Raw genomic sequence first — 57,671 nt, 5'->3', positions numbered from 1 at the left:
CAGTGAACAAGGCAGAGGCAGAGGGCGTGACCCCGGAGATGACAGACGATCAATTCACCACCCACGCAACCCAGTGGAGTGCCGTCGAGGGGGCCTTCGCCAACGCTGTGGGAACCGGGGCGATTGAGGATGCCCAGGCGAAGGATGATTATGCCCTGGCGTGGATCGAACTCGGGAAATCGGCAGCCTCCGAGGCAGCAGGGGCTGCAGGCGCCGGAAAGAACCCTGTGACTTCCGTTGGCTCAGGCATGCTCATTGATGAGCTCGCCGAGCAGGCTAAAAAAACATGGGCCAACGGGGCAAAAAGTGAGACGGCTAAGCAGGACGCCATGGCGGAACAGGCACTGCAGGATTACCGCCTGCGTCTCCAGTTCGCCGCGGATGCGGCCGGTCTCAATGGCTATCAGGATGAGAACTCCGGAGTCACCTTGGATGATGTCGAGCCTGACGACATGACCGACGGAGTGGTCACCAACCCCGATGGGACTACTCGCCTCATCACCCAGGAGGAACTTGAAGCCCTTGACGAAGGAGAGCAGAGCGTCGCGCGCAGTTCTCTTCAGAGTCTTGTCGGCAGCCCCCTGGGCGTGAGTGCGAGAGTGCCCTCGACTTTGATCGACACGACTTTCGATCGCATGTTCATCAATAGGTTCTCCTGATGAAAATTTCTGCCGCGCTCTATCGCGCTGTGCTTTATCTTTGCCTGACCAGTACACTCGTGGCAGGATGCTCTCGGGAAACAGTACATCAGCCAGACCCAACTCCACCGCCATCCATGGTCGCGCTCATGCTCACCACCGATGACGTACTAGGTAGCAGTGGCCTGACCGCCCGAAGAACCATTGTGCAAACAACCGGCTGTCCCCAGGCGGAGTCTTTTCTTAACCTTGCTCTGTCGCACTCACCAGAGACTGATGCCACGACAGTCGTGATTGACACAGGTGATGTTGAGGTGATGCAGACCCTGGTACTGGATCTCATCGAGTCGGAGCCCAACCAGCGCTTCCACAGCATCGCCAGCGTCATCTCCTCATGCGACGGCAGAACACTCGAAGCCCCATTCGAAGCTATACCTACAGCAAACACGGACCTGTCGGAGTCCTTCACCCTGACCCCCGCAGAGGAACTTCCCGACGGCATCACCGGATACACCTCCACCGTCACCGCAGGCGACGGGGCCCAGCGCACCTTCCAGCGCATCTACGTCCCCGTCAAGGACAGCCAGGGCAAAACCGGCCTCATCGCCCTGACCACCGCCACCAACGGCAACCAACCCGCCACACCCACCCCCCTGGACCTGCTCGACACCGCCGTACAACGCGCCGACGTCACCATCGACCACGCCGCCCTCGCCGTCCCCTACCCCGAGGTCCCCATTTACGAACCCACCACAGCACAGCCCACCACTGAGCAATCATGATCGACCCAATCGCCCAGAATAAGCACGTCACAGGGCTTCCTCGATGAGAAGACCTGTCGCACTCTACCGTGCTGCGGTCTGTGTGTGCTTCACTAGTGGTGTGCTTCACTAGTGCGCTTCTGGTGGGATGCTCTCGGGAAGCAGTACATCAGCCAGACCCCACTCCACCGGCATCCATGGTCGCGCTCATGCTCACCACCGATGACGTGCCGGGAGGCGACACTCTCGTCGCGCAGAATAATATTGTCGAGACAACCGGATGCCTCCAGGCAGATTATCTTCTCAGCATAGCACTCTCACACACGCCGGAGACCGACGCCACAACAGTTGTGATTGACGCGGGTGATGTTGAGGTGACGCAGACCCTGGTGCTGGACATGATTGAATCCGAGCCCAACCAGCGCTTCCACAGCATCGCCAGTGTCATCTCCTCATGCGACGGCAGAACACTCGAAGCCCCCTACTGGGCAATGCCATCCTCACCACCGACACGCTCAGAAGCATTCACTCTCACACCCAGCGATCAACTGCCCGATGGCGTCACCGGCTACACCTCCACCGTCACCGCCGGCGACGGGGCCCAGCGCACCTTCCAACGCATCTACGTCCCCGTCAAAGACAACCAGGGCAAAACCGGCCTCATCGCCCTGACCACCGCCACCAACGGCAACCAACCCGCCACACCCACACCCCTCGACCTCCTCGACACCGCCACACAACGAGCCAACGTCACCATCGACCACGCCGCCCTCGCCGTCCCCTACCCAGAAGAACCGTTCTATGAGCCCACTACCAGCCAACCCTCCACCGAGCCCACCACCACCGACCAGCCATGAGCACCACAGCCATCAGCCCTGTCCACGACACACCGAGCAATCCGCTCCTTCCTCCGCAGCCCTGTTTCGGAGCCGGGGTACGGCTCAACGACGCCGGTCGGGATCCTCTTCTGCGTGAGCGCGGGACCCCACCCGGGAGCGCTCGTGCCACAGCTTGTTGGTGTCATTGATGGACAACTCGGTCTCGGTCAGCTGGACATCCACCGGGATGCCCGGGCGCCCGCCGACCTTGACCAGGAACTTCCCCCGCCCCGGGGGCTCGGCCTCCCGGCCCGTCGCGGGATCCCAGGCGGGCGGGTCCTGCCACCCGATGAGCAGCTCCTGCTCGGCCCCGGAGAAGGGCACAGCGGCCGTGAGCTGCGGCATCTCCGCCGAGGGCAGGCCGCCACAGATGACCATGCCCGAGCGCTCCACGAAGCCCCGGGCCTTCATCCGGTCCTCCTGGCTGGCCAGGGCCAGCAGGTCGCTCATCGTGTGGGAGATCATCGCCATGCCCACACCCCGCTGCCGGTTCAGGCGCGTGAGGGCGTCCACACGGTCGACCATCCCGCGGCCGGCACGCAGCGCCCGCCACAGCTCATCGAGGATGACGAAGTAGTGGCGCCGGGGCTCCAGCCCGGCATCGGCCAGCGCGTGGGCCACATTGACGGTGCCGAATCCGGCAGACCAGCAGGCCAGCAGGGTGGCGGCCTGAAGATCCATCTCGGAGTCGTCGATCGCGGAGACGTCGTAGACCACCGGGGCATCGCGGCGCATCGGATTCGTGGTCTGGCGCGAGAACGCCTCCCCCAGCCTCCCACCGCCCACCAGGCCGATGAGAGAGGCCTCCAGGCCCTCAGTGATCTCCTTGTAGCGGGCCTCGTCCCCACGGTCCAGGGCCACCGCCCGCACCTGCGGCGGGCCGTCCTGGATGACGCGGAGCAGATCCCCCAGGACGGGAACGCCATCGTGGTGCTCATCGAGATGCTTCAGGGCCCGGTCCAGGATCGTCTCCTCCCGATCCGTGGGCGGGGCCTGGCGCAGGATCGTCAGCAGTGCTGAGACCATCGTGTGCCGGCGCCCGTGAGCATCGGCCAGGACCTGCGCGGCCTCCTTGCCCAGCCCCGCCTCCCGCAGCCGACGGGCCGCCCCCGCCGCCTCCCCCGGATCCAGGATGTTGAGGTAGCCGCGCCCACGGCCCAGGGTGATGACCTGCCCACCCAGCGCCTCGATGAGATCGACATAATCGGGCTTGAGATCGCCCAGAACAATCGGCATGACGCCGTATCCGGCCAGCCCCGTGGCCATGCGGCGCACAATCGTCGACTTGCCCAGGCCCGGCTTGCCCAGCACGAAGGCGCTCGGGTTGGAGATGAGCTTGGCCCGCTGGAACCAGGAGATCGGGTCGCAGCACAGGGTGGCACCGGTGTGCACATGCCGGCCCAGGGGCACGCCCACCATCGGAGTGCCCGTCCCGACGGCGAAGGGCCACAGGCCGCAGACCTGCACCGTGGTGCCACGCCACTCGTCAGCCTGCTGCACGTAGGTCGACGCGCCCCGACCGCGGCCCAGCCACCCCCGCATCGGCGGGCGCTGGGGGCGCGGCTCCCGGGGCTGCTCGCCCTTCATGCCCCCGCCCCTGCGCGGCGACCTCCTGGTACTCACAGCCTCTCCCTCAGCTCCGTAGGGACCTTGATGTGCTTGGGCAGCACGAGCCCCAGCGGCAGAGCCGCCGCGAAGGCCGAGTCCTGGGATCCGTAGACCGGGCGCAGCCGCAGCCGTGCCGTGGCCGCAAGATTATCGATCGCCGCACGGGCGTCCGCCTCCTTGGACAGGTCCGCGACCGTGGCGGTCACCAGCATGCCGAACTGGACCAGGCCCGCACCTGCGGCCTCCTCCTGCGCGGTCGCCGCCGCGGCCCGCACCGCGAGGCTGTCACGCGCCGCCGGCTTGCTCGTCGAGGTCACCCGGAACTCCGCCGCCCGCAGATCCGCCTCGACGATCGCAGCGGCCCTCGCGGCGTCGATCGGCCGGTACAGCAGGGTCACGCGCTTACGGGTGATATCGCGGTGCGGGGCCAGCAGCCGCGCCAGCACCCCGGACTGCACGGTGCCGCGCGGGGCCTGGGTCATCGCCCAGGTGCACGAGTAGGCCGAGTCGTGGCGGTAGCCGCCCCACGAGGCCTGCGCCGCACTGGGCCCCACCTCCGGCCAGGTCAGCTCCACCGTCTGCCCCGCGGCGTGCGCCTCATCAATGAGCGCGGCTGCCGCAGGGTCATAGGCGATCCGCACCGCCTCGCACAGCTCCTGGGCCGTCAACGGGTGGGCGGCGCCCGCGCCCGTGGCCTGAAGCCCGGCGGTCAGGCCCGGCAAACGCGCCGCCAGCTCGCGGCCCATCTCCTCAGGCGCACGCCTCCTGGCCCCCGAGCGCTGCGCGGCGCTGAAGGTGATGGCCACGAAGGCCTTGACCGTGGAGGACCCGGCCGGGTAGCGGCCCACCACCTCCCTGAGCATCTCACGGGCGAAGGCCGGCGCATCGGGGTCGATACTGCCCTCCACCTCCCGGCGCAGGCGCGTGCCCGAATCCGGTGCCGTCTCAATCGTCACCGAGGCGGCCTCGATACCGGGCTCATCCCCGAGATTGGCCAGCCAGTGGCCCCAGTCGGCCACCCACACGTCGATCTGCTCGGAGTCCACCAGGGCGGCGCCGTCGGGCTCAGTGCCGATGACCACCGAGTAGGACCCGGTGGCGGGGGTGTGCAGCAGCGCGAAGGGCCGCCCGTAGGAGTCCATGTGCTCGCTCAGCCGTGTGGGCGCCGCCAGGCCCGGCAGCTGGTAGGTGCCCCACAGCGCGCGCCCCAGCGGCCCGGAGCGGTAGAGGTTCGAGCCGCGCGAGCGCGCCGCCCACCACCCCAGGCGCGCTCCCCCACGGGTGAGCAGGTTGCGGCCGTGGGCGTCCCGGGTGAGCACCGCCAGCATGACCACCCCCAGCACGCCCGCCACGATGACGGCCCGCAGGAGGTCGGCCACCATGACCGTGATGACCACGATGATGAGACCCGCCAGCAGCAGGCCCGTGCCCACCGACCCCAGCCCGAGGATCCCCGGCGACGACGGCCGACGCCAATTCCCGTAGGTCCGCGGAGTCCTGCTCGTATCAACGGCTGCCACTGGGACCGTCCTTCCCCTCACTGCTCGACTGCCCGCCCGGGCCCCTGACCGCCGCTGCGGCCACCTGCCGGGTCTTCCTATCCGCCTGAGGCGCTGGGCCACGACCGGCCGGAGCGGGGGATGAGCCGGCCCCCGTACCACCACCGGCACCGCCCGTGCGCGCGCCGCCGGCATCTGCGGCGCCCGGCCCCTGATCCGCGCTCCGGCCGGCACCCCGGTCCGCACGGCGCCCCGCATCCTGACCAGTGCTCCGGCCGGCGCCCCGGCCTCCTCCAGGACCACTGCCGCCCGATCCGGCGCCGCCCGCCTCGCCGGCCTGCCCTGCCTGCTGGGCGCCGGAGGACTGCGCCTGCACCGAGGCGCCTGCACCGCTCCAGCCACTGCCCGACGGGCTCCATGGGCCCGATCGCCCCTCAGAGCCGGGGAGTCCCGATCCTCCCGCGGCGCCCGGGCCGCCGCCGGCCGCCAGGCGCCCGACCATGGCCGCACCAGTGGGCAGGCCGGCCAGGGCCCCCGCGGCGCCGCCGGTGCCGAGGCCCACCCTCCCCACCACGGGCGTCACGAAGCGCATCAATGCCGGCATCGCGAGCAGGGCGATGATCATGAGCATGAGGCCGGTGAGCACCGCGAGCAGCCCGCTGCCGTCATCGGAGAAGGCCTGCGTGCCCGAGAGCTGGAAGGCGGCCGCATACACGATGGCCGCAGCCGGCTTGTACGCGATGAGCGCCACCAGCCACGACACGCACCTCCGGAACCACGCCTGGCCCATCTGGGTATTGGTGAAGGAGGCGGACAGGGGAAGGATGCCGGCAAGGATGACCAGCATCCCTCCCCGGGCCACCATGAGCATGATCTGCGCGACCGCCGCCAGGACCGCGATGAGGCCCAGGATGATGATGAGCAGGTACCCCAGACCGCCCGCGTGATCGTTGGTCGTCAGCGCCAGGAGCGTGAGCATATTCCGCCCGAAGCAGGCCGAGTCCGAGACGACATCGCAGTTCAAGGAGCCGTTGAGCAGCCAGATCGCGAAGGAGTCCGCCGCCGCCACCAGGAGCCCGACAATCGTCACCCCGGCCCCGGCGACGACCACCAGGGTCAGCAGGCCCCTGACGGTCTCGCGGCCCGGCTCGGCCCGCTGCTCCCATGCCATGCGCGCCCCGCCGATGATCACCGACAGGACGGCTGCCGCGCCCGTGTACCACCAGAGCCCGGACTGAAGGAGCAGCACAGCTCCCCCGGCCCCGCTCGGCTCGGCGGGCATGAGCGCGGAGACGATCGCACTCGACGCCGAGATGAGGACCACTGCGGCCAGGACAAGGCCCGCCCGGCCGATCGCCAGGACTCCCTCGCCCGACCTCATCCGCACCGCCATCATGCCTCCCAGCGCGAACAGGGAGAGGACCGCCAGCGTCAGGCTCACCCACATGACGTAGCCCAGGACGGTCGCGATCCCCTCCGCATCCGGGGCCGCGGATCCGGCCTGGAGCGCCGATCCCCCGCCCCGGCCGCTCAGGTCGGGGGTGCCGATATGGGCCCAGACCGTCCCCAAGGAGGCCACGCTCTTGCCGTAGGCCTCCATGACGGCATTGGCCAGATTCTTGATCGCATCCCCGAAGGCCTCGTCAGCCGCCTCTGCCGCGGCGCAGCGCTCGGGGGATGCCGCCCAGGAGATCGGATCGCATGCCATGAGTCACGAGCCCCAACTGACATAGCCGGCCGCATCAGGCACCGTCACGACGTCGAGCGGGCGCTCCACGGCGGCGCTGAGCCTCCAATCGCCCTGCGACCACTGGAGGTGGTAGACCATCGAGAGCGTGATGTCACGGCCCTGCGTCGATGCCCGCACCGCCAGGTCGACACTGGCCTCCTCACCCGCATAGGACAGGAGGCGGAAGCCGACGATCCGCAGCCGGGCCGAGCCCCCTTGGGGCGCCTGGGAGGCCTCGGCCGAGGCATCACCGAGGAGCTGCTCGCGGTAGGGGCCGGGGGCCAGGAAGTAGTCGATCCAGGTGCGCGCCAGCTCCTCATCGGTCCCGGTGGCCAGGGCATTGGCCGCAGCGAAGACCGCGCCCTCGGGCGAGCGCTGGAAGCAGTAGCGGTACCCCTGCGCACTGGTGGCGGCGGGCCCATAGACCGCTGAGACGGGGTAGGCGGCAGTGCCCTGGTAGTCCCATCGATCGGCCTGCGGGGCGGCCTCCAGACGGGCCGGACCCGGGACCTCCCCGCCGAGGCCGCACACGCTCGCCCCCGCTTCCTCGGGCCCGGGTGCGGCCGCAGCAGTGGCCGCGGCCGTGGCGAGAGCCGGCTCCTGCGTGGGCCCGGCCCCCGGCGGGACGGCGTCGTCCCGGGCGGCCGTGAGGATCCCGACGGTCAGGCCCAGGACGGCGACCAGCGCCACGACGAGGGCCGAGGCGATGAACCCGGGCCGGGTGAAGGGACCGGCCTGAGTGCCGCCCGCATCCGCAGTGGTCATGGTCGGGCCCCTCCGGTCAACCGGCCAGGAAGCCGACCAGGGCCGCCGCGGCCGAGATGACGACGACCCCTCCCAGGGCCATGACGATCTTGCCGACATGCTCACCGCCCTCACCGCGGCGCGACTGGATCGCCATGAGGGCGCCTGCGGCGAACAGGCCCAGGACGCACACGGCCAGCGCCACCCACTTCGCCCACCCCATGACGGCGGTGAAGCCCTCAGTCCCCGGGGGCTGAATGGGGTCCGGGTCGGGAACAGCCAGCACGGCCAGCCTCAGCAGCGGATCACAGGTGCTCATGGGCGCACTCCTCGGTGTGGTGGGGGATGGTCGTCCTATCGGACACCAGGCGGGACAGGTCATCGATCATGCGGCGGGCCTGACGTGGGAGCCGGTCGTGGGCAAGGCCCTGACCCAGGCGCCAGGCCTCCACCCATGGCACCTCCCACACCCGCGGGGCGCCCCCGCCGACGATGCGCCCCAGGTCCCTCAGCGCTTTGGGACGACGACCCGGGGCATCCGCCAGGAGGATGAGGCCCAGCAGGCGGGGGTCGCCCACCGCCCCACTGGCCCACTGCGTCAGCACCGCCTGGGCGCGCGTGAGCCCCTCGAAACCGGTCCGGGCGGTCAGGACCACCGGCGCCGAGGACTCCGCGGGCCAGGAGTGCCCGGCAGCCATCCACCCCTCCTGGAGCGAGGACAGGAGCGACTCCCCCGCCCCTCCGTGCGCACCCAGCACCCACAGGACCGGCCGCTCAGGCCTGGTCACGAGAGGCAGGGCGCCCCTGGCCGGCTGGTCGATGCCGGGCTGAGGAGTGCCAGGCCCCGTCAGCGGGCACGGGGCCGGTAGTGAGGGAGGCGGGGTTGGGAGGGAGGCGGGCCGCCGAGTCACCCAGGGATTGGTGGTCACGGGCGCGGACTCCTTCATGGATGATGAGCTCGTGAAACGATGGCCTCCGGAGTTTACTACAGGAGACACAACCAAGAACAACATATAGAGATGCTTGAGCATCTTCATTACTTGATACGTTTATATACAGCCTTTGTGTATATGGAGAGGAGGAGAGTAGGCTGCCTCGTGGCTCCCGGCCCACTGCGTACGCTCATCGTCGAGCCCGGCCGGCGCCGCCGCCCTGACCACTGGCCCATCAGCCCCCGGAGCCGGAAGGAGCCCCCTGTGCCCCGCAGGCATCGCAGCACCGCGGCGCTGGTCCTGGTGGTCAGCCTCATCGCTGCGGGATGCGCCTCAGGCGACGGCCGTGGGCAGGACGCCCCCTCCATGGCAGCCGGCCCCTCGGCGTCGGCCGATCCTGTCCCGCTGCTGACCACCGAGCCCATGGACGACCTCGGCGCCATCACCCCGAGCTGGTCGGGGACCTACCTCCCACCCACCTGGGACCAGGAGGCCGAGGACGCCGCCGTCCAGCGCGCCTCGCAGACCATGACCGCCTACCTGGCAGGAACCGACCAGGAGACCTGGTGGCAGGGCCTCCTGCCCCACCTGACCCCGGAGGCCCAGGCCGTCTACCGCTACACCGACGCCACCCGTGTGCCCCCGGCCACTGTGGACGCCGGCCGGGCCGCTCTCATCTCGCCCACGGATGAGGCCCACCTCCTCACCGCGCTGGTCCAGGTGCCCACGGACAAGGGCGTCTTCGGCGTCGTCCTGACCCGCCAGAGCGGCAGCGCCTGGCTGACCCGGCGTATCGTCCTGCCAGGGGACGAGATCCCCGAGGGCCTGCTGTGAGACCGGGCGGGCTGCCACTCGTCCTGGCACTGGTGCTGCTCCTGGCGCTCCTGCCCGTCCTCGCCCTCCTCCTGCTCCTGGGCGGGCAGGAGGAGGACTGCACCGCGGGCGCGGGGGCCCGCGCGGTCCTCATCGATGAGCGCGCCGTCGCGGGGGCCTCCGTGCCGGGGTGGGATGCCACCCAGCTCGCCCATGCGGCCACCATCATGAGGGCGGCGGCCGATATGGGCCTGACGCGACGGGACCAGACCATCGCGGTGATGACCGCCATCGGGGAGTCCGGGCTGCGCAACCTGGACCATGGGGATGCCGCCGGTCCTGACAGCCGCGGGCTGTTCCAGCAGCGGGAGACCTGGGGCAGCCTGGAGCAGCGCATGGACCCCTACCAGTCCGCCTCGCTGTTCCTCCAGGCACTGGTGAGGATCACCGAGCGCGACACCATGGAGCCGACCCTCGTAGCGCACCGGATCCAGGCCAACTCCGACCCCTACCACTACGAGTCCTCCTGGCCCGCCGCCGAGGCCATCGTCGCGGCCCTCGACGGCGGCGCCGTCACCGCCTCCACTACCTCGGCCGCCGAGACGAGCAGCGCCGCTGATCTCGCCCGGGCCCAGGAGGGCGCCCCCTACGCCTGGGGCGGGGCGGGCCCCAGCGGGTTCGACTGCTCCGGACTGGTCCACTACGTCTTCTCCCAGCTCGGGATCGAGCTGGAGCGCACCTCCGCCCAGCAGGGGGCGCAGGGCCAGGAGGTCTACACCGGGCCGGGTGCGAGCGCCCCCTGGGATGAGATGAGCCCGGGGGACGTCATCTTCTTCCCCGCGGGCCCCGACTCCTACGACCACATCGGCATCTACGCGGGCGACCAGCGAATGATCCATGCGCCCAATACCGGCGATGTGGTCAAGGAGGTGGATCTGGACTCCTCCTGGCAGGCTCGCTCCTGGAGCGTGCGCCGGATGACCCGGGCCACCCAACCGCCCTCCACCGCCGGGGCCCCGACGGCGCAGTGCGCCTCCACGGCCTCCGGCGCCCCGGTCGCCGTCGGCCCGGGCGGGTGGGCCGCGCCGGCCGCCGGCCCCCGCACCAGCCCCTACGGCATGCGGGTCAACCCGGTCACCGGCGTCAACCGGCTCCACGCCGGCACGGACCTGGCCGGCGGCGGATGCGGCGGCCCCATCCACGCCGCCGCGGCAGGCACGGTCACCTTCGCCGGCCTGTACGACGACGGGACCGGCGCCGTCGAGATCGACCACGGCGGGGGCGTGACCACCGCCTACCTCCACATGGAGGCCTCGGGCATCCATGCGCGGGCCGGGCAGAGCGTCACCGCGGGCCAGCGCATCGCAGCGGTCGGCTCCACCGGGAACTCCACCGGCTGCCACCTCCATTTCGAGGTCCACCTCAACGGCCGGCCCACCGACCCCGAGCCCTTCATGAGCGACCGGGGCGTGAGCCTGGGCCAGTGAGTGCGGCGGTGCAGCGCCGTCATGGACGAGTCAGGACCCGTGAGCACTGGCCGCCGCGTGCCGGGACGGGCAACCGCGCAGCCCGCCCCGGCACGCGCGACGACGGTGCCGGTCCGGCTCAGCAGCCCAGGGCGTTGCGGTCCTCCGGGCCCACCCAGCCCGAGCGGGCCTCCAGGGCGCGGAACCAGCGGGCCAGGGCGGGCCAGAAGGAGATCGGGGGCGCCTCTGCCCCGGGATAGCGCTGGCGCCCCCCGTACTCGTAGTCCTGCACCGTGGTGAACAGGCGGATATCGCTGCCCGTGGGCTGATCCCCGCACAGGAACTGGCCGATCGAGACTACCGAGGACAGTGGCGGGCCATCCAGGATCGTCAGCCCCGCCTCACGGGAGGCCTCCATATGCGTGGCGCGGGCCAGCAGCGTGTCGATGACGTCGAAGCCCACCAGCACCCCGTTCGCGGCGGCGGCAGCCTCCTCAGGATCCTTGCTGTGCGTGGCCACCGCGTGCCCCCGGTTGATCTGGGAGCCGATCCACTCATCCCACGCATCGGTGGAGTTGCGGCGGTTCAAGGGGTAGAGGTCCGGGGCCCCCTCGCGGTGCTCATCCCACCAGGCGGTGGACAGGTCGAAGAGCAGATCCCCGGAGTCGTCACTGACCACCTCGCCCGTGGTCATGTCCACCAGGGCCGGGACCGTCGGCGGGGGCTCATAGCCGGGCGTGCGCGCATAGACCTCCGCCAGGGAGCGGGCCCCCAGCGCGGGGTCCTCCCCCGGCTCGCCGCTGGGGCCCGTCAGCTCCCAGTAGCCGTCCTCCCCCCGGCCATAGCTGGAGGACAGGGGGATGGCATCCATCAGGCCCAGCAGGCGGCGGGCGATGAGAACGCGGCGGGACCATGGACAGCCGGCGGAGGCGACGAGCCGGTAGCGGCCGGCCTCCACGGGTAGGTCGTCGGCGGAGAAGCGGTGCGAGGTTGCGATGGCCATGGGGGAGCCTCCCGGAGGTCGGTCAGGAGCGTCATTGTTGCTCACGGCCCATCATCCCCCGCCCCGCCCCGGCAGTCAGCAGATTCACAGGGGGCGAACCCCCGGATCCCGGGGCACGAGGCCGAAAGGCCCCGCGCCCCGCCAGGGGTCAGGAGAAGCTCTCCTCGATGGAGGCCACGAAGGACAGGGCGTCGTGGTTCTGCCAGCGCGGGTGGGCCAGCAGCTCGCGCACCCGCGCACAGGCGGCCAGGGCCTCATCCCTCTCCTCGCGCTCGGCATGCAGGCGGGCCAGCATGCACAGCGCCCGGGCGGCCGACTCGCGGTCGTCCTTGCTCATGTAGCCCTCATAGGCCGCCTCGCAGTGCTCAGCCGCCAGGGAGTTCTCATCCGTGCGCCACAGGATCCAGGACATGTCGTCATGCCAGTCCCCCATCTCCCAGGCGCTGGAGTAGTTCCCGCCGTCCTCCACCTCGATGAAGGCCGCTCGGGACTCCTCCATGATCTCCACGGCGTCGTCCAGGCGCGAGCGGGCCATGGCCACCGTGAAGTCGTCCACCAGCGCCCGGGCCGCCCGGCGCAGCATGCGGCCGCGGTCGAGCCTCCCCTGATCGGTGCTGGTGTCCTCCAGGGCGGCAGCGCGGCGGAACAGCGCCGAGGACTGGACATTGTCGTCCATGTTGCCCGCCGCCATGGCGGCATTGGTGTAGGCCTCCTTGGCCGCGGCCACCCGCCCCGCGGCCTCCAGGCCCTCGGCGGCCGCCAGGGAGTGCTCCAGGACCCCGGCATGCTCCCCCAGGCCCATATGCACCTGGGCCAGGAACTGGTGGATGAACAGGATCATGCCGGGCACCTGGAGCCGCTCGGCGCGCGAGAGCGCGGACTCCAGCACCTCGGCGCTCTCCAGGTAGCGCTCCCCCACCCCCAGGGCCTGGCCCAGGTTGAGCAGGGAGCCGATGCTCGTGAAGGGCAGGCCCGCGGCCATCATCATGTTGGCGTGCTCGCGGAACTGCTTGACCGCCTCCTCGAACTGCTCGACCTGCATGGAGGCCACGCCCAGCAGGCGGCGGCCGCGCCCGGCCACGAGCAGGGACATCGGCTCGTGGCGGCGCATGACCTCCTCGGCCAGCTGGCAGCCCTCGAACACGTCTCCGCACTCGGCCAGCACCTCGGCGCGCGCCATGTCCACCGCGTCGCGCATGTTCTCGGCGTGCATCTCCATGGGGATGCGCCCCCACACCCGCTCCATGAGGGCCACCGCCTCCAGGGCCTGGTCCTTGGCCTCCAGCTCGGTGAGCACGCTGATGATGTTGCCCAGGGCGTCGGCGGCCAGCACGCAGGCCTCCGCGGAGGGCGAGCCGGACTCCAGGGAGGCGCCGGGGGACCTCTCCGGGCCGATGAGCGCATCGACGCGCGAGGCCACGCTGCGCAGCATCTCCTCGGCCCGCTCCAGTCGCGCCGCCCGCTCCTGGGTGGCGTCGCGGCCGGACTGGCGGTCGGCGGTCATCTCATCATCGAGGTTGGCGATGTCGATCTCGACGGCGCCCAGCACCCCCACCTGGCTCTCGCGCATCGAGCGGATGCGCAGGCGCTCCTCGATGGCCCGGTCGTACTCGGTGCGCCGGGAGTAGGCGTTGGCGCGCAGCAGGGAGGCCTCGATCTCCAGGCCGTCGGGGGCGCGGCCGGGCTCGGGCAGCAGGCTGTGGGCGGCCGCCTGGTCCACGATGTAGAGGTGCTCGGTGTCCACCCCCACCCGGCGCAGGGTGCGGGCGTAGCGGCGCACGGCGTCGTCGGCGTCGGCCAGCGGGGCGGGACGGGTGAGGTCCACCAGCGGGAAGGGCTCATCGGCCTCCTCCAGCGGCCCGGGGCCCGCAGTCTGCCCGGGCTCCTCCTCCTGGCCCAGGGAGACCATGCCCAGGGCGGAGGAGAAGCCGAACTCCTCCCCGGCGCCGGCCTCCACCGGCTGGCAGGTGGGGACGGCCTCGGGCAGCTCCTCGGGGGTCTCCAGCAGCTCGACCCGGGTCCCGGCGTCGGCGTGCTCGGCGAAGGAGGCCCGTGCCAGGCTGCGCTCCAGGTGGTCGGAGATGGTGGTGTTGCCGTTGCGGGCGTCAAAGGAGGCGGCCAGGCGGCGCGCCCAGCCGGAGAACTCGGCGTAGGCCTGCGAGATCGTCGTCTCGGCCGCCAGGGTGGGCTGGGGTGCCCACAGGGTCTCGGCGGGCACGACGACGCCCAGGGCCTCCTCGCCGCGGCCGAAGCGCTCGGCCTCCCGCAGCACCAGGCTCATGCCCCGCAGGGCCCCCAGCAGGGCGTGGGCGGACTCGGCCTGGTCCAGCCAGGAGATGTGGCGGCGCAGGATGTCCAGGCCGCGGTCGATCTTGCCCACCAGGGCCAGGTACTCCAGGTGGTAGCCGATGGAGACCAGGGCATTGGGGTGGCGGCGGATCTCGCGGTAGGAGCGCAGGTGCGCATCCCAGGCGGCCTTGGGCCGCCCCGAGGCCAGCAGGGGCAGCAGCACCAGGGACTGCATCATCTGGGGCTGGACCCGGCACCCCACATCCTCGCGCAGGATCGGCACGGCCGTGCCCACGGCCAACTCCCAGTCCTCGGTGCGGTAGGCAAAGGCGACCTGGCGCATGGGGTCGCAGCCCTCGCAGTCGGAGTTCTCATCGCGGGGCGTGGCCCGCCAGGCGGCCAGCTCCTCGGCGGCCTCCTCCTCCAGGCCCAGCAGTCCGGCCACCGAGGCCCGCTCGCCGTGGACCACGTGCATGGAGGCCCCCTCGGAGCGGTAGAACTCCTCCAGGCTGGCCTCCAACTGGCGCACCTGATCCTTGGCCACCTTCGGGTTGGCCGCCGCCACCGCCACGGACCACTTGAAGTGCCAGTGCAGGGTGCGCACCTGGTCGGCGTCGAACAGGTCGGGGCGCTCCTTGTAGCGGGCGAGGTTCCACACGAAGGGCGCCAGTGCCTTCCACTCCTCGTTGCCGTGCTGGTAGCCGTCGGTCAGCGCCAGACGGGTGACCACCTGCAGATCCTCCTCGCCCAGCGCATCGGCCCAGGTGACGGCCTCGGCGATGAGTGCGGAGGCCTTGGGGCCGTAGCTCAGGGCATCGGCGTAGGCCAGGCGCTCGAGGATGTCTTCGCGGGTGGTCATGGGTGGGTCCTTCCGATGAATGGGGCCGAGGTGGTCCTGAAAGTCGTGGCGGGCCGGGGCCGCCGGATCGCTGGCGGGCTCATATCGAGTCCGGCAGGGCAGAGTCGAGCAGGGAGCCGAGGGTCTCGGCGGCCCAGGAGCGCTCCTTGGGGCCCAGGGGCTGGCGCCCCAGCAGGAGGCACTGGATGTAGAGCCCCCGCAGGGTGCTGGTGACCACGGCGTCGTCGGCGCGCGCCGTCACCAGGCGCACCACCAGGGGGTTGGTGCGGTTGAGCACGAGCCGGGGCACATGGGAGCCGGCGAAGGGGTCGGTGACCCCCAGCACCTGCGACCACACGCCCGTGGCGGCCTTGCGGGAGGTGCGCGCCGCCACCCTGCCGGCCAGGTCGGGGTCGGGCAGGTAGAGCGCGGGCAGGGTGGCGGGCTCGAAGCGGCGCATGACCACCTCGCAGTCCTCGGGATCAATGGCCCGGGAGGCCATCATGAGGATGTCCATGGCCTCGGCCTCCTCCGCCGGGGAGCAGGGGGAGAAGGCGTCGAGGAGCTCGCCGGGGTCCACCAGGGCGATATCGGCGGCCGGGTCGAGCAGGTCGGTGCGCGCCAGGAAGGCGGAGATGACCTCCTCCTCGTAGGCGTAGCCGGCATTGACCAGGACGATGCCCTGGGAGCCGGCCACATCGGCCAGGGCGCGGTACTGGTCCACGGTGCGGGTGAAGCGCACCTTCTCGCCGCCGGCGGCCAGCTGGGCCAGGGTGCGGGCCCCCTGCGTGGTCTCCACCGGGGCGTGGCGCACGACGAGCTCGAGCATGTCCGGGTCGGTGACCGCCACCGAGCGCAGGCCCACCGCATGGGCCCCCACGAACTCGGCGAAGCGCCCCGGGGCGGTGCGGGCCAGGCGCTCCATCCAGGAGCGCACCGCCGCCCCGATGGCCTCACGGGTCTCGGCGCGCAGGTCGTCGTCCATGAGCTGCTCGCGCGAGGCGGTCAGTCGCAGGTGGCTGGAGTCGGCCACGACGCGCACGAAGTAGGCCCATTCGGGGGCCAGGCCCTCGGCCGAGCGCGAGACGAGCATCCGCTTGACGTAGGCGGTGTGGTGGGAGGTGGCCGTGGGGTGGGCGGCGGTGACGACGGCGGCCAGGCCCTTGAGGCCCGCGGCGGGCACCTCCAGGCCGATGATGTCGAAGGGCTCCCCGCCCAGGTTCTCGGCGCACCAGCGGTGCTGCTCGCGGCGGGTCAGCTCCCAGGGGGCGTCCTGGTGGGCGTGGCGGGTCGAGGTGCCGGTACTGCGCACCTCGACGTCGATGGGCAGCAGGGCGCCGAACTCATCGACCAGGGCCCGCACGGTGTCGGCCTGGAGCCAGGGCTCCCCCGGCAGGCCCATGATCTCCACGCTGGTGCCCGGACTGTCCAGGTTGCCCGGCTCGTGGGGCTCCAGGGCGCGCACCTCGTAGGTGCCATCAGTGCGCCCCCGCCACTCAACGGTGGGGGCGCCGGCCTGGCGGGCCGAGCGGGAGCGGACGAGGATCTCCCCGGAGACCATGAAGCAGGAGAGCATGCCGATGCCGAACTGGCCCAGGTAGTCCCCCCGCGACAGGCCCAGCTCGTCGCGCTTGGAGGAGGCGCCGATGGTGGACAGCAGGCTGGAGGCCTCCTGGAGGGTCAGGCCCACGCCGGTGTCCCGGCAGCTCAGGCTGGAGCCCTCGATGGTGAGGGTCACCCGAGCGGGGCAGTCGGGCTCCTGCTGGCGACGCGCGGCAATAGCATCCACGGTGTTCTGCAGCAGCTCGCGCACATAGACGCGCGGACCCGAGTAGAGGTTGCGCGAGAGGAGGTCCACCATCCCGCGCAGGTCAACCTGGAACGTCGCCATAGGTGTGTGGGGGTTCCTTCCTGTCATGATGTGCAACAGCGCAGAGTCCTAGATTCGACCACAGACGGGCTCCAGGGCAACCCGGTCAGTATCCGCCGCTTGACTGGAAGCCTCATGACAGTTCCCAGCCCGCGCAAGCGCCACGGCAGCACCATCCGCCTCACCGATCCCGCGTGGTCACGAGTCGCCGGGACCGCTGCGGGAGCCGCCACCGCGCCGGGTGGGGCTCTCGCAGCGCCGGGCCGGCACGCCTCAGGCGTCCCCGGCGGCCGGGCCCTCCGGGTCCTGGGCCCCTGCGCCCTCGGCCTGCCCCGGCTCGGGAGCCGGGGCGGGGGCATCCAGGGCCTGCGCGGGCGAGGGCAGATCCAGCTCGGCGAGGATCTCGGTGATGGCGCCGTCGACCCCGCCGATGAGGAAGTCCATGACCCCGGCGAACTGCTCGTCATTGAGCCCGGCCCCCGTGCTGGAGGTGGCCTCCGCGTGCAGCCCCAGCCCGTGCTCGTCGATGACGAGGTAGACGGCGGGCATGATCCGGGAGTCGGCCACCCGGCGGGCCACCGCGCGCACCCGCTCCACGGTCTGCTCATCGGTGGGCAGGGTGGTCAGGTAGCGGCCGTGGATGACGAAGAGCGGGTCGCCGGCGACCTTGAACATGTAGGACACCCCGTCGAAGCCCGAGTAGACGGCGCCCTCGTCGCGGTCGAGCTCATAGGTGTAGGAGTGGGAGGTGAACCAGGCGGCCACCCGGTCCACACTCACCGAGGGGGTCAGGCTCCCCGCGGGCTTGTTCCACCAGGCCATCAGTCATCCCCCCAGGTCACGAGCGCCGGGTAGCGCTCCTCGATATCGGCGAACAGGCGCATGTTCATCCTCATCACCAGGTCCATGAAGGCCGCCAGCTGCTCGTCGCTGCGGCCCTGGGCCACGTACTCGACCATCTGGGTGCCCAGGATGGCGCTGTCCTGCCCCTCCTCGCCCGGCGAGGTCAGGACGGACAGGCGCGGGCCGTAGGTCTTCTGGTGGCGGGAGTCGGCCAGGTCGTGCAGCTCGGGCATCTGCTCGACCGGGAAGCGGCCGCGCCAGTAGGCGCGCGCCAGCAGCAGCTCGCCCTCGGCCTGCATGTAGAAGGCGAAGTAGCAGTTCTCGAAGCCGACCATGATGTCGCCCTCGTCATCATGCTCGAAGACCAGGTCCTCGCCCGTGAGCCAGGACTCGACCCGCTCCAGGGTCACGGCTGGTTGTGTGCTCATACGCGCACCTTCCGTTCAGTGGTGTCCATGATGGCCGACGACGGCGCCGGCCTGCCAGGGGTGGTGTCCCGCCCTGCGGGGCGCCGCCGGCCGTGCACCGGCCGACGGCGCGGGATCAGAACTCGATATCGGCGGCGATGTCCTCCACGCCGTCGGGCAGGGCGCCGGGGGCGACGTCGTTGGAGTAGCCGGTGATGGAGGTGAAGATCTCCTTGGCCTTGGCCTGCTGGAGGGTGGTGATGCGCGAGATGTTGGCCGGGTTGGACATCCAGGCGACGCCGGCGTTGGAGACCTGCATGACGGTCACCCCGTAGTTGGACTCCAGGTAGCCCCCGGCGTCGATGCCCGCCTCGGCGGCCGCCTGGCCCGCGGCGGCGGCCTCGATGTAGAAGTCCATGTCGGTGCGCAGGCGCCCGGAGTTGTCGACCCCTCCCGGCAGCGCGGAGGGGCCCCCGCCCGCGGCGGCGCAGGCCTCGGGGGTGAGCCTGGGGTGGGGGGTCTGGGACAGCGGGGTGTACTGCATTCCCACGCTCATGGGGTGGGTCTGGGTCATTCGCGTGAGCCACTCGTTGGCGGCCGCGTCCCACATGGGGCGCTCCACGCCCAGGACCTTGGCCACGACGTCGGCGGAGACCCCCTCCTGGATGCGCTGGGAGCCGGCCACATAGTCGTGGAAGGAGACCCCCTGGACGGGGGCGAACTCCGGGCCGGAGGTGTCGGCGCCGGCTCCCGGCATCATGCCGGGCATCCCCGGCATTCCGGCCATACCCGGCATCCCGGCCATACCCGGCATTCCGGCGTAGGCCTCGGCCTCCGCCTGGGCGGTGGCAGCGCCGGAGGGGTCGGCGAAGAAGGCGGCCACGGGCCGGTTGAGGGCCACATGCATGTTGACGATGCAGGCCTGGGCGGATTCCACGGCCCCCGAGGGGTCCTGGCCCAGGGAGCGGCAGTTCATGTACTCGCGCAGCGCGTCCGCCACGTTCTCGAAGTGCTCGTTGACGTCGTCGACGGCCACCGACAGGGTGCGCGCCCCGTTGAAGTCGCCGAGCTGGTGGGCCGCGGTGCGGGCCTGACTGATGCCCTGCTCCCAGCGGTAGAGCAGCTGCTGGGCGCCGGCGGCGTCGCCGGCCTCCAGGGCGCGGGCGATGTCGATGTGCCCCTCGAGCAGGCTGCCCCAGGGCTGCCACCAGGCCCGGGCGTAGTCGGCGGCGCCGGGGGGCAGCGTGGCGGGGGCCTGGGGGTACTGGAGGAAGGCGATCTCATCGCCGGGCAGTCCGTGGTCCATGGGGCGGGAGAAGCCGTGGGCGACGTCGACCCGGTAGTAGGTGTCGGGGTCGTAGCCGCCCGAGGAGCCGGAGGTGACATCGGGGGCCTTGACCTGGATGTTGGTCTCGAGGCCCAGGGCGGCGGTGCCCTGGTTGATGGCGCTGGACAGGGCGTTGGCGCCGGCGTTGGCCACCGTCTGCTTGGCTGCGTTCTTCGTGGCGTTCTTGGCCCTCTGGAGGAATCCGGCCATGGTCTGGGTCCTTTCGGGAGGTTCGGTGGGAGGCGGTGGAGGGTGTCCCGCAGGGGGTCAGATGGAGTCCAGGGGGCTGGGGAACTCGGCGGGAAGGCGGTTGGCGGCCTCGATGCGCTGATCCCACATGGCCTCGGTGAAGGTGCCCTCGAGGATGGACTGGGCCAGGGCGTCGCCGGGGCGCATGATGTCCCGGACGGTCTGCAGGAGCAGCTCGCGGTGCTCGGTGTGGCCGGACCGGGTCATCGCCATGATGCTGGTGCCGAGATTGCCCACGGCGTTGAGGTACTCCATCTCGTAGTACTGGGGGGTCACGCTGTCGGGCTGGCCCTGCTCGGTCATGATCGTCCAGGCCTGCTGGATGTCGCGGCGCAGGGCCTCGGCCTGGGTGCGAGCGTAGAAGGGCAGCATCCGGCTCATGACGCGGTGGTGGGAGGTGACGTAGTAGACGTAGTGGACGAACTGCATACCGCCGATGTCGCTCCAGTCCTGCTCGGAGCGCTCCCACTCCTCGTGGCACTCGGCCTTGGCCAGGTCCTCGGCCACCATCGGGGCGGCCTGCATGGCCTGGGAGGGCTGGAAGGTCACGCGCGAGCCGCAGCCCTGGCAGGTGACGTAGACGGCCACGTGGTAGAGCTCGGGCAGGGCCACGGGGGCGCCGCACTGGCTGCAGGTGAAGGTCTGCTGGGCCTGGCGCCAGTCGGCGATGGCCTGGTCCCAGCCGCCCTTGGCCTGGGCGGCCTCGCCCTGGGCGAAGATGCCGTCGACGACCCGCTCCAGGCGGTCCTCGAAGTCGTCAACCCTGTGCTCGGCCTGCTCCCAGTAGGTCTGGAGCAGGGCGTGCTCATCCATGGACACATCGTCATCGTCCAGGTCCTCATAGGGGCCGAAGTGCTGCTCGTAGGCGCGCTCGGCCTTGGTGTGAAGGAACATGATCTGGCGCTGGACCTCCATGCGGAAGGAGCCGACCGAGGCCGGGTCCTTGGCCTGGAGCTCGGCGGCGGTGGGGGCGGCCTCGGCGGCGAACTCGCGGGCGCGGGCCTCCATGCGGTCCATGTAGACCTCCAGGCGCTGGGTCAGGGCCTGGAGCTGCTGCTCGTAGTGGGTGTAGTGGGCCATGTGTGTCTCCTCATGGTGGGGAGTGCTGGAAAAGCAGGATGTGGTCTGGGTGATCGTCTGGGGAGGGTGGTCTGGGATGGTGGGGCGGAGCGGGCCGGCCAGGCCGGTACCGGGGGCCGGTGCCGCGCGGCGCCGGGGCGGGGGGCCGAGGCGTCTGCGCGTCGGCGCAGCTCCTAGGAGCGGTAGGACTGTCCGGGATCGCCCTCCTGGCGCCCCGCGGTGACGAAGACGTAGCCGCAGTAGACGCACTCGGCCAGGTCGTAGGGCTCCTGGCGCCCCGCGCCGCAGCCGGGGCAGGTGCGCACCGTGGCTCCCAGCTCGTCGCGGGCGTACTGGATGGAGGAGGCGGTCGAGGCCTGCCCCTGCTGCTGGGCGCGGCGGCGCATCCGCTCGATGAGGGACTCGCCCATCAGAAGGCCTCCAGGATCTGGGCCTTCTTGGCCGCGTACTCGTCCTCGGTGATGAGCCCGGCCTCGGCCAGCTGCTTGAGCCGCTGGAGCCTGGCCACCGGGTCCTCACCGGCGGCCGGGGCGGCGGGCGCGGGGGCGGCGGGGGCCGGCATCGGCGGGGCCGCCGGGTACCCCTGCGCGGCGGCGGCGCCCTGGGGCATCTGGCCCATCATCATGCCCATGGCCATTCCGGCCTGCGTCCCGGCGCCCACCGCGGTGGAGGGGTCCCCGATGGCCGCGGCCGTCTGGAACTGCTGGAAGCGCTGCATATCCCCGACCATGTTCATCGAGGTGACGGTGTCGTAGTACTTGTTGACCTCATCGGGCAGGGTCACCGAGGCGATGGTGAATTGGGTGATGGACACGCCCAGGTCCTCGAAGTAGGGGGTGATGGCCGGGGCCAGCCTGGCGTTGACGGCCGAGAGGTTGGCGGCGACGTCGCGCACCGAGATCCCGGAGGTGGCCAGGATCTCCCCGAACTTCGCGGCGATGTAGTCGCGCAGCTGGACCTCCAGGTCCCGGATGGACAGGATGGGGTAGGCCCCGGCGTACTCGCGGAAGAAGCGGGCGACGTCGGTCACGCGCGCGGAGTAGGAGCCGAAGGCCCGCACCCGCACCTGCCCGAACTGGGGGTCGCTCATCATCACCGGCGCGGGCGTTCCCCACTTGAGGTCGACGAACTGACGGACCGCGACGTAGAAGACGTCGTAGATGTGGGGGGAGGCGAATCCGTACTTCCAGCCCGCCAGGTCCGACAGGACCGGGATGTTGTGGGTGGGCAGGGTGTGGGTGCCCGGGCCGTAGACCATGGAGGCCTGGCCCCGTGAGAGCAGCAGGGCCGCCTGGTTCTCGCGCACCACCAGCTGGGCGCCGGACTTGATGCGCCCGTCCTCATCGGGGAAGCGCCACAGCACCCACTGGGGGTGGGGGTCGAGGCACTCGATGATCTCTATGAAAGGGAGGCTGCGAGCCATGTTCCTGCTCCTCATCATTGCGCTGGGGATTGCGGTCGATGCGGAGCCGTATGCCCGGCCCTGGAGGTGAACGATGGGGAGTGCGCACTCACGCCGGTTCACGGGCCCGCAGCAGTGGAACACCCTGGGCGACCAGCGGTTCGATGCTAGCCCGCTGGAGGATTCAACTGCGAGCCGCTCCCCGTGGAGTGCATGGGGAGCCCTCCCCATCCCCATGGCTGCCCATTGACAAAACTTCCTGCCCGCTCGATTCCAGCGGCCCCAGCAGCGGGGAGCCTGCCGTGAATACTGGTCGTGTCATTGAGAGCCCGCCCACTCTATGGACAAGGTCACACCCTCGTCAGCCCGGCGCCCCGCCCGCCCTCAGCCCCGCCAGCATGCGGGCCCGGCGGGGAGGACGGCGCAGGGGCCGCACCCGGCCCACCCGCGGCCGACCCCGGTCAGGCGGCGCGCGAGCCCTGGCGCCGTCGTCGCCGGGCGGCCTGGAGGGCGGGGTCGGGCACGGGCACGGCGGCCACCAGGCGCCGGGTGTAGTCCTGCTGGGGGTCGGCCAGCACATGCCGAGTGGGCCCCTCCTCCACCAGGCGCCCGCCACTGAGCACCACGGTGCGCGAGGCGATGGAGTCCACCACCGCCAGGTCGTGGGAGACGAAGAGGCAGGCGAAGCCCAGCTCGGCCTGGAGCGAGCCCAGGAGGTCCAGGACCACTGCCTGGACCGAGACGTCCAGGGCGCTGGTGGGCTCATCGGCGATGACCAGGCGCGGTTCCAGGGCCAGGGCCCGGGCGATGGCGACCCGTTGGCGCTGCCCGCCGCTCATCTCGTGGGGGTAGCGCTGGGCCATAGCGGCGGGCAGCCGCACCGCCTCCAGCAGCTCGCGCACCCGCGCCTGCCGGGCGGCGGCATCGGCCTGGCCGTGCACCACCAGCGGCTCGGCGATGGAGGCCCCCACCGTGCGCCGGGGATTGAGGCTGGAGGCCGGGTTCTGGTAGACGACGCCGGTGGCGCGGCGCACGGGCAGCAGGTCGCGACGCCGGGCCCCGGCGATCTCCACCCCGCATACGCGCACCGAGCCCGAGGAGATGGGCACCAGGCCGGTGAGCGTGCCGGCGATGGTGGACTTGCCCGAGCCGGACTCCCCCACCATGCCCAGCACCTCGCCGGGGGCGATGCTCAGGCTCACGCCCTGCACGGCGCGCACCGGGCGCCGCGCGCCGCCGTAGACCACCTCCAGGTCTCGGATCGCCACCACCGGCTCCTGGCTCCCCGCGCCCCCGCCCGCGCTCTCCGTGCCCTGGACGGCACCGGGCCCGGCGGGGGCGGCGCTCCTCGCGCAGGCCGCAGCCTCGAAGGGGTCCTCCTGGCGCAGGGAGTCCAGGCGCGGCACGGCCGCCAGGAGCTGGCGGGTGTAGGGATGCTGCGGGCGGGAGAAGATCTGCGCCACGGGACCGCGCTCGACGATATGCCCGGCGCGCATGACGGCCACCTCGTCGGCGATGTCGGCGACCACCGCCATGTCGTGGGTGATGAGCAGGACGGCCAGGCCCTCCTCGGTCAGGGAGCGCAGCAGGTCCAGGATCCCTGCCTGGACGGTGACATCCAGGGCGGTGGTGGGCTCATCGGCGATGAGGACCGGGGGCTGGCAGGCCAGGGCCAGGGCGATGCAGGCGCGCTGGAGCTGGCCCCCGGAGAGCTGGTGGGGGTAGGAGTCGGCGATCCGCTCCAGATCCTCACCGCCTCCCAGGCCCACCCGCTCCAGCAGCTCCAGGACACGGTCCTGCACGCGGGCTCCCCCGCGCCTCCTCCAGCCCCACAGCGGGCCGCGAGCGCTGCGGGGTTCGCCGGAGCCGCCGGGTTCGCCGGAATCACGGCGCCTCCGCGCCTGGGCCCCCGCACCGGGGTGGGCCCGCACCGCCTCACCGATCTGGAAGGCGATGGTCTCCAGCGGATTGAGGGCGGTGGTGGGCTCCTGGAAGATGGTGCCCACCAGGCGCCCGCGCACGTCATCGAGCACCCGCCGTGGGGCGCCCACCAGTTCGACGCCGTCGAGGCGGGCCGAGCCGGTGACGCGGGCAGTGGGCGGCAGGAGCCCCAGGGCGCCCAGGGCGGTCACCGACTTGCCCGAGCCCGATTCCCCCACCAGCGCCAGGACCGTGCCGGCGCGCAGGTCCAGGTCGATCCCGGCCGAGGCGGGGTCGACGGCGCCGGCGAAGGCGACCCCGAGGCCGCGCAGGCGCAGCACCCCGCCGGTCTCCTGCGCATCGGGCCCCTGGGGGCCCGCCTCATGGGCGCCGGGCTCCTGGGCCCCGGTCATGAGCCGCTCACCCCCACGACCTGGTAGCTGGGGTAGGCGGGGTAGGACTCCACGAAGAAGCCCTGGACCCCGGAGCCGCGCAGGAAGGAGTTGCGCCGGAAGGCCAGGGGCACCACGGGGACGTCCTGGGCGATGGCGCGGTCCAGCTCGGCCCACTGGCTGCGGGCCGCCTCGGTGTCCAGGTTCGCGGCGGCCTCGGCGATGGCGGCATCGACCTTCTCGTTGGAGTAGCGGGAGATGTTGTGCCCGCCCTTGCCGATCTCGGAGGAGGCGAACAGAGGCTGGATATTGGCGTTGGCCGAGGGGTAGTCGGGGTTCCACGAGGCGATGGCCAGGTCGTAGGTGGAGCCGTCGCCCTGGGTGGCGCGCTCGTTGAAGGCCTCGGAGGTCTGGGGGTCGATGGTCACGCTCAGCCCGGCCTCCTTCAGGGACTGCTCCACCGCCTGGGCCACGGCCTGGTGGGCGGCGGAGTTCTGGGTGAGCAGGACCAGGGAGGGGACCTCCTTGCCTTCGAGCAGGGAGGCCGCCTTGCCCGGGTCGGTGGGGTAGAGGTCGTAGTCCTGGCGGCCCGGGATGCCCGGGGTGATGAGGGTCGAGGCGCTCACGGCCCCCAGCTCCCCGCCCAGGGCGGCCACGACCGCCGCCTTGTCCACGGCGTGGGCGATGGCCTGGCGGACCTGCGGATCGGTGACCCGCTCGACATTGATCGCCAGGTAGGTGGCGGGGCCGCCGTCGGGGGTGGTGGCCAGGCGATCCTTGGCGGCCGGGTTGGCGGTGACCTGGGCGAGCTGGGCGGCCGAGACCCGGTCGGCACCGAAGGCGGTGCGGTCCTGCCCGGAGTCGGCGATGAGCCGCTGGGAGGCGGTGGACTCGTCCTGGCTGAGCTCGAAGACGATGGAGTCGGGCAGGGCCAGGCGCACCTGGTCGGTGTCCGCCGACCAGTGGGGGTTGCGCTCCAGGGTCACCGAGGAGCCCTGGGCGGCCTGGGCCACGACGTAGGGCCCTGAGGCGATGGGCGAGGCGGTGTAGGTGGCGGGGTCGTCGCCCTCGGGTACCGGGGCGAAGGCACCCTGGGCCACGATCCAGGGCCAGTCCCCGAAGGCGCGGGTGAGCTGGAAGACGATGGTGGAGTCGTCCGGGGTCTGGATGGAGTCCAGGTGCTTGCCCTCATAGGGGCCCTCGTAGTCCTGGGCCCCGGCCAGGAGGGCCTTGTGGTAGGTCAGCCCGCCGGCCAGGGCCGGGGCGAAGGAGCGCTCCACCCCGTGCTTGATGTGGGCCGAGGTCAGGGGGGTGCCGTCGGACAGGACCAGGCCCTTCTTGAGGGTGAAGGTCCAGCTCAGCCCGTCGGAGCTGACGGTGCCGGTGTCGGTGGCCAGGTCGGGCACCAGCTCGACGGGCTTGCCCGGGGCCAGGCTCCAGGTGGTCAGCCGGCGGTGGACCAGGGCCAGGGAGGTCATGGGCATGGACTGGCTCTTGGCCGGGTCCCAGTTGAGGTCGGTCTCCGAGGTCAGGATCCTCAGGGTGCCCCCGGCGGTGGCGGTTCCCGAGCTCGACGAGGTCGCCGAGTTCGCTCCGCAGGCGGCCAGGGCCAGGGAGCCCAGGGCGCTCATGCCCGCGCCCAGGAAGAGGCGGCGCGAGGCGGTGGGGTGTGCCAGGCGCACGGCTGTGGTCAGCGAGAGGGCAGTGGGCTTGTCAGACATGATGTGTGTCCTTCCTGGGGGTCCGGGCCGGGAGCGGACCGGAGGGGTGGGCCCCGCGCGGTGGGCGGGGTGGTACGGAGGGGGCGGCGGAGCGGCGCCGCCCTTTAGACGCGGGGGTCGATGAGGGCGGCCACGGCGTCGACGATGAGGTTGGCCACCACCACGAAGGCGGCCGAGACGAGGGTCAGGCCCATGACCACCTGGATGTCGGAGGCGCCGACGGCGTCCATGAGCAGGGCGCCCAGGCCCTGCATGGAGAAGACCCGCTCGGTGATGACGGCCCCGCCCAGCAGGCCGCCCAGGTCCAGGGCGAAGAAGGTGAGCAGGGGCAGGGAGATGTTGCGCATGACGTGGCGGCCGATGACCCGCCTCTCGGGCAGTCCGACGGCGCGGGCGGTGCGCACGTAGTCCTCGCCCAGGTTCTCCAGCATCTCGCCGCGCACCATGCGGGCGTAGACGGCCGCGGAGATGAGGGCCAGGACGCACCAGGGCAACAGGAGGTGCCAGGCCCAGTGCAGGGGGCTCTCGCTCAGGGGGGTGTAGCCCGAGACCGGGACCATGTCCAGGGTGAAGCCGAACAGGAGGATGCCCAGCAGCCCCAGGAGGTAGGAGGGGGCCGAGACCCCCAGGACGGTGCCGGTCATGATGCCTCGGTCCAGGCGCGAGCCGCGCCGCAGGGCCGAGACCGTGCCCGCGGCCACGCCGATGACCAGCCACAGGACGGCGGCGCCGATGGCGATGGAGGCGGTCACGGGCAGGCGGTCGGCGATGAGCGTGCTCACCGGCGTCGACAGGCGGAAGGAGTAGCCCAGGCAGGGGGCGGCGCAGGTGATGGCCTGCGCCCCGTGCCCGAAGGTGCGCCCGGCGACGATGCCCACCAGGTAGTTCCAGAACTGGGTGTACCAGGGATCGGAGTAGCCCATGAAGGCCCGGGCCCGCTCCAGGTTCTCCGGGGTGCAGGGCTTGCCGCAGGCCAGGGCGGCGGGGTCGGAGGGCCACAGGGAGAACAGGGCGAAGGTGGCCAGGGCGGTGAGCACCAGGGTCAGCAGGGTCAGGGCCAGGCGGGAGGCCAGGTGGGCGGCCACGCGGGGTGCCAGGAGGCGGGCTCGGCTCCGGGTGCGTCTCATCGGTGCTCACCGGTCCTGGGGTCGAGGGCGTCGCGCAGTCCGTCGCCGAAGAGGTTGAAGGCCAGGGTCACCAGGAACAGGGCCATGCCGGGCGCCAGGAGGTACCAGGGGTCGGTGGCCACCCAGGTGATGGCCGAGCCGATCGTGCGCCCCCAGGAGGGGGTGGGCGGGGCCACCCCCACGCCCAGGAAGGACAGGGCGGCCTCGGCGGTGATCCGGCCGGGGATGGAGATCGTGGTGAACACGATGATGGTGGCCACCAGGTTGGGCAGGACCTGGGTGGTCAGGATGCGCAGCTCCCCGGCGCCCATGGCCCGCGAGGCCTGCACGAAGGTGCGGTTGCGGATGGCCAGGGTCCGCGATCGCAGGACTCTGGCGGTCGAGGGCCAGCCCAGCAGGCCGATGATGAGGATCATCACCGGCACGCGCGGCGCCGTGGCCGGGATGATCGCGGAGATCGCGATCATGAGCACCAGGTGGGGGAAGCCCAGGGTGATGTCGGTCAGGCGGGAGACCAGGGCGTCCCACCAGCCGCCCAGGTAGCCGGCGCTCAGGCCCAGGACGATGGCCACGGCCATGGACAGGGCGGTGGCGCCCAGGCCGATGGACAGGGACGTGCGGGTGCCCTCGATGACGATGGCCAGCAGGTCTCGCCCGGTCTGGGGCTCCACGCCCAGGGGGTGGGCGGTGCTGACGCCGCCCAGGGGGCCGCGGGGCACGCCCGAGGGGTCGAGCAGGTCGAGGTGGTAGCTGTAGGGGTCCACGCCCAGGGCCCGGGTCAGCAGTGGGGCCAGCAGTGCGACCAGGCAGGTGAGGATGACGACGGCGCCGCCGGTCAGGGCCCAGCGGTCGGCGGCCAGGCGGCGGGCCAGGTAGCGCCAGCCGGTGGGGCGGGCAGGCGCCTCGTCAGCGGCCTCGGAGGCCTCGGGGGCGGCTGCCTCGTCGGCGGCGTCGGGTACGGACAGGTCCTGGGCAGAGGAGGGCATCAAGGATCCTCACGAGCAGGGGAGCGCCTGGGCGCTCAGAGCGAATGGGTCACGGGCTGTCGTCAACGACAGCGGCAACAGCACATTCGCTTGGTCATCAACCGGATCCCTCCTGCGTGGGGCGCCAGGGTGGCGCGACGCGAATGAACGTAGCACTGCTTGCGCCGGGGACACCTCACCGACCGGCAATCTGAGACCATCGTCACCCCCTCGCCGACCTGCGACGGCGGCCCACCACGCGCACCGCTCCGCCCAGCGGCCCCGGGTCTCACCGGCCCGCGCCCAGGAAGCGGGCGACCTCCTCATCCCCGCCCTCCCGCAGCTCCTCCATGGGGCCCAGGGCGCGCAGCCGCCCCTGGATCATGACGCCCACGCGGTCGGCCACGGTGGCGGCCTCCTGGTGGTCGTGGGTGACATGGAGGGCGGTGGTGCCCTGGGTGCGCAGGATGCCGGCCAGCTCGACGGCCAGCTCCTCGCGCAGGGCCCGGTCCAGGGCGGACAGCGGCTCATCGAGCAGCAGCAGGCGCGGGCGGGGGGCCAGGGCGCGGGCCAGGGCCACGCGCTGGGCCTGGCCCCCCGAGAGCGTGGTCACCGGACGGTCGGCGAAGTCCGGCAGGCCCACGAGCTCCAGGACCTCGGCCACGCGCTGCTCGCGCTCGGCGCGGCCCATCCGGTTCAGCCCGTAGGCCACATTGCCGGCCACATCGCGGAAGCCGAAGAGCTGGCCGTCCTGGAACATGAGGGCGAAGCCACGCCGGTGGACCGGCACGCCGATGATGTCGCGCCCCTGCCAGGTGATCGTGCCGGCCGCCACCGGCTCCAGGCCGATGACGGCGCGCAGCAGGGAGGACTTGCCCGATCCCGAGGGCCCCAGCAGGGCCACCACCTCGCCGTCGGCCACGTCCAGGTCCACCGCCTCGACGGCGCTCAGCGCCGGGCCCCGGCGCGAGGCGGGGGGGTAGACCACGCTCAGGCCGCGCAGGCTCAGCACCGGCGGGGCACCGTGCTCTGTCATGAGGACTCCTTGATCGAGGGGGAGGCGGATCCGCTGGGGGTCGGTGGCGGGCCGGGCCGCGGCGTCCGGCGCACGGGGCCACGGGGCCCTCGGGGGCGGGCGGACCCCCGGCCCGCGGCCGCCCACCGGTTCTGGGCCTGCTCGCACACGATCATCAGGGCGGCGGTGAGGGCCGCCAGCACCACGCCCGCCGCCAGCCCCATCCCCTGGTTCTGGGCCCCGGGCGAGCCGATGAGGCGGTAGAGGACCACGGGCAGGGTCTGGGTGGTGGGCCGGGCCAGGAAGGACGTCGCCCCGAACTCTCCCAGGCTCGTGGCCAGCGCGAAGCCGGCCGCCAGCCCGGCGGCCCGCAGCAGGTGGGGGCCGTCGATGGTCGCCAGCACCCGGCCCGGGGCGGCCCCCAGCGCCGCGGCGGCCTCGCGCTGGCGCGGGTCGATGGCGCGCAGCGCGGGCAGGAGGGTGCGCACCACCAGCGGCACCGCCACCACCGCCTGGGCCAACGGCAGGATCCACCACGAGGCGGTCAGGCCCACCGCGGACAGCGTGATGAGGAAGCCGAAGCCCACCGTGACCGCCGAGACGCCCAGGGGCAGCATGACGGCGGCGTCGAGCAGGGCCGAGGCGCGGGCGAGCCAGGGCGAGCGGGGGCGCCGGGAGAGCACCAGCGCCAGGGCCGCACCCACCGTCAGGGCGATGGTGGCGGCGGCCGCCGCCACCTGCAGGGAGTGGGCGGCGGCCTGCCACACGGTGGCCGTCAGCGCATTGCGCTGCCCGGTGGTGCCCAGGTCGGTGTAGTTCGCCAGGGTCCACCGCCCCGCGCGGCGCAGGGAGCGCAGCACGAGCACCACCATGGGGGCCACCAGCAGCCCGAGCGCGACCAGGAGGGTCAGGGCCAGGGCGGGGGCGTCAGAGGCCCCCAGGCGCGAGGGCGCCACATCCAGGCGCAGGCGCAGGGCGGCCTCGTGGCGCTGCCTGGCCCGCTCGTTGACCCACAGGACCCCGGCGATGACCACCAGCTGGAGCACGGAGAGCACGGCCGCCGCGCGCAGGTCGAGATACTGGGCGGTGAGCACGTAGATCTCGGTCTCGATCGTGCCCACCCCCGTGCCGCCCAGCACCAGGACCAGGCCGTAGGCGGTGGCGCAGAACAGGAAGGCCAGGCTCGCGGCCGAGGCGATGGCGGGAGCCAGGCTGGGCAGGGTGACCGTGCGGAAGGCCCGCCACGGTGAGGCGCCCAGGGAGCGGGCCGCCTCCACCGCGCGCGGGTCCAGCCGGGACCACATCGTCCCGACCATGCGCACCACGAGCCCGTAGTTGAAGAAGACCAGGGCCGCCACGACCGCGCTCATGGTGCCGTCGAGCCCCAGTCCCCCCAGTGGGCCGCCGGTGGTCACCAGGGCGTGGAAGGCCACGCCCACGACCACCGTGGGCAGGACGAAGGGCACCGTGACGATCGCCCGCAGCACCCCGGCCCCGGGGAAGCGGCGCCGGTAGAGCACCAGCGCTCCGGGCACGCCCAGCACCACGCACAGGGCGGTGGCGGCCGCCGCCTGGAGGAGGGTCTGGCGGATGATGCGCCAGGTGCGCTCGCGCGTGAGGACCTCCCCGAAGCCGGAGACGTCCAGGGCACCGTCGACCAGCAGGCCGCGGGCCAGCAGGGTGGCCACCGGCCAGGCGAAGAGCAGGGCGAGGAAGCCCAGGGGCAGGGCCACCGCCAGGGCCCAGCCGCCCCTCTCGGCCCAGCCGGGGCGCGGGCCCCGCGGCCTGCCCCGGCTCACGAGCCGGCGGCCTGGGTCCAGGCCTGCAGCCACGTCTCGCGGTTGGCGGTGATGTCGGCCGCGGAGACCTCGATGGGCGCCTCCGCCAGGGGGCCGAACCTCTCCAGCTCGGTGGGCAGGGCGGCCTTGCCGTCCACCGGGTACATGTACATCTGGCCGGGGATGTCCTCCTGGACCTTGGTGGAGAGCATCCACTCCACGAAGGCCCTGCCGCCCTCGGGGTTGGCGGCGCCGGTGAGGACCCCGGCGTACTCCACCTGGCGGAAGGCGGTGTCCAGCAGGGCCGCGGTGGTGGTGGCCGACTTGTCCTCGGTGAGGGTGTAGGAGGGGGAGGAGGCGTAGGACACGACGATGGGGTAGGCGCCCTCGCCCCCGCCGGCGGTGAAGTCGGTGTAGTAGGCGTCCGTCCAGCCCGCGTCGATGCGCGCGCCATTGGCCACCAGGCTCTTCCAGTACTCGGCGAAGCCGTCGGCCCCGAAGTGGCCGACGGTGGCCAGCATCCAGGCCATCCCCGGGGAGGAGGTGGAGGGGTCGATGGCCACGAGCAGGTTCTTGTACTCGCTCTTGAGCAGGTCCTCGAAGGTGGCCGGGGCGCTGAGCCCCTTGTCGGCGAAGTAGGCGGTGTCGATGTTGAGGCACACATCGCCGACGTCGATGGGGGCCAGGGCGGGGGTGTCGTCCACGAGGTAGGCCTCGGCGCCGTCGGGCAGGGTGACGGTGACGGTCTGGTCGACGATCCCCTCGGCCAGGGCACGCGAGGCGTAGGTGTTGTCGATGCCGAAGAAGGCGTCGCCCAGGGGGGCGTCCTTGGTGAGCACGAGCTTGTTGACCAGCTCGCCGGCGTCGCCGGAGGCCACCAGGGACAGGGTGTAGCCGGTGTCGGCCTCGAAGGCGCTGATGAGGTCGTCGGAGACCTTGAAGGAGTCGTGGGTCAGCACGGTGACGCTCGCGCCTCCCCCGGCGCCCGAACCCCCCGAGCCGCCCGAGCCGCAGGCCGCCAGGGCCAGGCCCAGGGCTCCTGCGGCGGCGCCGCCCAGGAGCCGGCGCCGCGAGGGGGCGTATCGGGCCGGCCCGGGGGCGCCCGGCTCGGGGTGGTGGCCGGGGGCGCGGTGCGCTCGCCCGGCGGGGCTGGTGTGCCTGGTGGTCATGACTGTCCTCCTGGAAGAGTGCCCGGAGGGCCCGGGCACGCCGCGATGCGGCGCCCGGGGAGATGTTCTCGACTTCCTTCGCCGGTGCTGGCCGGAGCAGGTTCGAGGGTCTGCGGCTGTGCGCACTCTCAGCGCCGGGTCCCGGCCCGTCCGCGGCGCCGGGGTGACGCTCCCCTGTCGTGGTGGCGAGTCTACGTCCCCTCCCCACCCTGCTGCACATCGTCAACCGGGGCCCCACCGGATCATGCGGAGAACCCCGGGCCGAGGGCCACCAGGCCCGCCCAAGATGTGCAACGCGGGCCGGTCGTGCGCGCAGCGGCCCTGGTACGGCATGATCGTCCCGACACCGGGGGCCTGACCGGCCCCGGGAGCAGCCGGCGCTCCGCGCATCCCGCAGCGGGGCGCCCGAGATCACCGGACTCGGAGGATTCATGGCCAAGAAGGACAGCAACGGCACGGACTTCACGTGGAAGGCGACGGCCGCGGTCGCCACGCTCGCCTCGGGCTTCGTGGCGGAGAAGGTCGTGGCCCTGGGGTGGAGGGCCATCACCGGCAAGCCGGCCCCTCGCGAGGAGGACCAGCTCCTGAACTACCAGCTGACCGAGGTCGTGGTCTTCGCCGTCATCTCGGGGGCGACCATCACCCTGGTGCGCGAGCTCGGCCTGCGCCAGGCGGCCAAGTGGTACAGCCGCCACCGTCCCTCCAGCACCCCCGCCCCCAAGGCCATCAGCGCCTGATGGCACTGGGCGCCCGGCTCGGGACTGCCGGGCCCGCCGTGCACTGCGACCCCGTTGTCGCCTGGCCGGCGCCGCTCCGCGCCCTGCCTGTGCTGCCGGGGCCGGCCAGGCGTCCGCAGACGGCGCTCCCCCAGGGCCGCCACTGCGGGCTCCTACACTAGGAGGGCGCCGACGGCGGCTGCGGGCGGCCCGGCCGGGCGCCGTCGGCACGCCCCTGGCGCCCCCCTGACCTCGTTGACGCATCTGAGGAGAAGCCGAGCCGATGAGCGCTGTGCAGATCGTCTGTGCCGTCGTCGTCATCATCACCACGACGATCGGGCTGGCTGTTTTCGCACGCGCCTGCTGCACTATTGCCGCCCGCATGGCGGTGGGACGCGCCGTGCCCCGCGCCCGGCTCCGGCCGGTGGGCAGGCGCCTGGCCCTCATGCTCGGTGCGGTCGTGGGCCACACCGCCTTCAAGGGGCGGCCCCTGATCCGGGCCGCCCACTGGCTGGTGATGGTCGCCTTCCCGCTGCTGTTCCTCACCCTGGTCTCCGGCTACGGGCAGGTCCTGGGCGGGGCGTCCTTCTCTCTGCCACTGATCGGCCACGCCGCCTGGTGGGGGTGGGTGGTCGATGGGATCGCCTGGCTCTCGACGGCGGGGATCGTGGGGCTGACCGTCCTGCGCTGGCGCCTGACCCGCGCCGGGCGCGCCGCGCCCCCCTACCCCCAGGACTCGGAGGGCGGCAGGCGCCCGCGCACCTCCCGCTTCGCCGGGTCGACGTCGTGGCAGGGCCGGTTCGTCGAGGCCACCATCATCGGGGTGGTGGCCTGTGTGCTGGTGCTGCGGATGCTGGAGCACGCCCACCTGGCCCTCTCCCCGGATGCCGCGCAGCGGGCCCTGGCCTCCTGGACGCACTTCCCGCTGACGGCCTGGAGCGGGCCGCTCCTGGAGCCCCTGGGGGCGCGGGCACTGGAGAGCGCCATCCTCATCACCGCCACGCTCAAGGTGGTGCTGTCGATGAGCTGGTTCGTGGTGGTGGGCCTGCAGCCCTCCATGGGTGTGGCCTGGCACCGCTTCCTGGCCTTCCTCAACATCTACGCGCGCCGGGAGGCCGACGGCTCCAAGGCCCTGGGGCCCCTGGAGCCGATCCTGGTGGAGGGCGAGCCGCTGACCGAGGCGAGCATGGAGCGCCTGGAGGAGGCCATGGATGCCGCCGAGTCCGGCGAGGGCCCCGAGGTGCGCCTGGGGGTGGGGCGCATCGAGGACTTCACCTGGAAGGGGCTGCTGGACTTCTCCACCTGCACCGAGTGCGGGCGCTGCCAGGACCTGTGCCCCGCCTGGAACACGGGCAAGCCGCTGTCCCCCAAGCTGCTGGTCATGGCGCTGCGCGACCACCACGCGGCGGCGGCCCCCTACCTGCGGGCGGCCAGCGCCCTGGGTGTGGAGCCCGAGGAGGTCACCGGCGAGATGGTGGCCCAGCGCCCCGCCTCCGGCGGCCCGGTGGGCCGGGCACTGGGCATGCGCGATGGCCTGGCCCGGGGGACGGATCTGGGCCAGGAGGCGGGCAGCGCCCACACCGGTGATGTGCTCGGTGCGCTGCTGGCGGCCAAGGCGGCCCCCTCCCCGGAGGGCGTGGCCCAGCGCCCCGCGCCCCTGGCCGGTGAGGTGATCCCGCCCGAGGTGCTGTGGGCGTGCACCACCTGCGGGGCCTGCGTGGACCAGTGCCCGGTGGATATCGAGCATGTGGACCATGTGGTGGATATGCGCCGCCAGCAGGTGCTCATGGAGTCGGCCTTCCCCAAGGAGCTGGGCGGCATGTTCCGCAAGCTGGAGTCCAAGGGGAACCCCTGGGGACTGGCGGCGCGCAAGCGCATGGACTGGGCCAAGGGGCTGGACTTCGAGGTGCCGGTGGTCGGGGCGGATGTGGAGTCCGCGGCCGAGGTGGACTACCTGTTCTGGGTGGGCTGCGCCGGGGCTTATGAGGACCGGGCCAAGCGGACGACGCGGGCGGTGGCCGAGCTGCTGCATATCGCCGGGGTGAGCTTCGCGGTACTGGGCGACGGCGAGACCTGCACCGGGGACCCGGCCCGGCGGGCCGGTAACGAGATCCTCTACCAGATGCTGGCCGCCCAGAACGTGGAGACCCTCAATGAGGCGGGGGCGCAGCGCATCGTGGTCACCTGCGCGCACTGCTTCAACACGATCGCGCGGGAGTACCCGCAGATCGGCGGCCGCTACGAGGTCCTGCACCACACTCAGCTGCTCAGCAGGCTGGTGCGCGAGGGCCGCCTGAAGCCGGTGGCGCCCCAGGCGCCTGACGGTGGGCCGCTTGGGGATCGGGGCCAGGGGGCCCCGGCGGACGCGCCAGTCCTGACGGCCCGGGCGGACTCCTCCCAGGAGGACACCGGCGAGGCTGTCGAGGCGGCGGAGGCTGCGGCGTCGGCTGGCAGCAGGGAGCCGGGTGGCTCGGGCGAGCCGGACCCGCGGGAGGCGGCCCCTGCGGCGCAGACCCCACAGGCGCCGACGATCACCTACCACGACGCCTGCTACCTGGGGCGGCACAACCGCCTCTACTCCCCGCCGCGCGAGCTGATCGAGGCCACGGGGGCCACGGCGGTGGAGATGCCGCGCAGCCGGGAGCGGGGCTTCTGCTGCGGTGGCGGCGGGGCGAGGGCCTTCATGGAGGAGTCCATCGGCACGCGCATCGCCGCGGAGCGCTCGCGCGAGGCGGTGGGCACGGGGGCGCAGGTGATCGCCACCGCCTGCCCCTTCTGCACCACGATGCTCTCCGACGGCGTGGCCTCCCAGGGCGCCGAGGTGCGCGTGGCCGACGTGGCGACCCTCATGCTGGAGGCCGTCCACCGCGGCCAGGGCTGAGTCAGGGCTGACGCCGACCGAGCCCCAGCACGGCATACAGTCAGTGCACCTGATGCCAGAGTTTTCTGGCATCAGACCGGATCTGGCTCATTGTGGGGGTGGTCGGGGTATTCGCCGCGCACAACCTCGAAGAGATCGCCCACCTGCCGCAGGACCTGGAGACCCTGCCGGCCTGGATCAAGAAGGCGGGCCCATGGCGCGACGTGCGCTCCTTCACCGTGGCGACCAGCCTGCTGACGGCGGCCGTAGGAGCCGGTTTCGGCGCCGGTCATGGGGCTGCTCGCCGCCCGCGTGCTCTCCTCCTCCACCCGCTCACTGAGCACAGCCGCTCGCCGACGGATCCTTCCTGTGGGGAATATGACGGCGCTGCCCGCGATAGTCGGCTCTCTTGCGCTCGGGCGATTCCTGACCCGCAATGAACGCCAGCAGGAAGGCTATGACCGTCCTTGCACATCGGGATGAACGATGAGGACCGGCCCTGGACCCCGAGGGGCGGAACCGGTCGTGATGCCCTCACCATAGCTGCCCGGCGGGCTCAGGATCACCAGGGGCGCGTCACATCGACTGTGCTCTCCGCCCACTCGGTTCCTACTCGACCGCAGATCGACCCTTGTCGACGCAGATCCGCCCCCTCTCACGGGGCGGATCTGCGTCTTGACGGGCAGCACCGAGGCCCAGGCCCGTACCGGTCCCTCAGGCCAGGGGCTGGCGCTCGGCCCACTGCTCGGGGCTCAGGCGCCGCCCGGTGTAGAAGGGCGTGTCCTCGCGCACGTGCAGGCGGGCCTCGGTGTAGCGCTGGTGGTGGATGACGCCCTCCAGGCGGTCGAGGGTGTCGGCCTCGAAGCCCAGGATCCACTCGTAATCGCTCAGGCCGAAGGTCGCCAGGGTGGAGCCCTTGACGTCGGGGTACTTGGCGTACCCGTTGCGCCCGTGCTGGGCCATCATGCGCGAGCGCTCCTCAGGCGCCAGCAGGTACCACTCGTAGGAGCGCACGAAGGGGTAGACCATCACCCAGTCGCGCGGGGCGACCCCGCCGAAGCAGGCGGGGATGTGGCGGCGGTTGAACTCGGCGGGCGTGTGCAGCCCCATGCAGGACCACACCGGCTCCAGGTGGCGGCCCAGGGCACTGGCCCGCAGGCGGTGGTAGGCGTCCTGGAGGACCTCGGGGTCGTCGTCGAGCCACCACACGAGCAGGTCGGCGTCCGAGCGCAGACCGGCGACGTCGTACCAGCCGCGCGTGGTGACCCCGGAGCCCTCCACGAAGTGGGAGGACTCCCCGATGAGGCGCTCCCGGGCGGGCTGGGCGGCGGGCAGCGGCGAGATCAGGCGGAAGACGCCGTAGAGGGCGTAGTGGTTGCGGTTGTTGACCTCGTCGAGGTCGACGTCGGTGGCGTCGCGCGGGTCGTAGTGGGGGCGGCGCTCCTCGTCCTCGAAGCGATGCACACCGCCCTCCGGCTGCGTGGCCTCCCCCGGCACCTCACCCTGCGAGGGCGGGGGGCCGGCGGGGGCCGCCTGGGCGTCGTCGGGGTGCTGACTGTGGGTCATCGGTCTTCCTTCTCTCTCTTATCCGGCTCGCGCCGATGCTGACCGGCGCTCCTGCCTCGCCTCAACCTACCCGGCCACGGGCTCCTCCCGACCGCACGGGCGGCCACGCACTCGGCTCAGCCGCCGCGGGTACCAGCATGCCCCTGGCCCGGATGCCCTCCGTGCCCGGTGGCGGGGCGGCAGCAGTCGGGCGGGCAGACGGTGTGGAAGGGGCCCAGGCCGGTGGTGGATGTCGGGCGGACGGCCTCCCCGCGTGCCGCCGCGGCCCGCTCGGCCAGGACGTCGACCAGGGAGGCGACGAAGGCCGGGTGCGTACCGGCGGTGGCGGCCCGCGCGTAGGGCATGCCCAGGGCCTCGGCGGTCTCGCGCGCCTCGGTGTCCAGGTCGAAGACGACCTCCATGTGATCCGAGACGAAGCCGATCGGGGCGACGACGACGGGCACCCGGCCCTGGGGCGCCTCCTGGGCCAGGGCCTCCAGGCGGTCGTTGATGTCGGGCTCCAGCCATCGGGCCTGGGGCGGCCCGGAGCGCGAGCAGTAGACGAGCTCGTGCTCGGGCGGGCGGGGCAGTCCCAGGCGCTGGACCACCTGCGGGACGATGGCCTCGATGAGCGCCTCGTGCTGGGCGACGTAGGAGACTTCGGTGGACAGATCGGGGCTCATGCCGGGCTCCAGCACCACGGGCTCGGCAGTCCCGCTCGCCCCGGCCGGCCCAGCCCCGGGGCGGGCCGGGGAGGGGGCTCCCTGGCCGGGCCGGGGCGCGGATCCCTCCTCCATGGAGGTGGGCACGGAGTGGGTGACGAAGACCAGGCGCACGTCCTGGGCTGCGATGCCCTGGGCGCCGAGCTCCTCATAGGCGGCGACGATGGCGTCGGTGTTGGCCTCCAGCATCCCGGGGGTGTTGTAGTAGGGGCGGGCCTTGTCGACGACGGGCACCTGGGCGCCCAGGGGCCGCCCGCCCCTGCCGCCCACGCGGGCCACGGCGTCGGCCTCGGGGCCCTGGCCGGTGGCGCCGTCGGTGCCGGACTCCAGCTGGCCCAGGGCCGCGCTGACATCCTCGCGGTACTGGCGGCACCCGGAGTAGGAGCCGTAGGCGGAAGTGGTCAGGGCCAGGACGCGGCGAGCACCGGCGTCGGCCAGCTCGCGCAGGGCCTGGCTGACGAAGGGGTGCCAGTTGCGGTTGCCGATGACCACCGGGACGCTGGAGCCGCGGCGGGCCAGCTCGGCGCGCAGGGCCTCCAGCAGCTCGGCGTTGCGCTCGTTGATCGGCGAGGCGCCCCCGAAGCGCTGGTAGTGGCCGGAGACCTCCAGCAGTCGGGAGTCGGGCACGCCCCGTCCGGCGGTGGCGTTGCGCATGAAGGGCAGGACGTCGTCGGGACCGGTGGGGCCGCCGTAGGACAGCAGGAGCACGGCGTCGTAGGGGGCGAGCAGATCCGTGTCCGGATCGGCGGTCAGGTCGATGGACTCGACGGCCGCCGGCATGGCCCGGGTGCTGGTGATCCGGGCTGCGTCGTCCAGGGCGCCCGCCTCTCTCACGTCGGTCATACTGCCTCACTCTTATCAATATGGTCCTGAACAACATCAGACCCTATCACCAGGGCGAGCGCCTCCCGGTAGGCCTCCTGCTGCCCGGCCTCACCGGCGCGACGGGCCTGAACGGTGGGCTGATGAAGCAGACGGGCCGCCAGGCGATGCAGGGCGCGCTCGGCCTGGGCCAGGGAGACCATGGGCTCGGGCGCAGGGGCCGGCTCAGCCCCAGTCCCGGGCCTCGCCCCCGGCGCGGCCCCGGTCCGCCGCCCCGGCTCCGCACCCCCACGATCCGGGGCAGCCGCGGCGCTCACGGGGCGCAGCCGCACCGCCTCCTCCTCCACGGCCCGGGCGGCATGGGAGCGCAGCCCCGCGATGAGGGCGTCCATGCGGCGCCCGGCCAGGCTCCGCTCGAAGTCGACGAGCTCCTCCTCCACGATTCGCCAGGCAGCCTCCACCTCCTGGCCGGCAGCCCGGGGGACGGAGGCCTGAACGTGATCCAGGTCGAGGTGGATGATGCCGGGCAGCTCGGCCACCGCGGGCTCCACATCCCTGGTCAGGGCCAGGTCGAGGAGGACCCGGACGCCGTGCCGCGCGGGCTCCAGCCCCTCCATGAGCCCACTGGTCAGCACTGGCGAGCCCAGGCCCCGGCAGGTCACGACCAGGTCGGCCCGATTCAGCGCCTCGCCCAGCCCCCCGGGCGGCACGGCCTGGAGGCCGCGCTCCTGGGCGAAGGCCCGGGCCCGGTCGGTGGTGGAGTACACGCCGATGCGCCCGGCCCCGCGCTCACGCAGTGCGCCGACGGCGGCGCCGGCGTAGGAGCCGGTGCCCACCAGGAGCACCCGGCACTGCGAGAGCGCGGGCAGGTGGGATCCGGCCAGATCGAGACCGACGGCGACGACGCTGCGCCCCCGTCCCGCCAGGGCCGTCTCCCCCGCCACCCGGCGCGAGACGATCGAGGCACGCTCGACGGCGCGGATGATGGGAGTGCTCAGCGTGCCCTCCGCCGCAGCGGTGCGCTGGGCCCGGCGCAGCTGGCCGGCGATCTGGCGCTCACCGACCACCATGGAGCGCAGCCCGCAGGCGGTGGCGAACAGCTCACGGTGGGCCTCCTGCCCGGCGAAGCCCACCAGGTGCAGGTCGCCGGCGGGCAGGCCCGCGCGCTTCGCCAGGAGCCCGGCGAGGGCATTGGCCAGGGGGCTCCGGTCCGCCTGGGGCGAGGCGGGCTGACGGGCGGGGTGCGCGAATGGATCATCGGCCTCAGCCGCATCGTCTCCGCCGGCCTCACCGGGCTCCTCACCCGTGTCCACCAGGAGGGACAGGCGGTTGCAGGTGGACAGCACGAGCGCTCCTCGCAGCCCGAGCGGGGCGGCGAGGAGATCGGGCCCCAACTGCGGGGCCACCGCCCCCAGGCGCGCGACGACATCGAGCCCCAGGTGGCGGTGATCGGCGGAGAGAAAATGAATAGCCACTGCCTGCGCATTGAATCATCAGGGGACCCTGTGTGCACAATTGGCGCACTGTCGGCGCAGCATTGTGGTGACAGCGCGTCAGAAATATGTTCATGACGCCGGGTCACCTCCTGATAGCACCAGAAGACCCGCGTCATGGCAGCGAAAACCACCCGATAAGGAAACCCTCGCACAATGACAGGCCTTTCGTCGAGATATTCCAGGAGCATCACGCCGCACCAGCACCCATCCCGCGACTCCGATGATTCTGAAAGCAATTCGTCACAGAATTCGCGCAGTGGCGGCGCAGCGCCTCTCGGCAGCCCTGTCCCGCCACTCCTGGAGGCTCTGGGCGGCCGCGCACCGGCCCGCACACCGGTGTGGTTCATGCGCCAGGCGGGCCGCTCCCTGCCGGAGTACCGGCGCCTGCGCGCCGGCCGGCCCATGCTGGAGTCCTGCCTGGATCCGGGGCTGGCCGCCGAGATCACCCTCCAGCCGGTGCGCCGCCACGGCGTGGACGGCGCCGTGCTCTTCTCCGACATCATGGTGCCGCTGCTCCTGGCCGGCGTGGGGGTGCGGATCGCCGAGGGCGTGGGCCCCGTCCTGGACTCCCCGGTGCGCAGCCCCCAGGACATCGAGGCACTCATCGCCACCAGCCAGGACAGCGGCCGCGCCCCCCGGGGCCGCCTGACCCCCCAGGCGCTGGAGCCCATCGCCCAGGCGGTGGGCCGCGTCGTCGCCGAGCTCGGCGCCCCCGGCCGTCCTGGCGCCCGCGAGCACCTGGGCCCACGGGCCCGCGCCGGCCTGGAGCACAGCGCCGGACAGGCGGGCTGGACACCGGTCATCGGCTTCGGCGGGGCCCCCTTCACCCTGGCCGCCTACATGGTCGAGAGCCGCCCCAGCCGCGACCACCTGGCGGCCCGCACCCTCATGCACTCCGATCCCGCCGCCTGGGAGCAGCTGATGACCTGGTGCGCCTCCATCACCGGCAGCTTCATGGCGGCCCAGGTGCGGGCCGGGGCGGCGGTGGCCCAGCTCTTCGACTCCTGGGCGGGCAGCCTGTCCCCCACCGACTACCGCGAGCGCGTGCTGCCCTACTCCGCCCTGGCCCTCCAGATCGCCGGCGAGGCGGTCAGCCCCACCACGGGCCGGGCGGCGCCGCTCATCCACTTCGGCACCGGCACCGCCCGGCTCCTGACCGAGATGCGCCGCGACGCCGACGCCGTCGGGGTCGATGAGCGCATCGGGCTGCGCGAGGCCGCCGAGATCCTGGCGGGCACCCCGGCCGGGGCCTGCCCCGTGCAGGGCAATATCGACCCGGCCCTGCTGGCGGCCCCCGAGGCGGTCCTGGGCCCGGCGGTGCAGCGGTGCCTGGAGGAGGGCGGGGCCGCTCCGGCCCATGTGGTCAACCTGGGCCACGGGGTGCCGCCGGGCACCGACCCCGACGTGCTCACCGGCATCGTCGCCCAGGTGCACGGCTCCGACTCCTGGCGCGCGGTGGCCCGGGAGGGCTGGGACCCGCAGCGGGACGAGGAGCCCGGGGCATGAGCGGCCCGGTGGCCTCGCGGTGGGACGCCGTCGTCGTCGGGGGCGGGATCGCGGGCCTGAGCGCCGCCTGGGAGTTGGCGCGCGCGGGCCTGCGCCCCCTGCTGGTGGAGGCCCGCGGCTACACCGGGGGGCTGGTGGCCAGCGCCCCCATCGCCGGGGTGCCCATGGATCTGGGGGCCGACAGCTTCGCCGACCGGGGGCGGCGCGCCCGCGGCGGCGCTCGGGACGGTGCCGGGGACAGTGCCCCGGAGGCCGCTCGCAGCGGTGCTGCCAACGGTGCTGCCAACGGTGACGGTGCGCCAGCCGATGGCGGCCTGGGGCCGAGCGGCCTCATGGCCGAGCTGGGCCTGCGCACTGCCGCCCCGAGCGGGCGGGCCCACCTTTTCCTGCCCCCCGCCCCGGACTGGCCGGACGGGTCGGCGCCGCCCCAGGAGCAGGAGTGGTGCATGCACCGTTTCCCCGCCGACTCCTTCCTGGGGATCCCCGCCGACCCGATGGCCGACGACGTCGTGGCCATCATCGGCGCCCGGGCCGCCCGCCAGGCGGCGCGGGACCGCGAGCTGCCCGGCACCGTGGGCACCGGCCAGGCGGGTGATCTGGCCTCCTTCGTCAGGGAGCGGATGGGCCAGGGCGTCCTGGACCGCCTGGTGCGCCCCGTCGTCGCCGGGATCCACAGCGCCGATCCCGGCTCCTTGGCGGTGGACAGCGTGCTGCCGGGACTGCGCGGGGCCACGGCCCGCCTGGGCTCCCTGGGGGCCGCGGTGGCCGAGATGCTCGCCCAGCGCCGCGCGGCCGGTCAGCGAGGTGGGGACCTGGGCGTCGTCGGCGGGCTGTTCCTGGCCGTGGAGGCGATGCGCCGCGACATCGAGGCGGCGGGGGGCACCGTGCTCACCCGCACCGGAGGCCAGTGGCTCCGGAGCGAGGGGCCCGGCTGCTGGCGCCTGGGGCTGGCCCCCACCGGCCGGGGGCCCACGCCCTCCGCTGAGCCGGTGCCGGTGGGCCCCGTGTGGGAGGTGAGCACGGCGCGCCTGGTCCTGGCCTGCTCCCGCACTGCCGCCCTGCGGCTGCTCGATGGCCTTCCCGGCCTGGAGGCGCAGGTGGAGGCGCCGTCGGGCTCGGCCATTGCCCGGCTCATCCTGGTGGCCCGCGCCCCTGGGCTCGATGAGGCCCCCGTGGGCTCGGGGCTGCTGGTGGCCCCCGCGGTGGAGGATGGGGCCTGCCCGGTGGAGGCCAAGGCCCTGTCGCATCTGAGCGCCAAGTGGCCCTGGATCGGCCGGGCCCTGCGGGAGCGGCACGGCCCGGGGGTCCATGCCCTGCGCCTGTCCTACGGGCGGCCCGGGGCGCCGCGGCCCCGCGTGGACCTGGACCGGGCGCTGCGGGAGGCCTGCGCACTGACCGGAGTGGATATTGCGCCGGAGGAGGTCATCGACCACAGGCTGGTGCGCTGGGACGAGGCCCTGGCCCCCACCACCCCCGAGGGCCGCGAGCGCGTGAGGCGCCTGGAGGGGCGGGTCGCGCAGGCCGGGGGCGTGGGGCTCACGGGGGCATGGGTGGCCGGCAGCGGCGTGGCCGCCGTCGTGGCCCGGGCCCGCCGGGTGGCCCGGGGGCTGGTGGACGGCGCACCTGCGGCGGGTAGTCGAGCACCGGGCGCGAGTGGGAGCCATGGCACCGGGGACGACGGGGGGCCGGGTGCGAGCAGGGAGAGGATCAGCGGTGATGAGAACAGACGAGGAGCCGCTCATGGATGACCAGCACGAGGGCCGCGGCGACGGCGACCGGCGGGCCCGGGCCGGAGGGCCCCAGGACCTGCGGGAGCCGGGTCGGTGGGAGGCGGGCCTGCGCCTGGGGACGCGGGGCTCGCGCCTGGCCCTGACCCAGTCCGAGCAGGTGGCCCGCGCCCTGGAGGGGGCTGGCGGGCCACCGATCTCGATGGTCACCGTGCGCACCCGGGGCGACGGCGATCGCACGCCCCTGCGCGACCTGGGAGGCGTGGGGGTCTTCGCCGCCCGACTGCGCCTGGCCCTGCTGGGCGGGGAGGTGGATCTGGCCGTCCACTCCTGCAAGGACCTGCCCTCCGCGCCGGCGGAGGGCCTGGAGATCATCTGCACGCCCGCCCGCGAGGATGCCCGCGATGCCCTGTGCGCCCGCGATGGGCTGGGCCTGGAGGAGCTGCCCCCCGGGGCGCGGGTGGGCACCGGCTCCCCTCGCCGCGCCGCACAGCTGCTCGGGCTGCGCAGCGACCTGGAGGTGGTGGACCTGCGCGGCAACGTGCCCACGCGCCTGGCCCGGGTGCGCGGCATGGCGGGGGCGCTCGGGGTGGGCCGCGATGAGCCGGTGGCCCCGGCGGTGCGCGACGCCGAGGGGGACCTGGACGCCGTCGTGCTGGCCATGGCGGGGCTGGAGCGCCTGGGCCTGGGGCACTGCGTCACCCAGGTCCTGGGCGTGGAGGAGATGCTGCCGGCCCCGGCCCAGGGGGCGCTGGCACTGGAGGCCCGGGCGGGGGCGCTGCAGGACTGCCCCGCGCTGGGCCGTGCCGCGGCCCGGCTGGAGGATGCCGCCACGCGGCTGGCGGTGACGGCCGAGCGCGCGCTCATGGCCGCCCTGGGGGCGGGGTGCGCGGCTCCCCTGGGGGCCTGGGGCCGCGTCGTCGAGGTGGACGCGCAGGCCCCGGGGCACGGCCCCATCCCTGGGAGCGCGGCGGGAGATGCTGCCGGTGGTGGGGCCCGGGGCGCTCAGGGCCCCCAGGGGCGCGGGGCGGCGGGCAGCGTCCGGCTCCTGGAGCTGCGCGCCGTGGTCTGCACGCCCGATGGTCGACGGCGCGTGGCCTGCACCGAGCGGGTGGCCCTGGGCCCGGCCGGGCCCCACGGGCAGGGGCGGGCCCTGCACCCGGCGGGTCGGCACGACGCAGCCGGGGGCCAGGCGCCCGGGCATGACCGGGGTGCTGCTCGCCTCCCGGCCTCGCAGCCCGACCTGGCGGCGGCGCAGGAGCTGGGCGCCCGCGCGGCGGCGGTCCTCCTGGAGGGCGGTGCGGGCAGGATCGTCGACCTGCGCGCCGGCAGGCCGGGGAGGCGGTGACGCATGCCCTCCCACCCGGATCCCGACGCGCTGCCGCCCTGCACTCCACGCCCGGCCCCTGGGCCCCCAGCCCGCACATCCCACAACGCCGTGGCCGACGCTGCGTCGCCTGGTGCCCCTGCCGCGCCGGCGGCCCCGGCCCGGGCTGGCGCAGGCGCCCCCCATCAGGGTGCCGCCGATATGGCGCTGGTGGGCCGCACGGTGCTCCTACCGCGCCGGCGCGATCCCGACGCCCTGGCCCAGGGCCTGGCCGAGGCGGGGGCCCGGGTGCTGCGGGTGGCCCTCACCCGCACTGTCACAGGCCCCCGGCAGGAGCAGGGCCTGGCCCGCCTCAGCGAGGATCTGGTGGCGGGCGGGGCGGCCTGGCTGGTGCTGACCTCGGCGCGCACCGTGGAGGCCCTGGCCCCCCACCTGCGCCGGGCCCAGCGCGCCCGGGGGGCCGGCGCAGCGCCGGGGGATGCGGCCGAGCGGCGGTGCGAGCACGCGCCGGGCAGCCCCACCGCTAGCGCACCCGCCGGCACGGGGGCCCCGGGTCCAGCCGGACGCACCGGCCCGCCACACCACCCCAGCAACCCCAGCGGTCCCGGCGGTCCCGGCGGTCCCAGCGCCGCGACCGGGCCGACCGGCACGCCCCCGCTGGGCGGGCCCGCCGCAGCAGTGCGGGTCGCCGTCGTCGGCCCGGCCACGGCCCGGGCCTGGGAGGAGGCCACCGGCCTGACCCCGGACCTGGTGGCTCGGGGCAGCGCCGCGGCGCTCCTGGACCTGCCCGACCTGGCCGGCGGCCCACACCCCCCGGCAGCGAGCCTGGGCGAGAGCGGCGCAGACAGCGCAGACAGCGCAGACGGTGCGGCCGGCGCATCCGGCTCAGCCCCCGGGCCGGGCGCGCCCCCCTCCCGGACGGCCCCGGATGCGCTCGCGCCGGCCGAGGCGCAGCGGCGCCTGCTCCTGCCCGCCTCGGCCCTGGCCGACCCCGCCCTGGCCCAGGGGCTGCGGCGCGCGGGCTGGGAGGTCGAGCAGGTCGAGGCCTACACGACGCGGGCCCTGGAGCCCGGGGAGGTGCCCGATGAGCTGCGGCGGGCCTGGCGCCCCCGGGGCGGCGATAGCGGCCCCGATAGCGGCCCTGATGACGGCACTGGGCACGGCTGCACGGGCGGCGTGGACGCCGTCGTCCTGACCGCGCCCTCCACGGCCCGGGCCATGGTGGAGCTGCTGGGCCGCCCCCCGCGCGCCACGCGGCTCGTGGCCATCGGGGCCACGACGGCGCGCGCGATCAGGGGCCTGGGCCTGGAGGCGGCGGCGGTGGCCAGTGCGCCCACGCCGGCCGGCGTGCGCGAGGCCGTGGAGGAGGCCCTGCGGGAGCCATGAAGGCGCCCCGCAGAGGCGGCGCTGCACATCTTCAGAGCCCGAAGAGCCGACCCCGGCCACACGATCCGCATGATCCCGCCACCTGCCCCCGCACCGGGCAGGTGAAGATGTGCAGCACGCGGGCGCGCGCCCCTGACCCGCGGCATCGCCCGCTCATGCCATCCTCATCCCACCACCGCAGTCCACGAAGGATCGCCATGACCCCCAACGCCACGCCCGGCCCCGCCCCGGCCGACACCGATGCCCATGCCGATGCCACCGGCCTGCTGGCGCGCCACGGCATCCCGGCCCCTACGCCGCCCGCGGTCCGGCCCCGGCGGCTGCGCACCACCCCGGCCATGCGGCGCCTGGCCCGCGAGCACGTCGTCGACCCGGGCAGCCTCATCCTGCCGGTCTTCGTGCGCGAGGGCATCAGCGAGCCCCACCCCGTCGAGTCGATGCCCGGCGTGGTCCAGCACACCCTGGAGACCCTGCGCCGCGAGGCCGCCGCCTGCGCCGAGGCCGGCATCGGCGGCATCGACCTGTTCGGGGTGCCCGCCGTCCGCGACGAGACCGGATCCCAGGCCTGGGCCCAGGAGGGCATCCTCAACCGGGGGATCGCCGCCGTGCGCGCCGAGGTGGGGGACGCGCTCGTCGTGTGCGCCGACACCTGCCTCGATGAGTTCACCAGCCATGGGCACTGCGGGGTGCTGCGCGGCGCCGGCCCCCGCGCCGGGGAGGTGGACAATGACGCCACCCTGCCCCTCTACCAGGCGATGGCGGTGGCCCAGGCCCAGGCGGGAGCCCATATGGTCTCCCCCTCGGGGATGATGGACGGACAGGTCGCGGCGATCCGCGGCGCCCTGGACGCCGCCGGGCACGAGGACGTGGCCATCCTGGCCTACTCGGCCAAGTACGCCTCGGCCTACTTCGGGCCCTTCCGGGAGGCGGTGGGCTCCACCCTCACCGGGGACCGGCGCACCTACCAGCAGGACCCCGCCAATGGTCGCGAGGGACTGCGCGAGGCGGCCCTGGATATCGCCGAGGGCGCCGACATCGTCATGGTCAAGCCCGCCGGCCCCTACCTCGATGTGCTGGCGGCGGTGGCGGCCGCCAGCCCCGTGCCGGTGGCCGCCTACCAGGTCTCCGGGGAGTACGCGATGGTCGAGGCCGCCGCCCGCAACGGCTGGGTGGAGCGCGAGCGCGTCATCGCCGAGTCGCTGCTGGGGATCGCGCGCGCCGGGGCGGACATGATCCTGACCTACTGGGCCCGCGAGGTCGCCGAGAACCCGGCACTGCGCTGAGTGGGGGCCTCCGACCGCGCCGGAGGCTGAGGGACGGGGGCGGTCGGGGAGTCGGCTCCCGCAGAAGGCGGAGCAGCCCGGAGAAGAACGGCCCCTGCGGCATAAGCGAACCTACGAGTTCGGGTTAGCGAACCTACGAGATGGGTATAGCGGACGTGCAACGCAGGTGTATCAACCTTCGCGGATCATTCCATGGGGCCACTCCGTCATCGACCGCAGGAATCTCATTGAGCGGATCGTGCGAGGCGGGTATCCCGCAATCCGCCAGGCCTCCCCCCGGCTCCATGGCCGCTGGCTGGACGATTATGTCAACCGCCTCCTTCACGTGGATGCTGGCGACGATGGCAGCCGGACCGATCCGGCCCGGCTGGAATCGCTTCTCCGGCTCATCGCGGCCAACCAGTCCGGCGAGCTGGTCAAGGCACGGCTGGCTCAGGAGGCCTCCCTGCCCGCCTCCTCGGTGACCACATATGTGGATGTCCTGTCGCGGCTCTACCTCATCGACACTCTTCGGCCATGGGAGCCGAACCTGACCACGCGGGAGACGGGGCGACCCAAGGTGATGGTCTCGGATTCGGGACTGGCGGCGCGACTGATGGGGCAGACCGCTGGCTCGCTGAGCGACATGGTGACCGGATCCACCATGCTCGGCTCGCTCCTGGAGGGCTTCGTTGCTGCGGAGCTCAGGGCGCAGCAGGAGTGGAGCGAGACGGCCTATCGGCTCTTCCACTGGCGAGACCGCAACGGCAAGGAGGTGGACCTCATCATCGAGCTCGATGACGGCGGTATCGTCGCCGTCGAGGTCAAGAGCACCCGGTCCTTGCAGGGGCGGCACTTCGCCGGCCTCGACTTCCTCAAGGACCGGCTGGGCCCGCGCCTGCGGGCCGGCGTGGTGCTCGCGCCCCTGGATGAGCCTCTGCGCTACGCCGACCGGCTGTGGGGCCTTCCCGTATCGGCGCTCTGGCAGTGAGGCCGGCCGGAAACCGCCCGGCCCGTCGATCCAGGCCCCCGCTGCCTCTGGGCACGGCGCCCAGAGGCAGCGCGGCACCGCCCGGGCGCGCCGGTAGACTCCCTGGACGGCAGAGCACTCGCCGTCGTCGCACGCCCGGTGCACCGGGCGCGAGAGCCCTCCGCCCGCCCACAGCCGCCCCGCCCGTCCTCACCACCGCAGGAGCACACATGCCCCACCAGGAGCCCCCCGCCCCGGAGACCCTGACCAATGCCGAGCTCTTCGCCCAGGCGCGCACCGTCATCCCCGGGGGCGTGGACTCCCCCGTGCGGGCCTTCGGCTCGGTGGGGGGCACGCCCCGCTTCATCGCCTCGGCCAGTGGCGCGCGCCTGCGTGATGCCGAGGGCGCCGAGCTGGTGGACCTGGTGGGCTCCTGGGGCCCGGCCCTCCTGGGCCACGCCCACCCCCAGGTGGTCGCGGCCGTCCAGGAGGCGGCGGCGCGTGGGCTGTCCTTCGGGGCCCCCACCCATGCCGAGACGCTCCTGGCCCAGGAGGTGCGCCGCCGCGTCCCGGCGGTGGAGCGGGTCCGCTTCGTGTCCACCGGCACCGAGGCCACCATGACGGCGGTGCGCCTGGCCCGCGGGGCCACCGGCCGCGACCTGGTGGTGAAGTTCGCCGGCTGCTACCACGGGCACTCCGACGGCCTGCTGGCCGAGGCCGGCTCGGGTGTGGCCACGGGAGGCCTGCCGGGCAGCGCGGGGGTGCCCGAGGCGGTCGCCGCCCAGACCATCGTCCTGCCCTACAACGACACCCAGGCGCTGGGCGAGTGCTTCGCCGCCCAGGGCCCCCGGATCGCCGCGGTCATCTGCGAGGGCGCGCCGGCGAATATGGGGATCGTCCCGCCCCTGGAGGATTTCAACGCCGAGATCCGCCGGGTCACCGCCGAGCACGGGGCCCTGATGATCCTGGACGAGGTCCTCACCGGATTCCGGGTGGGGCCGGCCGGATGGTGGGGGCTGGAGGCCATCGACGGCTGGAGCGCCCCCCAGTCCGGCGCGGGGAGGGCCGACGACGGCGCACCGGGGCCCGCAGGCGCCCCCTCCTGGCCGGGCCAGGACTGGCGCGAGCGCGCCGCCTGGGTGCCCGACCTGCTGACCTTCGGGAAAGTGGTGGGCGGTGGGATGCCCCTGGCCGCCGTCGGCGGGCGGGCCGAGGTCATGGACCTGCTGGCGCCCCTGGGCCCGGTCTACCAGGCCGGGACCCTCTCCGGCAGCCCCCTGGCCACCGCCGCGGGCCTGGCCACCCTCCAGCTCGCCGACGACAGCGTCTACCGCCGCGTGGAGGCCACCTCCCGGGCCATCGCCGACGTCGTCTCCCGGGCCCTGGAGGCCCAGGGCGTGGCGCACCGCGTGCAGCGGGCCGGCTCCCTGTTCTCCCTCATGCTGGGCCAGGAGGCCGCCGAGCGGGGCGTGGTCGACTATGAGGCGGCCCGCACCCAGGAGACCTGGCGCTACGCCCCCTTCTTCCACGCCTTCCTGGAGGCCGGGGTGGCCCTGCCGCCCTCGGTCTTCGAGGCCTGGTTCGTCTCCGCCGCCCACGGCGAGGCCGAGATCGAGGCGATTGCCGCCGCAGCGCCGTCGGCCGCCCGGGCTGCGGCCCAGGCCCAGCCGGCCTGAGCACCCCCGCGCCCGGGGCCGGGCCCCGGTGCCTGGCGCCCTCGGACTCAGGGCGCCGGGGCCAGGGTGCCCTCGAAGGCGGCGTACTCGGCCTCGGAGGCCAGGGCGATGACGACGCGCAGCCGGGAGTAGGGGTGGTCGGCCATCCACTGGGCCAGCGCATCGAAGGCGACGGCGGCGGCCCAGGGCTTGGGGTAGCCGAAGGCACCCGTGGAGATCGAGCACAGGCCCAGGCTGTTCATGCCCAGCCGGTCGGCCAGATCCAGGGCACTGGTGTAGCAGGAGGACAGCAGGTAGCGGTCCTCGCGGTTGGGCGGCCGGTTGTCCTCGGCCATGGGGCCCACCGAGTGAATGACGTAGAGGGCGGGCAGGTGGTAGCCATTGGTGAGCACGGCCCTGCCGCTGGGCTCCCCCGTGCTGCGGCGGGCGGGGTCGGCGGCCTCGGCATCGGCCATGTAGCGGGCGCACTCGGCGCGCAGCCCGGGCCCCGCCGCGGAGTGGAGCATGTTGTCCACGCAGCGGTGCCCGGGAACGAAGCATCCGAGCATGCGCGCATTGGCGGCGTTGAGCACGGCGTCGGCCCGCAGGCGCGAGAGTTCGCCCCGCCACAGGGCCACCCGCTGCCCCAGGGCCCCGGGCACGCCATGAGTGGCGGCCAGATTCGGCAGGGACAGGGCGTCCTCAGCACCCCGGGCGGCGGCCTCGGTGGCCAGGAGGAGGTCGAGATCCCTGGCGGCGGCGATCGGCAGGGGGCCGGGCGGGCGCGTGGTGAGCAGGTAGTCCAGATAGACGCGCAGATCCCCCGCATCGGCGGGGAGCGTCAGGTCCCCCCAGCTGGTGACGACAGGGGGGTCGGTGCGGATGAGGGAGAGGACCAGGCGCAGCAGGAGGGCCTTGCGGTCGCGGATGCCGCCGCGCGCGTCGAGGACACCCGCAGCGGACCACGGGTAGGAGCCGTTGGCGACATCGGGATCGTTCGCGGCGTGCGCGAGCATGTCCTCCACATCGCCCGGGATTCCGCCAAGACGGCAGCCGCTCATCTACCCTCCTCGCCTTGCCTGAGCACACCATAGCCCGTGCAGCGCATGGGAGGGCACCGGCCCTCACAGGCCCCCGGAGCCCCGAATCGGCGTCATTGCAGCAACAAAACCGATACGCAACCGTGACCTGCGAGGAGACTCACGTCATTGCCATGTGCTTCTCACTGCGATTCGTACAGGCATCGCCATAGGAGTAGACAGAGTCTCATAGGAGATCACATCGTATGGGACGCGGCCCGTCACGTGCCGGCAGTACGGCCGAGAGCGGGCAGGGAGCCGGGGCCCATGCCCCGCCCGGCTCAGCCCTCCTGCTCGGCGATCTTGGCCTTGACCTCGTCCATGTCCAGCTCGCGGACCTGGGTGATGAGGGCCTCCAGGGCGGAGGCGGGCAGGGCGCCGGCCTCGCGGTAGACCAGGACGTCGTCGCGGAAGACCATGAGGGTGGGGATGGAGGAGATCCCCAGGGCGCCGGCCAGCTCCTGCTCCTCCTCAGTGTTGACCTTGGCGAAGGTGATGTCCGGGTTGGCCTCGGAGGCCTTCTCGAAGATCGGGGCGAAGCGCTGGCAGGGGCCGCACCAGGAGGCCCAGAAGTCGACGATGGTGATGCCCTCGCCGTGGATGGTGCTCTTGAACTCGGGGCCGGTGATGTTCGTGGTGGCCATAGGTAGGACCTTTCGATCGGTGATGTCAGCAGGGCTCAACACGTGCCGGCCTCAACCTATTCCTGGCCCGTCCTTGCTCTTGATCTGCACAGCCCTGACCTGCCGCGGCGCAGGGGGCACGCAGCCATCGGCCGGCCTCGTGACCTGCGGGTGGCTGCCCTCAGCCCTGGTCGCAGGACAGGTGCACGGGCTCGGCCCCCAGGAAGAAGCGCCGTGCCATGCGGCTGAAGGCGTGGGCGTCGAAGGGCCGGTCGCTCATCAGGGTGTAGCGCTGGGTGCCCTCGTGGATGGTGCAGCCCGCGGGGGTGAAGCCGTTGCGCTGGTAGAAGGCCAAGCGGCGACGGCGCTGGTCGAGGTTGGGGGCACCGGCCTCGACGGGCTCGATCTCCAGGACCACGGGCCGGCCCGCGGCCCTGCGACGCACCTGCTCCAGGATGCGCGAACCGTAGCCGCGTGAGCGCACGGAGTCGTTGACCGCCAGGTAGAACAGCCACACCATGGTGCGCGACTCCACGGTGTAGGTCAGCCCGGCCAGCACCTCGCCGTCGTACCAGGCGCGCAGGGCCACGCCCGGCAGTAGCGACATGAGCCGCATATGCCACAGTGGGGTCTGCTCCTCCTCCGGGAAGGCCCGCCGGTAGAGGGCGATGACCTCCTGGTCCCCGGGCCGGCACCCGGTGACGGTGCGCGACTCCAGGCCCCCGCCGGACCAGGCGCCTCGCGCCGCGCCGGAGGGCATCCTCCGGAGCGGCGCGAGGCCTCTGCGTGGGCTCATGGGGGCGGCGGGGTCAGGCACCGCGCAGCTCGGCAGCCAGGAGCTCGGCCAGCTCGACGGCGTTGAGGGCCGCGCCCTTGCGCAGGTTGTCCCCCACGACGAAGAACTGCAGGCCGTGGCCGGGGGCGAAGGCCTGGTCGGCGCGCAGGCGGCCCACGAAGGTGCCGTCGCGCCCGGCGCCCTTGAGCGGGCTGGGCACGTCCTGGAGCTCGACGCCGGGGGCGGCCTGGAGCAGCTCGCGGGCCCGCTCCACGCTAATGGGCCGCTCGAACTCCGCGTTGACGCTCAGGCCGTGGCCGGAGAAGACGGGGATGCGCACGCAGGTTCCGGAGACGGCCAGGTCCGGGATCTCAAGGATCTTGCGGGACTCGTTGCGCAGCTTCTGCTCCTCGTCGGTCTCCCCGGAGCCGTCGCCCGCGTCATTGCCGGCCCAGGCCACGGCGTTGAAGGCGATGGTGTCCACGTAGACCTCGGGGGCGGGGAAGTCCACGGCCCGCCCGTCCAGGCCCAGGCCCTCCAGGTCCTGGCCGACGGCGGCGCGCACCTGGCCGGCCAGCTCGGCCACCCCGGCGCGCCCCGAGCCGGAGACCGCCTGGTAGGTCGAGACGATGAGCCGGACGAGCCCAGCCTCCTCGTGGAGCACCTTGAGGGCGGGCATAGCGGCCATGGTGGTGCAGTTGGGGTTGGCGATGATGCCCTTGGGGCGGTGGCGCAGGGCGTGGGGGTTGACCTCGGAGACCACGAGGGGCACCTCGGGGTCCTTCCTCCAGGCCGAGGAGTTGTCGACCACGACGGCGCCCGCGGCGGCGAAGCGCGGGGCGTACTCCTTGGAGGTTCCCCCGCCGGCGGAGAAGATGGCCACATCGATGCCGGTCAGGTCGGCGGTGGCCACGTCCTCGACCTCCACCTGGGCGCCGCGGAAGTCCACGACGGTTCCCGCAGAGCGGGCCGAGGAGAAGAAGCGCACGGCGCGGGCGGGGAAGTCGCGCTCATCCAGCATGGCGCGCATGACGCGGCCGACCTGGCCGGTGGCGCCCACGACGGCCACGACGACGCCGTCGGCCGGTCCGCTGTAGGTGTTCACGGGTGCGGTGCTCGCAGTGCTCATCGTCCGGTCCCTCCGTAGACGACCGCCTCGGCGGCCTGGGTGTCGAGGCCGAAGGCGGAGTGGACGGCGCGCACGGCCTCGTCGAGCACGGCGTCGTCGACCACCACCGAGATGCGGATCTCGGAGGTGGAGATCATGTGGATGTTGACCCCGGCCTCGCTCAGGGCCCCGAAGAGCCTGGCGGAGACGCCCGGGTGGGAGCGCATGCCCGCGCCCACCAGGGAGAGCTTGCCGATGTCGGGGTTGAAGTGCAGGGACTTGAAGCCCAGCTCCTCACGGGCGGCCTCCAGGGCGGCGCGGGCGGCGGCGGAGTCGCCGTCGGGGCAGGTGAAGGAGATGTTGGTCAGTCCCGTGCCCTCGGCGGAGACGTCCTGGACGATCATGTCGATATTGGCGTCGGTGCCGGCGACGATCTCGAAGATGCGGGCGGCGGCGCCGGGGACGTCGGGCACGCCCACCAGGGTGATCTTGTCCTGGCTGCGGTCGTGCGCGATGCCGGAGATGACGGGGGCTTCCACGTGGTCCTCCTTGGCTGAGGGGCGGGGGCGGGCGCTGGCCCGGGCGGAGATGGCGTTGCGGTGGGCGGTGTCGACGTCGAGGGCCGAGGGGCCCTCGACCAGGGGGTTGGCGCTGCGCGGCGCTCCGGCCCCCGAGGGCGCCTGCCCGGCCGTCGCGGGCTCCTGCCCGGCGGGGACGGGCGGCGCGGTGTCGGCAGCAGTGTCGGCGGCGACGACGTCGTCGAGCTGGGCGGCCGCGGCGGAGGGGACGAAGGCCCCCTCGCGGCGGCCGTCGTAGATCCAGGTGCCGGTCCGGTCGGAGAAGGAGGAGCGCACGTGCAGGGGAACCCCGAAGCGGCGGGCGTACTCCACGGCCCGCAGGTGGAGGATCTTGGCCCCGTGGGCGGCCAGCTCCAGGGTCTCCTCGCTGGAGAGGGCCTCCACGCGCCGGGCACTGGGCACGATGCGGGGGTCGGCGGTGAACAGGCCGTCGACGTCGGTGTAGATCTCGCACACGTCGGCGTTGAGGGCGGCGGCCAGGGCCACGGCGGTGGTGTCGGAGCCGCCGCGCCCCAGGGTGGTGACGTCCTCGACCTCGTTGATGCCCTGGAATCCGGCGACGATGGCCACCGCCCCGGACTGGATGGAGCGGGCCACGCGCTCGGGCAGGACGCCGACGATGGAGGCGCGCCCGTACTTGGAGTCGGTGAGCACCCCGGCCTGGGCGCCGGTGTAGGCCTGGGCCGGCACGCCCAGCTCGTGGATGGCCATGGCCAGCAGGGCCATGGAGATGCGCTCGCCCGCGCTGAGCAGGATGTCCATCTCGCGCACGGGGGGCTCGGAGGTCAGGGCCCCGGCCATGTCGAGCAGCTCGTCGGTGGTGTCCCCCATGGCCGAGACGACCACCACGACGGTGTTGCCCGCCTCCCGGGTGGCCACGACGCGGCGTGCGACGCGCCGCATGGCGTCGATATCACTGACGGATGATCCGCCGTACTTCTGCACGACCAGTGCCATGGGGTGCTCCTCGGGTCCTTGTGCCGGCTGGGGAGGCCAGCCGCCTGCCGCTCCCGGCGGCGGGCGCCGCACCCGCGGGATCGGACCTCGCCGCGGACGGCACCCACGACGGCGTGACTGGGGCAAGCATACGGCTTCCCCCAGGAGGGAATGTCGGCATCCCCATGGTGAGACGGGGCGAGGGACGGGGCACCGGCCAGGTGGGTGTTAAGGCCGGGGTGCCGCGTCGCGCTCAGCCGCCTCAAGGGCGGTGTCCATGGCGGTCCACACGCGCTCGGTCAGGCGGCGCCGCTTGCGGCTGAGCCTGTCCAGCGCCTTGCGGAACAGGTCCTCCTTGGAGATCCAGGCCGGGCTGGCCGAGCGGATCTCGCTGAGGAGGCTGACCAGCTCGCGCGGGTGGATCTGCTCGATGCCCTCGACATGGTCCAGGGCATAGCGGCGGTACCGCACCGGCTCCCCCGCGCTGGCCATGCTCACCCACACGAAGTCCTCCTGGTCGATATAGGCGAAGGCGCTCCCCAGCGCCCGGCGGATCCCCTGCTCCCGGGAGGCCACGGTGCGCGTGAGGCCGAAGGCCCGGCAGACGTGGACGGCGAGCCGGTGGAAGGCCAGCGGCGACTCGACGGCGCAGATCTGCCTGGCGACGCGGACCACCTCGGCGCGGGCCTCGGGATCCGGGCGCGCGCCGGCCACGGCCCGGTCCAGGGTCTCGCGGGGCAGCACCTGGGTGCGCCGCCACGGGGTGTACTCCGGGGCCCTGACGGCGCTCAGCGCCTGCGCGCCCTCACTCTCCGCTGCACGCTCCTCCTGGGCAGCAGGGCCAGGCGGCCCCGCTGGAGCCCCGGCACCCGCAGCCCTGCCTGCGGCAGTGGCAGGGGCGGCGGCCTCAGCGGTGGCCTCAGTAACGCCGTCGGCGGTCGCGGTGCCCGTGGCAGGTGCGGCCCCGGGGGCCTCGGGCGGCGTCGGGGTGCTGACAGACCCCGCGCCCGCAGGGCCGCCGGGCGCTGCCGCGTCCTCCTGAGCCGTGGAGGCCCCGACTCCGGGGCCCGCGGGCGCCACGGACCGGCCCCCGGAGGCCTCGACCAGCCTGTCGATGACCGCCTGCCTGTCCTGGACCCACTCGGGGGCCCAGATGCGCTCGACCCGCGGCCAGCCCATGCGCTCCAGAACGTCGACGGGCAGCAGGTCGCGGTCGGTCACACTCATGCGCCCGGACCACTGGGGGCCGTCGAGCAGGACGGCCACCCGCGGGTCATCGGGCCGCCCCGGGCGAGAGAGCACCAGGTCGATGGTGAAGGAGGACTGCCCCACACCGGTCTTGACCTCGAGCCCGGCTCTGCGCAGCTCCTCGGCGATCTCGTGGCGGTGCCAATCCACCTGGGCCCGGGCCGGCGAGCCGGCGGCGAAGAAGGAGGGTGGCGCGCCCCCGTCCCGCGCCATCTCGAGGTAGGCGCGCAGGTCCTTGATCCCCTGATGGGTCGATCGCTCGGCGTGCAGGTCCTCGGGATCGAAGCTGACGAAGACGATGATCTGGCGGCGGGCCCTGGTGATGGCCACGTTGAGGCGCCGCTCCCCACCGGCCTGGCTCAGCGGCCCGAAGGTCATCGGCACCTGACCGCGGGCGTTGGTCGAGAAGGTCACCGAGAACAGGATCGTGTCCCGCTCCTCGCCCTGGACGTTCTCCAGGTTCTTGATCAGCAGGCCATCGGGGTCGTCCAGAGCGGCCACCACCCGGGGCGGCCCCTCGGCCCGCAGGCGCTGCTCGATGAGGTCCCTCTGGTTCCGGTTGAAGGTGACGATGCCCAGGGAGGGGGCCTGCTCCGGCGAGGCCTCGAAGCGCCTGATCACCTCCATGACGATCTCCCGGGCCTCCTGGGGGTTGGTCCCGGTGCGGGCCCTGGGGTACTTGTAGCGCTCCTCGTCCCGGATGTAGTGGCCCTTGACCCGGCGCATGGAGATGCCGTGACCGCCCGGGGAGTCGTCGGGCCTGGCCTCCATCCCCAGCGGGCTGGGGAAGGACGCCAGGGCGCCGTCGTAGTAGTGCCGGTTGGAGAAGGCGATGAGGGACTCCACCCTGCTGCGGTAGTGCCAGGT

The 57,671-nt window shown here is 73.0% G+C and carries 45 protein-coding genes (2 of these 45 only partly in view); 14 read left to right on the top strand and 31 right to left on the bottom strand.

Annotation, left to right across the window (positions count from 1 at the left end; genetic code table 11):
* The 3 genes from MANAM107_RS06475 to MANAM107_RS06465 form a co-directional block, all read left to right on the top strand.
* Positions 1 to 659: the 3' end of a hypothetical protein gene (locus MANAM107_RS06475; RefSeq protein ID WP_223906438.1), read on the top strand. 1,435 nt of this gene lie to the left of the window's left edge; only the last 659 of its 2,094 coding nucleotides appear in the window; its start codon lies off the left edge, out of view; it ends in the stop codon at positions 657 to 659.
* A gap of 293 nt (positions 660 to 952) precedes the next feature.
* Positions 953 to 1,420 (top strand): hypothetical protein, encoded by a 468-nt coding sequence (locus tag MANAM107_RS06470; protein WP_223906435.1) that lies wholly within the window; start codon positions 953 to 955, stop codon positions 1,418 to 1,420.
* Between the two features lie 188 nt (positions 1,421 to 1,608).
* Positions 1,609 to 2,256, top strand: a complete 648-nt coding sequence (locus MANAM107_RS06465) for a hypothetical protein (RefSeq protein ID WP_223906432.1) — start codon at positions 1,609 to 1,611, stop codon at positions 2,254 to 2,256.
* A gap of 84 nt (positions 2,257 to 2,340) precedes the next feature.
* On the opposite strand, the gene MANAM107_RS06460 is transcribed toward MANAM107_RS06465, so the two are convergent.
* From MANAM107_RS06460 to MANAM107_RS06435, 6 genes are read right to left on the bottom strand one after another with little or no spacing between them, the layout of a single operon-like run.
* Positions 2,341 to 3,864 (bottom strand): putative type IV secretion/conjugal transfer ATPase, encoded by a 1,524-nt coding sequence (locus MANAM107_RS06460; RefSeq protein ID WP_223906429.1) that lies wholly within the window; start codon positions 3,862 to 3,864, stop codon positions 2,341 to 2,343.
* A 32-nt stretch (positions 3,865 to 3,896) separates the two neighbouring features.
* Positions 3,897 to 5,405, bottom strand: coding sequence for an SCO6880 family protein (locus MANAM107_RS06455; RefSeq protein WP_223906426.1), 1,509 nt, complete (start codon positions 5,403 to 5,405; stop codon positions 3,897 to 3,899).
* On the bottom strand, positions 5,392 to 7,092 hold the full coding sequence (locus MANAM107_RS06450; RefSeq protein WP_223906423.1) for a hypothetical protein: 1,701 nt from the start codon (positions 7,090 to 7,092) through the stop codon (positions 5,392 to 5,394). Before MANAM107_RS06450 ends, MANAM107_RS06455 begins: the two co-directional genes overlap by 14 nt.
* A gap of 3 nt (positions 7,093 to 7,095) precedes the next feature.
* Complete coding sequence (locus tag MANAM107_RS06445; protein ID WP_179901334.1) at positions 7,096 to 7,878, bottom strand: DUF8175 domain-containg protein; 783 nt, start codon at positions 7,876 to 7,878, stop codon at positions 7,096 to 7,098.
* Between the two features lie 16 nt (positions 7,879 to 7,894).
* Positions 7,895 to 8,176, bottom strand: coding sequence for a hypothetical protein (locus MANAM107_RS06440; protein WP_179901333.1), 282 nt, complete (start codon positions 8,174 to 8,176; stop codon positions 7,895 to 7,897).
* Positions 8,163 to 8,645: a DUF6668 family protein gene (locus tag MANAM107_RS06435; protein WP_223906420.1), complete on the bottom strand. Its 483-nt coding sequence runs from the start codon at positions 8,643 to 8,645 to the stop codon at positions 8,163 to 8,165. Before MANAM107_RS06435 ends, MANAM107_RS06440 begins: the two co-directional genes overlap by 14 nt.
* Positions 8,646 to 9,053: 408 nt before the next feature.
* Between MANAM107_RS06435 and MANAM107_RS06430 the strand changes: the two genes are divergently transcribed.
* Both MANAM107_RS06430 and MANAM107_RS06425 read left to right on the top strand, forming a co-directional pair.
* Positions 9,054 to 9,623, top strand: a complete 570-nt coding sequence (locus tag MANAM107_RS06430) for a hypothetical protein (RefSeq protein WP_223906417.1) — start codon at positions 9,054 to 9,056, stop codon at positions 9,621 to 9,623.
* Positions 9,620 to 11,089: an NlpC/P60 family protein gene (locus MANAM107_RS06425; protein ID WP_223906415.1), complete on the top strand. Its 1,470-nt coding sequence runs from the start codon at positions 9,620 to 9,622 to the stop codon at positions 11,087 to 11,089. The genes MANAM107_RS06430 and MANAM107_RS06425 overlap by 4 nt, the downstream gene beginning before the upstream one ends.
* Positions 11,090 to 11,207: 118 nt before the next feature.
* On the opposite strand, the gene MANAM107_RS06420 is transcribed toward MANAM107_RS06425, so the two are convergent.
* From MANAM107_RS06420 to MANAM107_RS06345, 16 genes are all read right to left on the bottom strand, one after another.
* A complete protein-coding gene (locus MANAM107_RS06420) occupies positions 11,208 to 12,071 on the bottom strand; it encodes a glutathione S-transferase C-terminal domain-containing protein (protein WP_223906412.1) in 864 nt (287 codons plus the stop codon).
* 148 nt (positions 12,072 to 12,219) lie between these two features.
* The gene (locus tag MANAM107_RS06415; RefSeq protein ID WP_179900632.1) at positions 12,220 to 15,219 is read right to left on the bottom strand and encodes a hypothetical protein; all 3,000 of its coding nucleotides are present in this window, start codon (positions 15,217 to 15,219) and stop codon (positions 12,220 to 12,222) included.
* Between the two features lie 79 nt (positions 15,220 to 15,298).
* Complete coding sequence (locus MANAM107_RS06410) at positions 15,299 to 17,089, bottom strand: HSP90 family protein (RefSeq protein ID WP_223906409.1); 1,791 nt, start codon at positions 17,087 to 17,089, stop codon at positions 15,299 to 15,301.
* 252 nt (positions 17,090 to 17,341) lie between these two features.
* Positions 17,342 to 17,890, bottom strand: coding sequence for a YbjN domain-containing protein (locus MANAM107_RS06405; RefSeq protein ID WP_223906406.1), 549 nt, complete (start codon positions 17,888 to 17,890; stop codon positions 17,342 to 17,344).
* Complete coding sequence (locus tag MANAM107_RS06400) at positions 17,890 to 18,339, bottom strand: YbjN domain-containing protein (RefSeq protein WP_223906403.1); 450 nt, start codon at positions 18,337 to 18,339, stop codon at positions 17,890 to 17,892. Before MANAM107_RS06400 ends, MANAM107_RS06405 begins: the two co-directional genes overlap by 1 nt.
* Before the next feature lie 115 nt (positions 18,340 to 18,454).
* Positions 18,455 to 19,855: a DUF6620 family protein gene (locus tag MANAM107_RS06395; RefSeq protein ID WP_223906400.1), complete on the bottom strand. Its 1,401-nt coding sequence runs from the start codon at positions 19,853 to 19,855 to the stop codon at positions 18,455 to 18,457.
* Between the two features lie 57 nt (positions 19,856 to 19,912).
* Positions 19,913 to 20,974: a hypothetical protein gene (locus MANAM107_RS06390; RefSeq protein ID WP_179901813.1), complete on the bottom strand. Its 1,062-nt coding sequence runs from the start codon at positions 20,972 to 20,974 to the stop codon at positions 19,913 to 19,915.
* Positions 20,975 to 21,147: 173 nt separating this feature from the next.
* A complete protein-coding gene (locus tag MANAM107_RS06385) occupies positions 21,148 to 21,384 on the bottom strand; it encodes a hypothetical protein (RefSeq protein WP_179901786.1) in 237 nt (78 codons plus the stop codon).
* Entirely contained in the window at positions 21,384 to 22,397 is a 1,014-nt protein-coding gene (locus MANAM107_RS06380) for an SPFH domain-containing protein (RefSeq protein ID WP_223906398.1), read from the bottom strand. Before MANAM107_RS06380 ends, MANAM107_RS06385 begins: the two co-directional genes overlap by 1 nt.
* A gap of 440 nt (positions 22,398 to 22,837) precedes the next feature.
* Positions 22,838 to 24,709 carry a dipeptide ABC transporter ATP-binding protein gene (locus MANAM107_RS06375; protein ID WP_223906396.1) on the bottom strand — a complete coding sequence of 624 codons (1,872 nt, stop codon included), beginning with the start codon at positions 24,707 to 24,709 and terminating at the stop codon, positions 22,838 to 22,840.
* Complete coding sequence (locus tag MANAM107_RS06370; RefSeq protein WP_223912611.1) at positions 24,706 to 26,409, bottom strand: ABC transporter substrate-binding protein; 1,704 nt, start codon at positions 26,407 to 26,409, stop codon at positions 24,706 to 24,708. Before MANAM107_RS06370 ends, MANAM107_RS06375 begins: the two co-directional genes overlap by 4 nt.
* A 104-nt stretch (positions 26,410 to 26,513) precedes the next feature.
* Positions 26,514 to 27,536: an ABC transporter permease gene (locus MANAM107_RS06365; RefSeq protein WP_223912608.1), complete on the bottom strand. Its 1,023-nt coding sequence runs from the start codon at positions 27,534 to 27,536 to the stop codon at positions 26,514 to 26,516.
* Entirely contained in the window at positions 27,533 to 28,522 is a 990-nt protein-coding gene (locus MANAM107_RS06360) for an ABC transporter permease (RefSeq protein WP_223912606.1), read from the bottom strand. Before MANAM107_RS06360 ends, MANAM107_RS06365 begins: the two co-directional genes overlap by 4 nt.
* A gap of 268 nt (positions 28,523 to 28,790) precedes the next feature.
* Positions 28,791 to 29,537: an ABC transporter ATP-binding protein gene (locus MANAM107_RS06355; RefSeq protein ID WP_223912602.1), complete on the bottom strand. Its 747-nt coding sequence runs from the start codon at positions 29,535 to 29,537 to the stop codon at positions 28,791 to 28,793.
* Entirely contained in the window at positions 29,534 to 31,315 is a 1,782-nt protein-coding gene (locus tag MANAM107_RS06350) for an ABC transporter permease (protein WP_223912599.1), read from the bottom strand. Before MANAM107_RS06350 ends, MANAM107_RS06355 begins: the two co-directional genes overlap by 4 nt.
* Positions 31,312 to 32,463 carry a thiamine ABC transporter substrate-binding protein gene (locus MANAM107_RS06345; protein WP_223912595.1) on the bottom strand — a complete coding sequence of 384 codons (1,152 nt, stop codon included), beginning with the start codon at positions 32,461 to 32,463 and terminating at the stop codon, positions 31,312 to 31,314. Before MANAM107_RS06345 ends, MANAM107_RS06350 begins: the two co-directional genes overlap by 4 nt.
* A 431-nt stretch (positions 32,464 to 32,894) precedes the next feature.
* On the opposite strand from MANAM107_RS06345, the gene MANAM107_RS06340 reads away from it, so the two are divergent.
* Positions 32,895 to 33,200, top strand: a complete 306-nt coding sequence (locus MANAM107_RS06340) for a DUF4235 domain-containing protein (RefSeq protein ID WP_179900601.1) — start codon at positions 32,895 to 32,897, stop codon at positions 33,198 to 33,200.
* A 262-nt stretch (positions 33,201 to 33,462) separates the two neighbouring features.
* Entirely contained in the window at positions 33,463 to 36,060 is a 2,598-nt protein-coding gene (locus MANAM107_RS06335; protein ID WP_223912592.1) for a (Fe-S)-binding protein, read from the top strand.
* 693 nt (positions 36,061 to 36,753) lie between these two features.
* Here the strand turns inward: MANAM107_RS06335 and hemQ are convergent.
* The 3 genes from hemQ to MANAM107_RS06320 all read right to left on the bottom strand — a co-directional run bounded on the left by hemQ (position 36,754) and on the right by MANAM107_RS06320 (position 40,603).
* Positions 36,754 to 37,605, bottom strand: coding sequence for a hydrogen peroxide-dependent heme synthase (gene hemQ, locus MANAM107_RS06330; RefSeq protein ID WP_223912577.1), 852 nt, complete (start codon positions 37,603 to 37,605; stop codon positions 36,754 to 36,756).
* Positions 37,606 to 37,721: 116 nt separating this feature from the next.
* Positions 37,722 to 39,086 (bottom strand): ferrochelatase, encoded by a 1,365-nt coding sequence (locus MANAM107_RS06325; protein ID WP_223912906.1) that lies wholly within the window; start codon positions 39,084 to 39,086, stop codon positions 37,722 to 37,724.
* A 59-nt stretch (positions 39,087 to 39,145) separates the two neighbouring features.
* Complete coding sequence (locus MANAM107_RS06320) at positions 39,146 to 40,603, bottom strand: glutamyl-tRNA reductase (protein ID WP_223912573.1); 1,458 nt, start codon at positions 40,601 to 40,603, stop codon at positions 39,146 to 39,148.
* 366 nt (positions 40,604 to 40,969) lie between these two features.
* On the opposite strand from MANAM107_RS06320, the gene MANAM107_RS06315 reads away from it, so the two are divergent.
* The 7 genes from MANAM107_RS06315 to hemL all read left to right on the top strand — a co-directional run bounded on the left by MANAM107_RS06315 (position 40,970) and on the right by hemL (position 50,478).
* Positions 40,970 to 42,130, top strand: a complete 1,161-nt coding sequence (locus MANAM107_RS06315; protein ID WP_263421936.1) for a uroporphyrinogen decarboxylase — start codon at positions 40,970 to 40,972, stop codon at positions 42,128 to 42,130.
* A complete protein-coding gene (locus tag MANAM107_RS06310; RefSeq protein ID WP_223912568.1) occupies positions 42,127 to 43,878 on the top strand; it encodes a protoporphyrinogen/coproporphyrinogen oxidase in 1,752 nt (583 codons plus the stop codon). Before MANAM107_RS06315 ends, MANAM107_RS06310 begins: the two co-directional genes overlap by 4 nt.
* Positions 43,847 to 45,205, top strand: coding sequence for a hydroxymethylbilane synthase (gene hemC, locus MANAM107_RS13080; protein WP_263421935.1), 1,359 nt, complete (start codon positions 43,847 to 43,849; stop codon positions 45,203 to 45,205). The genes MANAM107_RS06310 and hemC overlap by 32 nt, the downstream gene beginning before the upstream one ends.
* A 180-nt stretch (positions 45,206 to 45,385) precedes the next feature.
* Positions 45,386 to 46,570, top strand: coding sequence for a uroporphyrinogen-III synthase (locus MANAM107_RS06295; protein WP_223912566.1), 1,185 nt, complete (start codon positions 45,386 to 45,388; stop codon positions 46,568 to 46,570).
* A 197-nt stretch (positions 46,571 to 46,767) separates the two neighbouring features.
* Complete coding sequence (hemB, locus tag MANAM107_RS06290) at positions 46,768 to 47,853, top strand: porphobilinogen synthase (protein WP_223912564.1); 1,086 nt, start codon at positions 46,768 to 46,770, stop codon at positions 47,851 to 47,853.
* Positions 47,854 to 48,019: 166 nt separating this feature from the next.
* Entirely contained in the window at positions 48,020 to 48,823 is an 804-nt protein-coding gene (locus tag MANAM107_RS06285; protein ID WP_505606733.1) for an ATP-binding protein, read from the top strand.
* A gap of 209 nt (positions 48,824 to 49,032) precedes the next feature.
* Positions 49,033 to 50,478 (top strand): glutamate-1-semialdehyde 2,1-aminomutase, encoded by a 1,446-nt coding sequence (hemL, locus tag MANAM107_RS06280; protein ID WP_223912562.1) that lies wholly within the window; start codon positions 49,033 to 49,035, stop codon positions 50,476 to 50,478.
* Positions 50,479 to 50,525: 47 nt separating this feature from the next.
* On the opposite strand, the gene MANAM107_RS06275 is transcribed toward hemL, so the two are convergent.
* The 6 genes from MANAM107_RS06275 to MANAM107_RS06250 form a co-directional block, all read right to left on the bottom strand.
* The gene (locus MANAM107_RS06275) at positions 50,526 to 51,518 is read right to left on the bottom strand and encodes a macro domain-containing protein (RefSeq protein WP_223912560.1); all 993 of its coding nucleotides are present in this window, start codon (positions 51,516 to 51,518) and stop codon (positions 50,526 to 50,528) included.
* A 299-nt stretch (positions 51,519 to 51,817) separates the two neighbouring features.
* Positions 51,818 to 52,180: a thioredoxin gene (trxA, locus tag MANAM107_RS06270; RefSeq protein ID WP_179901382.1), complete on the bottom strand. Its 363-nt coding sequence runs from the start codon at positions 52,178 to 52,180 to the stop codon at positions 51,818 to 51,820.
* 160 nt (positions 52,181 to 52,340) lie between these two features.
* Positions 52,341 to 52,919: a GNAT family N-acetyltransferase gene (locus MANAM107_RS06265; RefSeq protein WP_223912557.1), complete on the bottom strand. Its 579-nt coding sequence runs from the start codon at positions 52,917 to 52,919 to the stop codon at positions 52,341 to 52,343.
* A gap of 49 nt (positions 52,920 to 52,968) precedes the next feature.
* On the bottom strand, positions 52,969 to 54,063 hold the full coding sequence (locus tag MANAM107_RS06260) for an aspartate-semialdehyde dehydrogenase (protein WP_223912554.1): 1,095 nt from the start codon (positions 54,061 to 54,063) through the stop codon (positions 52,969 to 52,971).
* Complete coding sequence (locus MANAM107_RS06255) at positions 54,060 to 55,577, bottom strand: aspartate kinase (RefSeq protein ID WP_223912550.1); 1,518 nt, start codon at positions 55,575 to 55,577, stop codon at positions 54,060 to 54,062. Before MANAM107_RS06255 ends, MANAM107_RS06260 begins: the two co-directional genes overlap by 4 nt.
* Before the next feature lie 207 nt (positions 55,578 to 55,784).
* On the bottom strand, positions 55,785 to 57,671 hold the final stretch of the coding sequence (locus tag MANAM107_RS06250) for a DUF4011 domain-containing protein (RefSeq protein WP_223912547.1). It continues 2,616 nt past the right edge of the window; 1,887 of the gene's 4,503 nt are visible here — the last part of the coding sequence; the start codon falls outside the window, past its right edge; it ends in the stop codon at positions 55,785 to 55,787.

Source organism: Actinomyces capricornis (assembly GCF_019974135.1).
In the GTDB taxonomy this organism is placed as follows: domain Bacteria; phylum Actinomycetota; class Actinomycetes; order Actinomycetales; family Actinomycetaceae; genus Actinomyces; species Actinomyces capricornis.
This window is presented reverse-complemented; position numbering and strand designations above follow the sequence as displayed.

Coding starts and splice junctions, on each gene's coding strand:
- MANAM107_RS06310 (WP_223912568.1), top strand. CDS start 42,127: ATGAGCGGCCCGGTGGCCTCGCGGTGGGACGCCGTCGTCGTCGGGGGC.
- hemB (WP_223912564.1), top strand. CDS start 46,768: ATGACCCCCAACGCCACGCCCGGCCCCGCCCCGGCCGACACCGATGCC.
- MANAM107_RS06390 (WP_179901813.1), bottom strand. CDS start 20,974: ATGGCCCACTACACCCACTACGAGCAGCAGCTCCAGGCCCTGACCCAG.
- trxA (WP_179901382.1), bottom strand. CDS start 52,180: ATGGCCACCACGAACATCACCGGCCCCGAGTTCAAGAGCACCATCCAC.
- MANAM107_RS06415 (WP_179900632.1), bottom strand. CDS start 15,219: ATGACCACCCGCGAAGACATCCTCGAGCGCCTGGCCTACGCCGATGCC.
- MANAM107_RS06340 (WP_179900601.1), top strand. CDS start 32,895: ATGGCCAAGAAGGACAGCAACGGCACGGACTTCACGTGGAAGGCGACG.
- MANAM107_RS06315 (WP_263421936.1), top strand. CDS start 40,970: ATGCGCCAGGCGGGCCGCTCCCTGCCGGAGTACCGGCGCCTGCGCGCC.
- MANAM107_RS06440 (WP_179901333.1), bottom strand. CDS start 8,176: ATGAGCACCTGTGATCCGCTGCTGAGGCTGGCCGTGCTGGCTGTTCCC.
- MANAM107_RS06395 (WP_223906400.1), bottom strand. CDS start 19,855: ATGGCCGGATTCCTCCAGAGGGCCAAGAACGCCACGAAGAACGCAGCC.
- MANAM107_RS06325 (WP_223912906.1), bottom strand. CDS start 39,086: ATGCCGGCGGCCGTCGAGTCCATCGACCTGACCGCCGATCCGGACACG.
- MANAM107_RS06445 (WP_179901334.1), bottom strand. CDS start 7,878: ATGACCACTGCGGATGCGGGCGGCACTCAGGCCGGTCCCTTCACCCGG.
- MANAM107_RS06460 (WP_223906429.1), bottom strand. CDS start 3,864: ATGAAGGGCGAGCAGCCCCGGGAGCCGCGCCCCCAGCGCCCGCCGATG.
- MANAM107_RS06335 (WP_223912592.1), top strand. CDS start 33,463: ATGAGCGCTGTGCAGATCGTCTGTGCCGTCGTCGTCATCATCACCACG.
- hemL (WP_223912562.1), top strand. CDS start 49,033: ATGCCCCACCAGGAGCCCCCCGCCCCGGAGACCCTGACCAATGCCGAG.
- MANAM107_RS06360 (WP_223912606.1), bottom strand. CDS start 28,522: ATGCCCTCCTCTGCCCAGGACCTGTCCGTACCCGACGCCGCCGACGAG.
- MANAM107_RS06355 (WP_223912602.1), bottom strand. CDS start 29,537: ATGACAGAGCACGGTGCCCCGCCGGTGCTGAGCCTGCGCGGCCTGAGC.
- MANAM107_RS06375 (WP_223906396.1), bottom strand. CDS start 24,709: ATGACCGGGGCCCAGGAGCCCGGCGCCCATGAGGCGGGCCCCCAGGGG.
- MANAM107_RS06365 (WP_223912608.1), bottom strand. CDS start 27,536: ATGAGACGCACCCGGAGCCGAGCCCGCCTCCTGGCACCCCGCGTGGCC.
- MANAM107_RS06345 (WP_223912595.1), bottom strand. CDS start 32,463: ATGACCACCAGGCACACCAGCCCCGCCGGGCGAGCGCACCGCGCCCCC.
- MANAM107_RS06410 (WP_223906409.1), bottom strand. CDS start 17,089: ATGGCGACGTTCCAGGTTGACCTGCGCGGGATGGTGGACCTCCTCTCG.
- MANAM107_RS06275 (WP_223912560.1), bottom strand. CDS start 51,518: ATGAGCGGCTGCCGTCTTGGCGGAATCCCGGGCGATGTGGAGGACATG.
- MANAM107_RS06385 (WP_179901786.1), bottom strand. CDS start 21,384: ATGGGCGAGTCCCTCATCGAGCGGATGCGCCGCCGCGCCCAGCAGCAG.
- MANAM107_RS06255 (WP_223912550.1), bottom strand. CDS start 55,577: ATGGCACTGGTCGTGCAGAAGTACGGCGGATCATCCGTCAGTGATATC.
- MANAM107_RS06465 (WP_223906432.1), top strand. CDS start 1,609: ATGCTCACCACCGATGACGTGCCGGGAGGCGACACTCTCGTCGCGCAG.
- hemC (WP_263421935.1), top strand. CDS start 43,847: ATGAGAACAGACGAGGAGCCGCTCATGGATGACCAGCACGAGGGCCGC.
- MANAM107_RS06260 (WP_223912554.1), bottom strand. CDS start 54,063: ATGAGCACTGCGAGCACCGCACCCGTGAACACCTACAGCGGACCGGCC.
- MANAM107_RS06420 (WP_223906412.1), bottom strand. CDS start 12,071: ATGGCCATCGCAACCTCGCACCGCTTCTCCGCCGACGACCTACCCGTG.
- MANAM107_RS06405 (WP_223906406.1), bottom strand. CDS start 17,890: ATGGCCTGGTGGAACAAGCCCGCGGGGAGCCTGACCCCCTCGGTGAGT.
- MANAM107_RS06400 (WP_223906403.1), bottom strand. CDS start 18,339: ATGAGCACACAACCAGCCGTGACCCTGGAGCGGGTCGAGTCCTGGCTC.
- hemQ (WP_223912577.1), bottom strand. CDS start 37,605: ATGACCCACAGTCAGCACCCCGACGACGCCCAGGCGGCCCCCGCCGGC.
- MANAM107_RS06265 (WP_223912557.1), bottom strand. CDS start 52,919: ATGCCCTCCGGCGCGGCGCGAGGCGCCTGGTCCGGCGGGGGCCTGGAG.
- MANAM107_RS06295 (WP_223912566.1), top strand. CDS start 45,386: ATGGCGCTGGTGGGCCGCACGGTGCTCCTACCGCGCCGGCGCGATCCC.
- MANAM107_RS06380 (WP_223906398.1), bottom strand. CDS start 22,397: ATGGCTCGCAGCCTCCCTTTCATAGAGATCATCGAGTGCCTCGACCCC.
- MANAM107_RS06370 (WP_223912611.1), bottom strand. CDS start 26,409: ATGTCTGACAAGCCCACTGCCCTCTCGCTGACCACAGCCGTGCGCCTG.
- MANAM107_RS06450 (WP_223906423.1), bottom strand. CDS start 7,092: ATGGCATGCGATCCGATCTCCTGGGCGGCATCCCCCGAGCGCTGCGCC.